Consider the following 55570-nt stretch of genomic DNA (forward strand, 5'->3'; position numbering starts at 1 on the left):
ACAACGCCGCGAGCACAGCGACGGCGACGTCCTGCATCAGCGCGATGGGCAGGGTGAGCAGGAACACGCCGAGCGGGAACCGGCGCCGGAACGCCCGGCCGCCTCGGTGGCGAGAAGTGCCTCACTCACGGCGTCACTTCACCGCGACCTGGGAGATGTCCAGCACGCCGGTCCAGTCGCTGATCACGACGTTCTTGACGTCCTTGCCGACCAGTCGCTTGTAGACGGGGTGGAACAGCGGCACGGTCAGCGCCTTCTCGCCGATCTTCTTGTCCAGTGCACCCCACCTCTTGGCGGCCTGGTCAAGATCCGTCAACTTGTTGATCGCGTCGATCTCGGCATTGACCGACTTGTCGTTCAGCAGGCCCGTGTTGAAGTTCGCACCGTCCTTGACGATCTGGCGGCCGTCGAAGATCGGGGCGAGGAACGGCCCGCCGGAGGGCCAGTCGGCACCCCAGTGGGCGAGGAAGAAACCGGGCTCGGACTTCACGTTGTGGATCTTGTCGGAGTAGTCGTTCTCCTCCAGGCCCTGCAGCTTGACCGTGATGCCGGCCTTCTTGAGCGCGTCCTGGATGGCGGTCGCGATCTCGGGGCTGGTCTCGAAGTCCTTGGCGTTGGAGTGCGTCAGCGTGACGGTGAGGCCGTTCGCGTGACCGGCCTGCCTCAGCAGTTCCCTGGCCTTGGCCGGGTCGCCGGCCTTGCCCGCCGGGAAGAGGTCGTACGGCGTGTAGCCGAAGGACTTCTGGTCCGGCAGGAAGGTGGTGGCGGGCTCGGCCAGCGCGGACCCGCCAGCGGCGTTCACCACGGACGACCGGTCGATGGCGTACGAGATGGCCTGCCGCACCTTGGGGTCGTCGAACGGCTTGACGGTCGGGTTGAACGCTATGTAGTTGGTGTAGCCGAAGTGCCCGGTGCCGACGCGGGCGGCGAGTTCCTTGTCGCCGGTGACCTTGGCCAGTTCGGCCGGGCCGAGGTTGGTGTCCGTGGTGACCGCGGCGGCGTCCGCTCCCTGGGACGCGGACAGCCGCTGGTTGATCACGGACGAGTCGAGGCCGGACCGCACGTCGATCTTGTCCGGGTAGGCCTTGCGTTCGGCGTCGGTCGCGGCGGACCAGTGCGGATTGCGCTCCAGCGTCAGCCGCTCACCGTCGTTCTCGTTCCGCACGACCTTGTACGGCCCGGAGGAGACCGGGTGCTCCTCGTACTTGGTGCCCGTGTCCTTGCTCTTCGGGACGGGCGCGAACTGCGTCTGCGTGGCGAGGTACGGGAACTCGCCCTCGGGCTTGTTCAGGTGGAAGACGATGGTCCGCTCGTCCGGCGTCTCGATCGCGTCGAGGCCCTTCTTGTCCTTGTACGGGCCCTGGTAGTCGGCCGCGCCGACCAGCCAGTCCCGCAGGTAGGGGGCGCCGCCGGACAGCTCGGGGGCGAAGGAGCGCTCGATGCCGTACTTGATGTCGGCCGAGGTGATCGGGGTTCCGTCCTCGTACTTCAGGCCCTTCTTCAGGGTGTACGTCCACACGGTCGCGTCCTTGCTGGGACGCCCGGTGTCGGTGGCGAGGTCGGGGACGACCTTCGCGCCGGCGGCGCCGTTCTCGCGGTTGCGGGTGGTGAGCGTACGGAAGACCAGGGACGGGACGTTGCCGCCGCCGGAGGTGTAGAGGCGGGCCGGGTCGAAGTCCTGCTGCGGGTTGGCGTTCAGCACGGTGAGCGTGCCGCCCTTGTGAGGCGTGGAGTCACCACCGGCGCCCTTGGCATCGTTGTCCTTCGGCCCACAGGCGGCGGCACCCGCTGCCAGGACCAGGCTGACGGATGCCGCGGCCACGCGGCGCGCTGTGACGGACGGTTGGCGCATCGGAATGACGACCTCTCGGAAAGGAGTCCCGGATCACGAGTTCTCGTATCGCGAGACGAAAAGACGAAGGGTGAGACGAAAGAAGACAGACGTCTGCCCGGCGCCGAGCCGTCGGAAAAGCCGCGACAAAGTCACGGGGAAAGTGAGCGACGCGCGCCGGGGGCGGGCGTCAGCAACAGTGAATGTCGGACACGCAGAGCGGGGTCACGCCGATGAGCGCCAGCTCGATGGCTGCGCAGACGGAGACGTGACGGGGCGACATGCCCAGAAATATGAACGATCAGTGCGCGCATGTCAACGCGAGCCGTGCCACATCCCGTGGCGCGCCAGTCAACTCCCCGGGTACGCCCAGGCGTTGGGTCGGCAGTGGATGCCGTCGTGGTCGAGGAACTTGGTCTGCTGCTGCATGACCGGGGCCAGGTCGCCGTCCTTGTCGCAGGTGACGTGATTGAAGCCGAGGCGGTGGCCGACCTCGTGGTTGATCAGCATCTGCCGATAGGCGTGGATCTTGCTGGCGCCGTAGGTCTCCGAGCCCTGCGCCCACCGGTAGGCGTTGATCATCACGCGCTCGGTCGCTGCCGAGTCGCAGGAGACGTTGTCCTGGGTGGTGTCCAGGCCGGACTTGGCACACCAGTCGGCGGTGGTGCCGGGGCTGGCGAGGGTGATCACGAAGTCGGGCTTGCCGGAGTAGATCCGCTCGAAGGTGCGCGCGCCGTTGTGGGCCCAGCTGCGCTGGTCGTTGAGGGTTTTCTGCACGGCCTCCGCGAAGAGCGCGCCGTCGAGTCCGAGGCCCTGCTCCACGTCCACGCGGTAGGTGAACTTCTGCCCGGCACCCGGCGCGTCGGCGATGCCGGGGACGGCGTCGAACCTCCCGGAGCCCTTGAGGGTGGCGCCGAGCGGATACGTCCTGCTCATCTTCTCGTCGTACGTCAGCGGCACGGCTGCAGGGGCGGGCGCCCGGCCGTCCGCGCGGGAGGCGGAGTCCCTGACGTCACGGGCCTGGTCGGTGGCGGACTGCGACTGCACGCCGGCGGCGCCATGGTCGTCGGCGACCTGCCCGGCGACGATCACGGCCAGCACGGTGGTGACGGCCGCGGCCGCGATGCCGGTGAAGGTACGGCCCTTGCCGCCCCTGCCCGGCGCGGGCGTGCCGGTGGGCCCCGCGTCGTCATGACCGGACCCGGAGTCGGCGGGGCTGCCGACGTTCCAGTCCGTGACGGAGGCGTAGGCGTCCGCGGCGTGCGCGGAGGCGGGCGTACGGGGCGCGAAAACGTCGTCCTCCTCGTCGACGAAGGCGTCGATGTAGTCCTGCCGCGGCCCGGGCACGGATGCCCGGCGCTGCCGCGGTATGGGTACACCGGCACCGGCGGACCCCCCGCCGTTCGCCCTCAACTCACCCCAGCCGCCCCCGGCTTCCCGCTGCTCGGGATGCCCGCCGCGCGCTCGCGGGAAGCCGTGTGCGGGGGTGCCGTCCGGCAACCGGGGAAGGCCCTGCGCCGGAGCCCCGTCAGCCCGCCTCGGCACACCCCGCGCCGGGGTCCCGTCGGGCAACCGCGGAACACCGTGCGCCGGAGTCCCGTCCGCCCGCCCCGGAACGCCACGGGAGGGAGTCCCCTCGGCAAGGCGGGGTACTCCGCGTACCGGAGTGCCGTCGGGCAGGCGTGGGACGCCCTGGGCCGGTGTGCCGTCCGGGTGCCAGCCGTCGGGCAGGCGTGGCATGCCGTGCGGCGGGGTGCCGTGCGGCCGCGTCCCGTCCGTCGGCGCGGGCCTCGGCCCCGGCACCCTGCGCGGGCCCTGCGACGGCCCGCCGCCCTGCGGGGCGCCGGGCTGTGCGGTCCTGGCTCCCCGGCCGGCGTCCGGCGCGTGGCCCTGGCCCGGCCTCTGCCCCTGTGCGGCACCGGTCCGGCCGTCCCGTGCTGCGGTCGTGTCCGCGCCGTCGTCCTTGACGACCGGTCCGCGGCGGCTGTGGCGTCCCACGTCGCGCCTCAGCCCCCCATGCTCTCGTCGGTGCCCGCTCCGTCGAGGGCGGCGCCCCCGGCATCCGGCCGGCCGGCCCGCCCGGCCCGCCGTGCGCCCAAATCGCCCGAGTCTTCGAGCAGTTCACGAAATGCCATGGCCACCGTCTCCGGGTACTCCATCATCGCCACATGGCCCGCATCGGGCAACGTCACCATCCGCGAGTCCCGGAAGGCCCGGGCCGCCTTCTGGGCCATGCGGAAGCCGACGAGCTGGTCGCGGCCGCCGTAGACGAGCAGGGTGGGCGCGAGGACTCGTTCCGCCTGGCGCCACAGCCCCTGCTGGCCGCCGAGCGTGTAGGCGTTGACGATCCCGCGCGCGGAGCGCGCCATCGCGTCCCAGAAGTACGGCAACCGCAGCCGCCGCTCCATCTCCTGCACGGCGTTGCGGAAACCTTCCGGCGTCACCCGCCCGGGGTCCCCGTAACACAGCGCCATCACGCCGCGGACCCGCTGCTCCGCCGTCCACTCCCGGGTGATCCGGGTGAAGAGCAGGGCGACACCGGGCACCGCCAGCAGCCCCGTGGGCACGGCGGTGCGCTGCACGCGGATTTCCGGCAGAGCGGGCGACACAAGCGTCAGCGTACGGACCAAATCGGGTCGAACCGCGGCGACACGGGTGGCGATGGCGCCGCCGAGCGAGTTCCCGAACAGGTGCACGGGGCCGCGCCCGGAGGCGTCGAGGCAGCGGATGACCGCGCGCGCGTGCCCCGTGACGGAGTAGTCGCCGTCGTCCGGTGGCGGGGAGTCGCCGAAGCCGGGCAGGTCGAGGGCCTCGCCGTCGACGGAGTCGTCCAGCAGGGCCATCAGCGCCGACCAGTTCTGCGAGGAACCGCCGAGCCCGTGCACGAACAGGGCGGGAGGCAGCCCCTCGCGCGCCGGAGGCCTCGACCGGATGGTGAGCGTCACGCCGGGCAGCTCGACCGACCTCAGCCGCTCACCCTCCGCGACCCGGACGGTCCCCACCTTGGGCAGCACATTGGCGGGCGGCACGAACGGCAGCTCGGTCGAAGACATGCGGCAATGTTACGAGACGATCACGCAGTGACTCATGTGTTCGCCTGTGTTCGGCGTCACAGGATTCGGCCAGTTGAGGACGCGGAAGAGCAGGCACCCGGGGACGGAAGGGCAGCGGTCGACGGGAGCATCACCGCGTCACGTCCCGGACGCGGATCGCATAGCGTCCGGATCGGGTGTCTCCTAGGCTCGTACAGAGGGCACCCGCGTGTGGCCCCTGCATTCCCAGGGACGTTCGTAGGAAGGGAGCCCAGCATGGCCGTAGACCCGACCGACCCGGAGACGTTCGAGGTCGAGGACGCGCCGGAGGCGCGGGAGTTGGACGTCGAAGCGCCCGAGGTCGACGCGGTCGAGCAGCAGGCGGACATCGCGCCGGACCGCGACGACCCGCTGACCGCCGTCGACCCGGACCGCGCCAACGAGGCGGACCTGGTGGAGCAGGCCCGGATCGTCTCGCTCGACGAGGACGACTACCGGTGACACTCGCCGCCGACGGGCGGCGAACCGCGCCACAGAACAGGAAAGGGGCAGCTTTTTGCCCGCTCTGACCCTGTTTGAAACCTTCGCAACCGCTTTCGCATCCGTCCGGTCCGTGAAATTCTGCGCTCTCACCGCGCACACCACGGTTACCGAAAAGTACGATGGCGACGCGGCCAGATCCGCACATGGACGAACATGGGAGGCGGCGTGACAGCCATCGAGCAGACAGAGGCGGTTCGCCCGCGGGGCACACGCCTGCCGCGCCGTGCCCGACGGAACCAGCTCCTGGGTGCCGCCCAGGAGGTCTTCGTGGCCCAGGGCTACCACGCGGCCGCGATGGACGACATCGCGGAGCGTGCCGGCGTCAGCAAGCCGGTGCTCTACCAGCACTTCCCGGGCAAGCTCGACCTCTATCTCGCGCTGCTGGACCAGCACTGCGAGTCGCTCATCCAGGCCGTACGGAACGCGCTGGCGTCGACGACCGACAACAAGCAGCGCGTACGGGCGACGATGGACGCCTACTTCGCCTACGTCGAGGACGACGGCGGTGCCTTCCGCCTGGTCTTCGAGTCGGACCTGACGAACGAGCCCGCCGTGCGCGAGCGCGTCGACAAGGTCACGAACGAGTGCGCGGAGGCGATCTGCGACGTCATCGCCGAGGACACCGGCCTGTCGCGCGCGGAGTCGATGCTGCTCGCCTCGGGCATGGGCGGCCTCGCCCAGGTGGTGGCGCGGTCCTGGCTGCACAGCGACCGCAGCGTGCCGCGCGACCAGGCCGTGCAGCTGCTCACCTCGCTGGCATGGCGCGGTATCGCGGGCTTCCCGCTGCACGGCATGGACCAGCCGCAGCACTGACGGGCGCCTTTGTTCCCGCCCGATGTTCGCTCGTGGCGTTCTCGGGCGGAGCATGCAGGTCCCCTCACCGGGCTAATGTGTGCTGCGTACGGCGCGGAAGGTCGCGCACATCACTGACCGTCGGAGGGACATAGCCGTGGAGGTCAAGATCGGCGTGCAGCACGCGCCCCGCGAGATCGTTCTGGAGAGCGGTCAGACCGCCGAGGAGGTCGAGCGCGTGGTCGCCGAGGCACTGGCCGGGAAGTCGCAGCTGCTGAGCCTCGTGGACGAGCACGGCCGCAAGCTCCTCGTCCCGGCCGACCGTCTCGCCTACGTCGAGATCGGTGAGCCGGCCCCGCGCAAGGTGGGCTTCGGCGCACTGTAGGCGCACGCGTGGAGCGGGGCGGGACGGCTTCGGCCGACCCGCCCCGCTTGCGTTGCTGCCGACCCGCCCCGTTTGCGGCGCTCTTCCTCGGACACTCCTCCCGCGTAGCCCTCGGCTCCCCTTGCGGCGCACCGGTTCCTTCACGGATGGAGCACAAGTCGCCCACAGGGGTGGATTGGATTCCGCAGGTCAGGGGTAAGACGGGCTACGACCGATTTGGGCAGGCCGGCCGTGTGGGAGGGACCCCGACATGCTCCTGGAAGCGCTGAGCTCCGCGATCCTCGGCCTGGCTCTGGCGTGGGCGGCCGCACACCGACTGCCGCACCGTCTCCCGGCCCGCTCCATGGTGCTGTCGACCGGAGTCGCCGGCGCGCTCTTCGGGGCCTTCGTCATGCACAGCGCACTGGACGCCGGACACGTACTGCTCGTCCTGCTCGGCGCGGTGATCGTCTCGGTGGCCTCGCTGTCGCTGCTGCTGCGCCCCTCGGGAAGACTGCGCCGCCGGTCGGCGACCGCGTGACGGGTCGCCGATGGTGGCGCTTGTGAGGACGCGGACCGGCCGAAGGACGGCTGGGCGCCGTCCGGCCGGGGCCGGCTGAAGGTGAAGGCGCCGCGCCCCACAGCCGACCCACGGCAGAAGACAGGGACTAGGCGGCCAGCCCCAGTGCGGCCATCCGCTTGGTGTGGGCCTCGGTGATCCGGGAGAACATCTTGCCGACCTCGGCGAGGTCGAAGCCGTCCGCGACACCGCCCACCAGCATGGTCGACAGCGCGTCCCGGTCGGCGACCACCCGCTGGGACTGCGACAGCGCCTCGCCCATCAGCCGCCGCGCCCACAGCGCGAGCCGCCCGCCCACGCGCGGGTCGGCGTCGATCGCGGCCCGCACCTTCTCCACGGCGAACCCGCCGTGCCCCGTGTCGTCGAGCACGGCCAGCACCAGGTTGCGGGAGTCGGAGTCCAGCCGGGCCGCGACCTCCCGGTAGAAGTCGCTGGCGATGGAGTCGCCGACGTAGGCCTTGACGAGGCCCTCCAGCCAGTCGGAGGGGGCCGTCTGCTTGTGGAAACCGTCGTACGCGGCCACGAACGGCTCCATCGCGCTCGTCGGCTCCTCCCCGATCTCGGCGAGCCGGTCGCGCAGCCTCTCGAAGTGGTGGAACTCCGCCGACGCCATCTTCGCCAGCTCCGCCTTGTCCGCCAGTGTCGGCGCCAGTTTGGCGTCCTCCGCGAGCCGCTCGAACGCCGCCAGTTCCCCGTAGGCGAGCGCACCGAGCAGATCCACGACCGCGGCACGGTACTGCGGGTCGGCGGAGGCCGTCGCCCAGTCCCGGGCGGCGACTGAGGTGGGTTCGGCGGCGGCGGTGTCCGAGGCGTTCTCAGGCTTGTCAGAGCTCGTCATGAAGCGCACAATAGCCCGCCCGCCGGGGGGCGTAAGGCCCTGGTCAATCACTGTGACGACGACTACGTGACCGAATCGGCCATCGCATGTGCGCGATTCCGGGGTATGGTGGTAATGCGCCTGCTGGTACGTCGACGTACCTCGACAGGCCGCACGTATGAGGATGCCCGGTCGGTGGCCCGATCGGCTCCGACCCGACAGCCCTCCCCGGCCGTCCGCCACAGTGCGTACGAGACCCGGAGGGGGACACCCTCAGCGGCACGAGCGCTAGAGCGTCGGCGCGGTCCCGTGCTCTACGGTCCGCCCGTAGGCAGCCGACGTCCCCGGCACGGTCTGACACGACCCCGCGCTCGCCTCGCGCCGCCCACACAGAAGAGGCAGCACCCTGACTACGTTCCGAGAGCTCGGAATCCTCCCCGAGACCGCCGAAGCCCTTGAAGCCGTCGGCATCATCACCCCCTTCCCCATCCAGGAGATGACGCTCCCCGTCGCCCTCTCGGGCAAGGACGTCATCGGCCAGGCCAAGACCGGCACCGGCAAGACGCTGGGCTTCGGTCTCCCGCTCCTGGAGCGCGTCACCGTCCCCGCCGACGTCGAGGCCGGGCGCGCCGAGCCCGAGGACCTCACCGAGGCCCCGCAGGCGCTCGTCGTCGTCCCCACGCGCGAGCTGTGCACGCAGGTCACCAACGACCTGCTGACCGCGGGCAAGGTGCGCAACGTACGCGTCCTCGCCATCTACGGCGGCCGGGCCTACGAGCCCCAGGTCGAGGCCCTGAAGAAGGGCGTCGACGTGGTCGTCGGCACCCCGGGCCGGCTCCTCGACCTCGCCGGGCAGAAGAAGCTGAACCTGAAGCACGTCAAGTCGCTGGTCCTCGACGAGGCCGACGAGATGCTCGACCTGGGCTTCCTGCCCGACGTCGAGAAGATCATCAACATGCTGCCGGTGCGGCGCCAGACAATGCTGTTCTCGGCCACCATGCCGGGCGCGGTCATCGGCCTGGCCCGGCGCTACATGTCGCAGCCCACGCACATCAGCGCCACCTCCCCGGACGACGCGGGCGCGACGGTCGCGAACACGAAGCAGTTCATCTACCGCGCGCACAACATGGACAAGCCCGAGATGGTCGCGCGCATCCTCCAGGCCGAGGGCCGGGGCCTGGTCATGGTGTTCTGCCGCACCAAGCGCACCGCGGCCGACCTGGCCGACCAGCTCAAGCAGCGCGGCTTCGCCTCCGGCGCGGTCCATGGTGACCTCGGCCAGGGCGCTCGCGAGCAAGCTCTTCGCGCCTTCCGCAACGGCAAGGTCGACGTGCTCGTCTGCACCGACGTCGCCGCCCGCGGCATCGACGTCGAGGGCGTCACCCACGTCATCAACTACCAGTCGCCGGAAGAGGAGAAGACGTACCTGCACCGCATCGGCCGGACCGGCCGCGCGGGTGCGAAGGGTACGGCGATCACGCTCGTCGACTGGGACGACATCCCGCGCTGGCAGCTGATCAACAAGGCGCTGGACCTGGGCTTCAGCGACCCGCCGGAGACCTACTCCACGTCCCCGCACCTGTACACGGACCTCGGCATCCCCGAGGGCACGAAGGGCATCCTGCCGCGCTCGGAGCGCACGCGCGCCGGGCTGGACGCGGAGGAGCTGGAGGACCTGGGCGAGCCGGGCGGCCGCGGGCCTCGCGGACGCGGCGGGCGAGGTGGCCGGGCCGACCGGGACGAGTCCCGTTCGGCCGACCACGAGCGGTCGTCGCGTACGCCGCGTCGCCGCCGCCGTACCCGTGGCGGGGCCTCGATGGACGGGGCTCCCGAGTCCGTCGGCACCACGGCCACCGACGGCGCCGCCGAGTCGGACGCCGTGACGGCGCCGCGCACCCCGCGCCGCCGTCGCCGCACCCGCGGCGGGGCCCAGTCCCAGCCGGCTCCGGTCGCGGCGGTCGAGTCCGCCACGTCCGAGCGGGCGGAGAGCGCCGTAGCGACGGCGGAGGGCACGGCCACGGATGCCGCTGAGACGGCCGCGAAGCCGCGTCGGCGCCGTACGCGCCGTTCGGAGACGCCGGTGGTGGAGACCGAGGCCGCGGTGACGCCGTCGGTCACGGAGCCGGCGGTCGTCGCCGAGGTTCCGGCCGCCGCGGATGCCGCACAGCCCGAGGCCGCCGCCAAGTCGCGCCGTCGCACCCGCAAGGCCACGGCGGCGTCCGCGGCCGAGTCGGCGCTCGACACAGCCGAGGGGACCAGCGAGTCCACGCCGGAGCCGGCGGAGACCAAGCCGCGTCGCGCCCGCAAGACGGCGAAGGCCGAGGCGAGCGTCGACACGGCCGAGGGGGCCGAGGCGAAGCCACGTCGCACCCGCAAGACGGCCGCAGCGGCGCCGGGCGCGGAGGACGCCGTCGAGGCGGCCGAGGCCAAGCCCAGGCGTACGCGCAAGGCGACGGCTGCGGCCGAAGCCGCCGTCGACACGGCGGAGGCCGCCGAGGCCAAGCCGCGCCGCCGCACCCGCAAGACCGCCGAGACCGCGGCCACGGCCGAGGCCGAGACTTCCGAGGTCGCGGAGACCAAGCCGCGTCGCACCCGCAAGGCCGCCGCTCCGGCGGAGGAAGCCGTCGACACGGCCGAGGGCGCTGAGGCCAAGCCGCGCCGCCGCACCCGCAAGGCCGCCGAGCCGGCCCCGGCCGTCGCCGAGATCCCGGCCCAGACGGCCCAGGAGCCGGAGGCCGCCGAGGCCAAGCCGCGCCGGACGCGGAAGACCGCCGCTGCCGTCCCGGACGCGGAGGTCGCCGAGGCGAAGCCGCGCCGGACGCGCAAGACGGCTGCCGCGGCCCCGGACGCGGAGGCCGTCGAGGCCAAGCCGCGCCGGACGCGGAAGACCGCCGCAGCGGCCGAGGCCGCGGTCGACACGGCCGAGGGTACGGAGGCCAAGCCGCGCCGCCGCACCCGCAAGGCCGCCGAGCCGACCGGGATCCCCGCGCAGGCGGATCACGAGCCGGAGGCCACCGAGCCGCGCCGCACGCGCAAGACGGCAACGGCCGCCACGGCTGCCGCCGGCGAGGACGCGGCGGAGCCGAAGCCCAGGGCCCGCCGCACCCGCAAGGCCACGGCCGCCGCGGAGCCCACGGAGGGCTGACACGCTCCTCTGCGACGGCCCGGCACCCTCACGGGGTGCCGGGCCGTCGTCGTTCAGCCAGGCGACACGTCCGCCCCACCCCCCGAACCCACCGCCACCACGGACCCACACACCCCTCCACGACAGCCCGACCCCCACCAAGGAGCCGGGCCGTCAGCGCTCAGCCAAGCGACACGTCCGCCCCACCCCCCAAACCCGTCACGGACCCCACAAAGGCCCGACACACCCTTACGGCCCGGCACCCTCACAGGGGAGCCGGGCCGTCGGTGTCTCACCCGGGCCACGCGGCCGGCCGCACCCGCTACCCTCGCCCCGTGAGCAGCCACCCCGCCTTCCCCCCGCCCCCGGGCGCCCGCGCCTACCCCCTGCGCACCTCACGCGGCGAGTTCGCCGTCGTCGACTCGTCGCCGAAGCCGGGTGCGGAGGTCAGGGGGGTCGTCCTGATGCTGCCCGGGTTCACCGGGAGCAAGGAGGATTTCAGGCTGCTGCACGAGCCGCTCGCGGAGCGGGGATACCGGGTCGTCGCCGTGGACGGGCGGGGGCAGCACGAGTCGGACGGGCCCCTGGACGACGAGTCGGCCTACGCCCAGCGGGAACTGGCGCGGGACGTGCTCGCGCAGGCCGAGGCGCTGGGCGAACCCGTGCACCTCGTGGGGCACTCGCTCGGCGGGCAGATCGCCCGTGCGGCCGTGCTGCTCGACCACTCCCCCTTCGTCTCGTTCACCCTGGTCTCGTCCGGCCCGGCGGAGATCTCCGTCTCCCAGCAGCAGCGCGTGAAGCTGCTGCGGGACGCGCTCGCCGTGCTGTCGATGGCGGAGGTGTGGGAGGCCATCCAGGCCATGGGGCCGCCGGAGGAGGTCGGCGGGCCTGCCCGCGGCCTCGGTGACCAGGACCAGTTGCGCCGCCGCTGGCTGGGCCACAGCCCTGCCCAACTGCTCGCGACCGGGCGCCAGTTGTGCACCGAGCCGGACCGCGTGGCCGAACTCGCCGCGGTCCCGCTGCCGTTCCATGTGCTGTCGGGCGCGCACGACGACACCTGGCCGGTGGCGATCCTCGACGACATGGCCCAACGACTGGACGCGCACCGCACGGTCATCACGGGAGCCGAGCACTCCCCCAACGCCGACCGGCCCCTGCCGACGGCCCACGCCCTCGCGGACTTCTGGGACGATCTCGGGCGGGGCCGGTTCCCGGCGGCTCCCGGGACGGCCTAGTACTGCGTCCGCAGATGCTCCCAGAAGCCGTCCCGCAGCGCCCGTCGCAGGTCCGCCTGGCCGCGCAGCGAGTACTGCAGGAGGCCCTCCGCCTCCACCAGCAGGTCCTGGTCGACCGAGCCCGGCAGGTACGGGTGCCCGGGAAGCAGCTCGACCAGCGTGTCCCTGCCGCGTGCCGCCAGCCATTTCGCCGCGATCTGCGCACCCACGAACCGCACGTTCTCGCGGGTGGGCCGTTCCGCCGCCGTCTCCTGGGCGGGGGCGGTGCGGCGGGAGACGTACGGCTTGAAGAAGTCGAGGTCGAGGGTGCGCTGGCTGTCGACCTCCCACAGCAGGGGCTCCGCCTGGTTGCGGCCCTCCGGCGCCTCGATGCCCCAGAGGTGGACCCGGGCGCCGTACCCCTGGGCCGCCTCCACCGCCGAGACGAGGTCCTCGTCGCCGCCGAGCAGGGCCGCGTCGCTGATGGCCCGGTGCCGGGCGAGGGACTCCAGGTCGGAGCGGATGAGTGAGTCGACGCCCTTCTGCTGGTTGTTGGCGTTGAGGTTGCCGAGCCGCACCTTGACGTCCGGCAGTTCCGCGATGGTCTGCTGTTCGGCCGTGTGGATGCGGCGCCGGGCGCCGTCGTACCAGTAGACCCGCAGCAGCCGGCTGTCCGCGAAGATCGTGCGGGCCCTGTCGATGAGCGCGTCGATCAGGCCCTCGGCGTCCACGTCGAAGGCGCGGCGGTCCTCCGTGCCGGCGACGAGGCGGCCGGCGGCAGCGTACAGATACCCGGCATCGACGAAGATCGCGTGGGTCGAGGGCGTCTTCGCCACCTCGGCGAGCATGCGCTGGAGCAGCTCGTTGGTGCGGTCGATGCGGGCACTGAGGGCCGTGAGGTCGTCGTTCATCGCCTCCATTGTCCCGGCGGTCACGCTGCGAACACAACCGGTCCCCGTCGGTCCCGTAACGACACTCTTACGACTCAGTAATTAGCCGTTCGAAAAATTTCCTTAGCGTAGGGAATGTTTGAACCATGCAGCCCTGTTGACCCATATGGAACACCGAGCGCCGCAGCCTGGTGGGCCACCCACTCAAGTAGTTCTCCTCAGGAGGATGACCAGACGAAGGGAGAAGCCCTTGCGCTTCGAAATCATGCGACTCGACGACGTCGACGGCACACCTGTGGACTCGACCGTTGTGGACGCCGCCTCCGTCAATCGCATCGTTCAGCAGGCCGCCGCCATAGGGCAGCGCCTGTGGATCCGCCCGGCCGAGACCACGGCCTCATAACGCGCGCAGCTCTCCCACACTTCGAAAGCCCCCGCCGGCATCGGCCGTGCGGGGGCTCCGCTGTTGCGGACCTCCCTGGTCGAGGGCGTACTGGCTGAGGGGGACAGTGCGGACCGGAACAGGACGGTGGGACATGTCGGTGACGGACCGGTCACACAAGGAACTGCTCCAGCAGGCCGCCGCCGAGGCCGCGCGGCGCTACGAGGACTCCACCGCGGAGCGCGAGCGGGTCGAGGGCCGGCTGGCGGCCGGTGTGCGCTTCCCGGACTCCCCCGACGCGCTGGCCGTCCGCGCCGACCGGATCCTCGACCGGGGCGGCCTGTCGCCCTCGGCGGTGGTGGCCGACATCCACCGCGAGGCCATGGATCTGCCCGACGCCAACGAGCGGATCATCGACCTGTCCAACGAGCTCCAGGCCTGGAGTTTCCTGCCGCGCGGGGTCAGGGCCGGGGCCACGGTCGCCCGGATCACCCTGCGGCGCGACGGCCGCGAGCTGCCGCACGGCACCGGCTTCCTCGTCTCACCGCGGCTGCTGATGACCAACCACCACGTCCTGCCCGACGAGAGCTTCGCCCGGGCCTGCTTCGCGGAGTTCAACGCCCAGGTCACGGCGGACAACCTGCCCGACACCGTGGTCCGGATGGAGCTCGACCCGCAGACGTTCTTCGCCGCGGACCGGCGGCTCGACTTCGCCCTCGTGGCCCTGGCGCCCACCGCGGACGGCCCCGCGCCGGGCGAGATCTTCGGCTGGAACCGGCTGAGCGTGCAGATCGGCAAGCTGGTGCTCGGCGAGAAGGTGAACATCATCGGCCACCCCTCGGGGCGGCTGAAGGAGATCGCGCTCCGCGACAACGCGGTGCTGGTCCGCCTCGACGACTTCGTGCACTACAGGACCGACACGGAACCGGGGAACTCCGGCTCCCCCGTCTTCAACGACCAGTGGGAGGTCGTGGCGCTGCACCACAGCGGCGTGCCGAAGAAGGATGACCAGGGCCGGGTCCTGCGCAAGGACGGCCGGCCCTGGCAGCAGGGCGACGGCGACGACGCCATCGAGTGGGTCGCCAACGAGGGCGTCCGGATCAGCTCGATCCTCAAGCACCTGGCCGGGCTGGACCTCGACCCGGGGCGGCGCGCCCTGCTGGCCGAGATGGGCCCGGACGCCGGCCTGGACCAGGCCATGACCACAGCTCCGGCCCCCAGCGCACCGCTGCGGACGGCGGCGGTGCCGGGCGTCACGACCCCGTCGGCCCCCGCGGCCCCGGTGCCGGTCCCCACGACCGGGAGCGAGGCCGCGCCCCGCGGACCTCAGGCCGGGCTCCCGGCCCGTGGCACCGCCTTCGGCGGCCGCCGGCACCTGGTCTTCCTGCACGGCCGGGACCAGCAGGGGAAGAACCCGGAGGTTCTCCGCCGCTCCTGGACGGCCGGCCTGAACCACGGGCTCACCCTCGCGTCCCTGCCGCCGCTCGACCCGGAGGACGTGTGGTTCCCGTTCTACGGCACGAGACTGCACGGCCTCGTGAGCGGCAGGGAGAGCACGGCCGGGACCATCGGCCTCGACCAGGTGAGCGCCGCCGCTGCGGCCGAGGTCTTCGCCGCGGAATCGCCCACGGGCTCCTACGAGCGGCTGCTCTACGAGGCGGCCGCCCGGGCCGGCATGCCGCAGAACGGTCCGGCGGCCACCGAGGGCTTCGGTGCGGGCCTGGTCGGGGCACTGCACCGGCCGCTGAGCTGGCTCGCCGCCCGGTCGGACCTGGACGAGTGGACCATCGCCACGTTCCTGCGGGACGTCGACCTGTACCTCGGTGACAGCGCCGTGCGGCAGGCGGTGCTGGACAGCGTCATGGAGACGATGCCGACCAGCGGCGAGCTGGTGCTGGTCACGCACAGCCTGGGCACGGTCGTGGGCATGGACCTCCTGACCCGGATCCCCGACGGCCTCGACCCCGTGCTGCTGGTCACCGCGGGCAGCCCGCTCGGCCTGGACGGCGTCAACGACCGGCTCCTCGCCCGCGGTCCGCACCAGCCGCCCCGGGTGCGCAACTGGGTGAATGTCTGGTGCCCCACCGACGCGGTGGCCATCGGCTGCCCCCTGGAGGACGAACGGTGGGGAAAGCTCAGCCAACTGGCCGTCTCCAACGGCCGCGACCGTGCGCACAAGATCGAGGAGTACCTCGGCCACCCCGGCCCGGCCCGGGAGATCCGCAGCGTCCTGCATCAGCAGGCCTGAAGCGGGCCCTCAGCTCTGCTGGATCACCTGCGTGACGCCGTTGATGATCTGCTGCACGGCGATCGCCGAGAGCATCATGCCGGCCAGGCGGGTCACCAGGACCACACCGCCGTCCTTGATGATCCGGATGATCACCAGGGAGTACCGCATCACCAGCCACAGCACGACGTGGATGGCGAGGATGGCCGCCCACACGGACACCTGTGTGGCGACGCTGTGGGCCTTCTGCACGGCGAGGATGACCGACACGATCGCCCCGGGCCCGGCCAGCAGCGGCATGCCCAGCGGCACCAGGGCGACGTTGACGTCCTTGGTCTGCTTGGGCTCGTCGGTCTTGCCGGTGAGCAGGTCCAGCGCGATCAGGAGAAGCAGCAGGCCACCCGCGATCATCAGCGCGGGCACGGACACGTGCAGGTAGTCGAGGATCTGGTGGCCGAGGAGCCCGAACACGGTGATCACACCACCGGCGACGCAGACGGCCTGGAAGGCCATCCGCTTCTGCACCTTGCCGGGCCGGCCCGCGGTGAGGGCGAGGAAGATCGGTGTGATCCCCGGGGGATCCATGATGACGAAGAGGGTCAGGAACAGGGAGCCGAAGACGGCGAGGTCGAACATGAGTGAGCCTTGCGCAGGGGGCTGCTGCTGCGGGCAGGCGTCACGCAGGGCGGAACGCCTGGGCGCAGCGGGCAGCGCCGGGTGAGAGGAAGAGAAGCAGGGAAGAAAGAGACGGACCTACAGGAGAGAAGCCTCAGACGACCCCGCCGGCCCCCGGCACGGGAAACGCCCCGAAGGCCCGCCGCGTGATCTCCCCGTAGACCTCGGGATCCGTCGTGTACTCCCCGAGCACGCAGGTCTTACGGCTGCCGTGGTAGTCCGAGGACCCGGTCACGAGCAGCCCGAGCTCCTTGGCCAGACCCCGCAGTCGCGCCCGCGTGTCCGCGTCGTGGTCCATGTGGTCGACCTCGACGCCGTCCAGCCCGGCCGCGGCCATCTCGGCGATGGCGGCCTCCGGCACCGTGAGCCCCCGCTTGCTCGCCCCGGGGTGCGCGAACACCGCGACCCCGCCCGCGCCCTTGATCAGGCGGATGGCCTCGAAGGGGTCGGTCTCGTGCTTCTCCACGAAGACCCGGCCGCCGTCGGCCAGCCAGTCCTGCGTGAAGGCGTCGTTCACGGTCGGCACGACACCCAGCTCGACGAGCGCGCTCGCCACGTGCGGGCGCCCGACGGACCCGTCGCCGGCGATCCGTGCCACGTGTTCCCAGGTGACGGGCACGCCCAGCTCCTGAAGCTTGGCGATCATGCCCTGGGCGCGCGGCACCCGGTCGTCCCGGACCAGCTCCCGCTCGGCGAGCAGCGCCGGCTCCTCGGCGTCGAAGAGGTAGGCGAGCATGTGCATGCTGATGCCGTCGATCCGGCAGGAGAGCTCGGCCCCGGTCACCAGCGTGACGCCCTCGGGCAGCGCGGCGATCGCCTCGGCATGCCCGCGCGTGGTGTCGTGATCGGTGAGCGCGACGACGTCGAGCCCGGCCACAGCGGCTTTCCGCACCAGCTCGGCGGGTGAGTCCGTGCCGTCGGAAGCCGTGGAGTGGGTGTGCAGATCGATACGCACGACACGAGCTCCAGACACTGACGACACGAACAGGGCTGCTCAAGGATAACCGTATTTTCAACACCCCATGTCACACCTGAACGCGGCAAGCGCCCCCTACATCAACGCTCTCCAAGGGGCGCGGGGAACTGCGTCGCCCGGCCACAACGAATCCGCAGCCGCCGACGCACGCGAACCCCGCACCCCCGAAGGCACTACGGCTGGAGCAGGCGCGGCGACAACGCCCCACACGGCACCAGCTCCACCTCGGCCCCCGCCTCCCGGAGATCCGCCAGCACCAGTTCGTCGTACATCAGCAGCCCGGACTGCTCGGGCCACACCACGGCCCACAGCCACATCCCGAGCGCCTCCCCCGCGAACACCGCCCGATCCTCCGGCGCCCCGGCCACGTGCCACAGCGGCGTAGGGCGCCCGGCGGCCAGCACCTTGGCCTGCGGCGGTTTCTCCACGTTCATGTGCGGCCCCGGGTCGGGACCGTCCATGCCCGCGTAGCGCGCCCCGAGTCCGACCCCGAGCTCCTCGGCCACCAGGATCAGCTCGCCCATTCCGCCGAGCGGCCCGGGGCCCGTGCAGGCCACGGCGGTCGCGCGGCCACCGGTTCGGTCGTCCCCCGCGCAGGCCACCCCCGTGAACAGCCACCCCACCGGCAGCGGCCAGGGCATCCACAGCGGCACCCGGGTGCGGTGCACCACGACGTTGAGGGCGTCGACGCTGGGCGGTATCACGGGCTGCACCGGATGGACGGTGCCGTGCACATCGCATTGCCAGGAGTCGGAGAAGAGGCCGGGAGCCCTGACCCGGCCACCGCACTTCGGGCAACTGGGTTCGCCCCTCATAGGGCCCCACGGTCCTACCCCCGCCCCGCCGCGTCAAGGACGATCACCCATCCGGACGGAACCCTTCACCACCCTCACTAGATGTAGCTTGCATTAATTAGCCTCTCTAACTTAATGTGTGTATATACCAACTACTTCTGTCTCGGAAAGGGAGCACACCATGGATGCCTTCGATGCCGGAGCGGGCGGACTCCTGAAGCAGCCCAAGTCCGTGTGGGCGACCGCCGGGGCGTCGGTCGTGGCCTTCATGGGCATCGGGCTCGTCGACCCGATCCTGCCGTCCATCGCCCAGGGCCTCGACGCCACGGCGAGCCAGGTCTCCCTGCTCTTCACCTCGTACTTCCTCATCACGGCCGTCGCGATGCTGGTGACCGGCTTCGTCTCCAGCCGGATCGGCGGGAAGAAGACCCTGCTGCTCGGCCTCGCGTTCGTCGTGCTGTTCGCCGGGCTCGCGGGCACCTCCGGATCCGTCGGCGAACTGGTCGGGTTCCGGGCCGGATGGGGCCTCGGCAACGCGCTGTTCGTCTCGACGGCCCTCGCGGTCATCGTCGGCGCGGCGGCCGGCGGCAGCGCCGCGGCGATCCTGCTCTACGAGTCGGCCCTCGGCCTCGGCATGGCCTGCGGCCCGCTGCTGGGTGCCCTGCTCGGCGACGCCAGCTGGCGCTACCCGTTCTTCGGCACCGCGTTCCTGATGGCCGTCGGCTTCCTGTGCATCACGGTGTTCCTGAAGGAACAGCCCAAGCCGGCCAGCAAGACCTCCCTGCTGGACCCGCTCAAGGCCCTCGGGCACGGCGGCCTGGCCTCCGCGGCGGTCTCGGCGTTCTTCTACAACTACACGTTCTTCACCGTGCTGGCCTTCACGCCGTTCGTGCTGAACATGAGCCCGTACCGGTCGGGGGCGGTGTTCTTCGCCTGGGGCGTGCTGCTCGCCGTCTTCTCGGTGATCGTCGCGCCCCGGCTCCAGGAGCGCTTCGGTTCGCTGAAGGTGCTCGGCGGTTCGCTGGTGCTGCTCGCGGCCGACGTCCTCGTGCTCGGCTACGGCTCCCACACGGCCGCCGTCGTCTGCACGATCCTCTCCGGCGCCTTCATCGGCGTGAACAACACCGTCTACACCGAACTGGCCCTCGGCGTCTCGGACGCGCCCCGGCCGGTGGCGAGCGCGGGCTACAACTTCGTGCGCTGGTTCGCGGCGGCGGCCGCCCCGTTCTTCGCGCCGAAGATCGAGGAGTGGACCGACGTCCACATCCCGTTCGTGGTGGCGGCCGTCACCGCCGTCGCCGGCGCGGCCGTGGTCGTCGTACGGCGCAAGGCCCTCACGAACGAGGCCGAGGAGCCGGAGCCGCAGCACGCGACCGAGGACGGCGTCGCCGCGTTCGCCAACTGACGCTTCGCGGAGTGGCGTTGGTGAGCTTGCTCACTCCAGCGGGACGGACTTCCGGGACGGATCCCGGAGGTCCGTCCCCGAGTTGAGCCACTTCTCCTGGAGCGCCTGTGCACCGTGTACGCGCTTCCAGGCGGCCTCGTTCGGGGTCATCGGCAGCAGCGGCAGGAACCGCACGGGGTCGAGGGGCTCGTCGAGCTCCAGGTCCTCGATCAGACCGCCCGGCTCGGCCACCAGCACCGACGTGAAGGGAGCTCCCGGCCACAGCGGCTCACCGACGTCGAGGGACGCCCCGGGGGCCACGACCAGCCCCTCCACCTGCGGGGACGCGGCGAGGACGGCGAGCGGCCGGAGCACCTTGTCGGTGTCGGCGATCCCGGCCCGGACCGACAGGACCAGCTCGGCGCGCGGGCCCTTGACCGGGTCGGCGACCACCGCCGTGGGGTCCGTCATGGGGTGCGCGGACATGCCGAGCGAGGCGTAGCGGACGATGCCGCCCTCCTGGAAGCGGAGCACCTCGATGCGGTCCGTGCCCAGGAAGGTGACCGCCGCGCGCGCGTCCGGTTCGCCCAGCGCGCTGCGCAACCGGGCTTCGACCAGAGGGAGAACATCTGCCATGCGGCGAGCATAGAACTCGCCAGTAGCGGGCAAAGCAGCACCTTGACAGTTGTGTCGGCTGCTACTCTTGCCCGGTGGTTCGGGGCAGCACGCAGAAGCGTCGCGATCAAGCCCCGACGCCGAAGGAACTCCCTTACGAGGGACCGGCCGGAGGAGGTGGGGCTGCAATGGATCGAAGTCGACCGTGCAGTAGCACCACGCTCTTCGCGCCGCCGATGTAGCTGCTTCTGTCTCCGGCTGCCACCTCTCGCACTCGCTTCACCGCGGAAGAGCGCTTCGTTTCGCTTTGCCTGATCTGCCTCAGTAGCTGAATCAGTGACGAAACCGACCACCGCGACGGTGCGGTGCTCCCCGCTTTGTGGACGTGCCAAACATCTGTAGTCCCTACGTCCCCATTCCGGGTAGTTCCAGCCGTCGTCGGCCGGCGTTTCGTCGCCCGCCCGCGAAGGAGCCCGCCATGTCGATGATCCGCGACCTGCGCGCAGCAGTCGTCCGTCCGTCCCGTGTGTCGCTGCGCAAGGACGGCGGGACGTACGACACCACCCGCAGCCCCGCGGCCGCCTCGGCCGTCGTCGACTGCGCCGTCTACCGCGACGGCCGCCGCATCGAGACCGAGACCGCCCTGACCCCGCACGAGGCGGTGCGCCTGGCGCGCCGCGACGGGGGTTTCGTGTGGATCGGCCTGCACGAGCCGACCGAGGCCGAATTCTCCGGCATCGCCAGTGAGTTCGGGCTGCACCCGCTCGCCGTGGAGGACGCCGTCCAGGCCCACCAGCGGCCCAAGCTGGAGCGCTACGACGACTCGCTCTTCACGGTCTTCAAGACCATCCACTACGTCGAGCACGACCAGCTCGACGCCAACAGCGAGGTCGTCGAGTCCGGCGAGGTCATGTGCTTCACCGGACGGGACTTCTTCATCACCGTCCGGCACGGCGGGCAGGGCTCCCTGCGGGCTCTGCGGCACCGCCTCCAGGACGACCCCGAGCTGCTGGCCAAGGGCCCCTCGGCCGTGCTGCACGCCATCGCGGACCACGTCGTCGACGGGTACATCGCCGTCGCCGACGCGGTGCAGGACGACATCGACGAGGTGGAGACCGAGGTGTTCTCCCCGGGGCGCAAGGGCTCACCGCGCGGTTCGGACGCCGGCCGGATCTACCAACTCAAGCGCGAGGTGCTGGAGTTCAAGCGGGCCGTGTCACCGCTGCTGCGGCCGATGCAGCTGCTGAGCGAGCGGCCGATGCGGCTGATCGACCCCGACATCCAGAAGTACTTCCGGGACGTGGCCGACCACCTGGCCCGCGTGCAGGAGCAGGTCCTCGGCTTCGACGAGCTGCTCAACTCCATCCTCCAGGCCAACCTGGCGCAGGCGTCCGTCGCCCAGAACGAGGACATGCGGAAGATCACCTCGTGGGCGGCGATCATCGCCGTGCCGACCATGGTGTGCGGCGTGTACGGCATGAACTTCGACCACATGCCGGAGCTGCACTGGCGCTACGGCTATCCGGCGATCATGGGCGTCACGGTGGTCATCTGCCTCGGCATCCACCGCACGCTGAAGCGGAACGGATGGCTGTGAGCGGCCTGGTTAGGCTGGGCCCCATGACAAGCGAGCTGCTCGACCAGGCCCTCGTCGAGGAGGCCACGAAGAAGTCCGGCCTCGTCTGGGTGCAGGGCCCGCAGGGCCCGGCGCGTGCGCTGTGGCACGTGTGGCACGAGGGTGCCGCGTGCCTGGTCGGCGACGGGCCGGGCGAGCAGCCGCTGCCGGGGCTGACTGATGGCGCCGAGGCGAAGGTGACGGTCCGCAGCAAGGACAAGGGCGGCCGGCTGGCCACCTGGACGGCGCGGGTCACGGAGCTCGCCCCGGGCTCGGAGGCGTGGGACGCGGCGGTCGCCGACCTCAAGGGCAAACGGCTGAACGCGCCCGACGGCGAGGCCATGACCGACCGCTGGGCCCGCGAGTGCCGGGTGCTGCGCCTGGAACCGACGGGGGTGACGGCACCCCTGCCCGACGGCTCGCTCTCCGAGCCTCCCCTGCCGTCCCCGGCGATCACCCGCCGGCCGGTCCCGGCGGGGCTGCCCCGCCTGCTGCTGAAGAAGCGCAAACGGACCTGACGGCCTAGGACGACGGCAGCTGCTTGCCGTAGTCCACCGTCTCGTTCCTCTCCGGCTTCCTGAGGGAGAAGTCCTCGCCCCAGCCGGAGAACGTGAGGGTGCCCGCCCCGCCGGCCCGCTCCAGGCGCAGCGGGTACGGCTTGCCCTCCAGGGAGACCTCCAGGGTGCCGCCGGAGCCCTTGTCACCGGTGACGCGGATGGTGCGGACGCCCCTCTCCTCGTCGTGGCCGTCCGTGGCGAGCGTCCCGTGCAGGGTCAGCAGACCGTCGAGGAGGAGAGCCTTGTCCGTGAAACCGCTGAACTTCTTGTACGCGGGATCGCCCTGCGGCACCTTCACGAACTTGCCGTCGAGCTTGGAGGCCGCCGCCGCGTCCGCCTTGCCGCCCCCGCCCTGGCCGCTGCCGTGAGTCCAGAATTCGGCGTCCGCCTTGACGTAGAGCTGCTCGCCGATGCGCAGCAGCTCGAAGGTCGCGCCCTTGCTGGTGACCGAACCGTCGCCGCCGCCGTCCTTCAGCCGCATGTCGAGCGCGTACGTCCGCCCGCCGCTGACGACGTTGCCGTGCACCCGGACCGCCCCGGCGGACTCGGCGGCCGACCGGGTCTTGCCCTGGATCTTGGCGGCGGGGAGTCTGCCGACCCCGTTGGTGCCCTCGTTCGGATCCTCCGCGCAGCCGGTGAGCACCGTTCCCGTCACGAGCAGGGCGCACGTCGCGCTCGCGAGTGCGGCACGGCGGCCACGGCTCTGGGGAATCGGAGTCACAGGTGGGGCTGCCTCTCTGACGGGAGACCTGAACGGCGTACCGCAGGGTACCGGGGTCGTGCGGGCGGATCGGAGCCAGTCCGTCCGGACCGGCCGCCGACGCGTCACCGATCAGGACGGGCTAGCCTGAAGCCCACCCGAGCGGGCAATTCGGAAGACACAGGCACAAGAGCAGCCACACAGACAGCCACCACGAACCACCCCGCACGAAAAGGAGCCGCGGCCATGGCAGCGGGCGCCCCCCGGATCTTCGTATCGCACCTCCAAGGTGTCGCCGTCTTCGACCCAGCCGGTGACCAGGTGGGGCGGGTGCGCGATCTGGTCGTCATGCTGCGGGTGGGGCAGCGGCCGCCGAGGCTGCTCGGTCTCGTCGTCGAACTCGCCACCCGCCGCCGTATCTTCCTGCCGATGACCCGGGTCACGGCCATCCAGTCGGGCCAGATCATCACCACCGGCGTGCTCAACGTGCGGCGCTTCGAGCAGCGGCCCACCGAGCGGCTGGTCTTCGGGGAGCTGCTGGACCGGCGCGTGACGCTCACCGAGACCGGCGAGGAGGTCACCGTCCTGGACCTGTCGGTGCATCAGCTGCCGGCCCGCCGGGAGTGGGAGATCGACCGGGTCTTCGTCCGCAAGGGCAGGAAGGGCGGTGCCTTCCGGCGTGCCAAGGGCGAGGCGCTGACCGTCGAGTGGACCGCCGTCACCGGGTTCTCCCTGGAGGAGCAGGCGCAGGGCGCCGAGAGCCTGCTCGCCACGTTCGAGCAGCTGCGCCCCGCCGACCTGGCCAACGTCCTGCACCACCTCTCCTCCAAGCGCCGGGCCGAGGTCGCCGCCGCCCTCGACGACGACCGGCTCGCCGACGTGCTGGAGGAGCTGCCGGAGGACGACCAGATCGAGATCCTCGGCAAGCTGAAGGAGGAGCGCGCCGCGGACGTCCTGGAGGCGATGGACCCGGACGACGCGGCCGACCTGCTGGGAGAGCTGCCGACGGACGAGCAGGAGCGGCTGCTGAGCCTGATGCAGCCCGGCGACGCGGCCGACATGCGGCGCCTGATGTCGTACGAGGACCGCACGGCGGGCGGTCTGATGACCACCGAGCCGATCGTGCTGCGCCCGGACGCCACCGTCGCCGACGCCCTCGCCCGCGTCCGCAACGCCGATCTCTCCCCCGCCCTGGCCGCCCAGGTCTATGTCTGCCGACCCCCGGACGAGACCCCGACCGGCAAGTACCTGGGCACGGTGCACTTCCAGCGCCTGCTGCGCGAGCCACCGCCGTCCCTGGTCAGCTCGATCCTGGACACCGACCTGCAGCCGCTCGACCCGGAGGCGGAGCTGCCCGCCATCGCCGGGTTCTTCGCCACGTACGACATGGTCGCGGCGCCCGTCGTCGACGAGGCCGGCTCGCTGCTGGGTGCGGTGACGGTGGACGACGTGCTCGACCACATGCTCCCGGAGGACTGGCGGGAGACGGAGTTCCACCTGGACGAGGAGGTGGCGACCGATGGTTCCTGAGCGCGAGAGCCCGCGCGAACGCACGCCGGCGGGCGCCACTGCCGCCTCCCGGCCCCGCACCACCCGCCTCGACCAGCCACTGCCGCGCCGACGCCGGTTCCTGCCCGAATACGACCCGGAGGCCTTCGGGCGGCTGTCGGAGCGCATCGCGCGCTTCCTGGGCACCGGGCGGTTCATCGTCTGGATGACGGTCGTCATCATCCTGTGGGTGGTCTGGAACAGCCTCGCCCCGCGCCACCTGCGCTTCGACGAGTACCCGTTCATCTTCCTGACCCTGATGCTCTCCCTCCAGGCCTCCTACGCCGCCCCGCTGATCCTGCTCGCGCAGAACCGGCAGGACGACCGGGACCGGGTCAACCTGGAGCAGGACCGCAAGCAGAACGAGCGGTCGATCGCCGACACCGAGTACCTGACGCGCGAGATCGCCGCCCTGCGCATCGGCCTGGGCGAGGTCGCCACCCGCGACTGGATCCGCTCGGAGCTGCAGGACATGGTCAAGGAGATGGAGGAACGGCAGAACGGCCACCGTCACGACCCCGTCGTATTCCCGGCGGAACGGTCACGGGGACGTGACGCAGACGACCGCTGAGACGCTTTCCTACGCACCGGTACAGCGCCGTACCATCGTCCTTATGGCTATGGAAGACGCGGTGCGCGAGGCACTGGCGACGGTGAACGACCCCGAGATCCACAAGCCCATCACCGAACTCGGGATGGTCAAGTCGGTGGAGATCGGCTCGGACGGGGCGGTCGCGGTCACCGTGTACCTCACGGTCTCGGGCTGCCCCATGCGGGACACGATCACGCAGCGCGTGACCGACGCGGTCTCCGCGGTCGAGGGCGTCACCCGCGTCGACGTCACGCTCGACGTGATGAGCGACGAGCAGCGCAAGGAGCTGGCGTCCGCCCTGCGCGGCGGCCAGACCGAGCGCGAGGTCCCCTTCGCCAAGCCGGGCAGCCTGACCCGCGTCTACGCGGTCGCCTCCGGCAAGGGCGGCGTCGGCAAGTCGTCCGTGACGGTCAACCTGGCCGCGGCGATGGCGGCCGACGGCCTCAAGGTCGGTGTCGTCGACGCCGACATCTACGGCCACTCCGTGCCGCGCATGCTGGGCGCCGACGGCCGGCCCACCCAGGTCGAGAACATGATCATGCCGCCGTCGGCGAACGGCGTGAAGGTCATCTCCATCGGCATGTTCACCCCGGGCAACGCCCCGGTCGTCTGGCGCGGCCCGATGCTCCACCGCGCCCTCCAGCAGTTCCTGGCGGACGTGTACTGGGGCGACCTGGACGTGCTGCTCCTGGACCTGCCGCCCGGCACCGGCGACATCGCGATCTCCGTCGCGCAGCTGGTCCCGAACGCGGAGATCCTGGTCGTGACGACCCCGCAGCAGGCGGCGGCCGAGGTCGCCGAGCGCGCGGGCTCCATCGCCGTGCAGACCCACCAGAAGATCGTCGGCGTGGTCGAGAACATGTCCGGTCTGCCCTGCCCGCACTGCGACGAGATGGTCGACGTCTTCGGCACGGGCGGCGGCCAGACGGTCGCCGACGGCCTGACCCGCACGACCGGCGCGAACGTCCCGGTCCTCGGCAGCATCCCCATCGACGTCCGCCTGCGCGAGGGCGGCGACGACGGCAAGCCGGTCGTCCTCACGGACCCCGACTCCCCGGCGGGCTCGGCCCTCCGGGCGATCGCGGGCAAGCTGGGCGGCCGTCAGCGCGGTCTGTCGGGCCTGTCGCTCGGTATCACCCCGAGGAACAAGTTCTGAACTGACTCAGGGGCGCGGGGAACCGCGCGACGAGCCACGACGTACCCGCAGCCGCCCAGAGGTACGAATGCCCCACGGCGAAGGGGCGCCGAAAACCCGGCGCCCCAGGGAACTCACGCGTACGCGGCGATGTCCTTCACCACGGCGAAGCCAAGCCCGTACGCACTCATGCCCCTGCCGTACGCCCCGACATGCACCCCTGCCGAGGTGGACCCGGCGAGCACCCAGCCGAACTCCGACTCCCGGTAGTGGAACACCGTCGGCACCCCGTCCACCGGCAGCGACAACGTCGACCAGTCGGAGCCGTCGAGGTCGTCGGCCAGCACCCACGCCGTCTCGGTCTGCTGCTCCAGCCACTCGTCCCGCAGCGCGTGGTCCATCTGCCCGGGCCAGGTGAAGGACAGCAGTCCGACGCCCGCGAGCCACGCCGCGGAGGACACCGAGGTGGCCTCGAGGAGCCCCGTCCCGTCCGCCGTGCGCCGTGAGGGATTCGCCGCCACGGTCACGACGACCGCGAACTTCTCCTTGGCGTCCTGATCGCCCCCGGCCGCATGCTCGTTGCGAATGGTGGGTTCGTCCCCGTGCCCGATCGACCCGTGTTCCACGGCCCCGTCGGCCGTCGTACCCACCTGCATCAGCCGGCGCGGTCCCGTGAAGGCCTCGTCGAGGCCGTACCACGGGAAGGGCGCACGCAGGTAGTCGTCGACCGTACGCCGGGCGGAGGGGGCCTGTTGCCCGCCCTCCGCGGCCGGCGTCTGCGCGACAGCCCGACTCGTCGTCTCCATGTGCCCGGACGCCTCCTCGCTCTAGTCGGACCGGTACGGCCCGCCCCCCTTCGGGCGTACTCGTCACGGTCCGCACAACAACTCGGCAGCATAGCCACACCGCTGCGAGCAGCAGGGAAACCGCCCGGCGCGTGGGCCGCACGGGCGCCCCGTTCAGGCCGTACACAGCCCGACCGGAGTATGAAACGCGTCACGCACCAGAGTCGTACGCCGCTGGGCGTGTCCGTCAGGTGGCGTCCGCGTCGAAGGGCGGCCGGTCGTCCGGGTCGGGCGTCTCGGGCTTCTTCGTCATGTCGATGCGACCACCGGACGAACCGGCGGCACCCGCGGACGAGGCGGAGGAGGTGTCGGAGTCACGGCTGTGGACGGCGTCGGTGACCTCGGCCATCTCCTTCTTCAGGTCGAAGCCGTTGCGGATCTCCTTGAGCCCCAGGTCCTCGTTGTCCAGCTGCTTGCGGATGAACGTCTTGGGGTTGAGGTCCTCGAACTCGAAGTCCTTGAACTCCGGACCGAGTTCCTCCCGGATGTCGTTCTTGGCGCTCTCCGAGAACTCACGGATCTTCCGGATCGTGCGCGTCACGTCCTGGATGACTTTGGGGAGCTTGTCCGGACCGAAGACGAGCACGGCAAGGACGATGAGCGTCACCAGCTCGAGTGGTCCTATGTCATTGAACACCTGAAGCTCCTAGCGATGTCCTCGGTCCTCGGCCCTCGTGGTCGGTGCGGGTCGTGCCGTGGTCCGGGCCGGATCCACGGTACCCGGCGATCCTGTCCGACCGGTACTGTCCCGGGACCTCCGAGTGCGGGAGGCGTGAGCGCTTTCCCGATTGTTTGCCTTGTCGGTCCGTTGTGAGGCGCTGTTGAGACGTCCTCTTGGGGCCCGGACGTCATGTCTCAGCCATCGGACGATCCGAGGACGAGCGAGACCTTACGCTCCTTGCCGCCGCGCTCGACGGTCAGCTCCAGCCGGTCGCCGGGGCGGTGGGCCCGGGTCTTGACGATCAGTTCCTCGCCGGAGTGCACGCGCAGGCCGTCGACCTCCGTGACGATGTCGCCCGGCTTGATCCCCGCCTTGGCGCCCGGGCCGCCCGCGGTGACGGGCGGTCCGCCCTCACTGCCCTCGGCGGCGACGCGGGCGCCGTCGCCCGTGTAGTCCATGTCCAGGGTGATGCCGATGACCGGGTGGGTGGCCTTCCCGGTGTTGATCAGCTCTTCGGCGACGCGTTTGCCCTGGTTGATGGGTATGGCGAAGCCGAGGCCTATGGAACCCGACCGGGCGCTGTCCTGGGTGGAGCCGCTGTCCGCCGAGCGGATGGCCGAGTTGATGCCGATGACCCGTGCCCGGGCGTCGAGCAGGGGCCCGCCGGAGTTGCCGGGGTTGATGGGCGCGTCGGTCTGCAGCGCGTCGACGTACGACACGTCGCTGCCGTCGCCCTTCTCGCCGCCGGCCGTGATGGGCCGCTGCTTGGCGCTGATGATGCCGGAGGTGACCGTGCCGGCCAGGTCGAAGGGGGCGCCGATGGCCACGACCGGGTCGCCGACCTGCACGTTGTCCGAGTTGCCCAGCGGCAGGGGGGTGAGTCCGCTGACGCCCTTCACCTTGACCACGGCGAGGTCGTAGCCACTGTCCCGGCCGACGACCTCGGCCTTCGCGGTCTGCCCTCCGTTGAACGTCACGGTGATCTCGCCGCCGGATCCGGCGGGCTGCACGACGTGGTTGTTGGTGAGGATGTGCCCGCGGGTGTCGAGCACGAAGCCGGTGCCCGTGCCCTGCTCGCCGGCGCCGCTGACATGCAGCGTGACCACGCTGGGCAGGGCCCGTCCGGCGATCCCGGCCACGCTGTCGGCGTCGCGCGCCGAGGCCTCCTTCCCGGCCTGCGGCAGCTCGACGGTCCCGACGCCCCCGTTGCGCTCCAGATACGTCCCTACGGCGCCTCCGACGCCCCCGGACACGAGCGCGAGCAGCACGGCACCGAGCACGAGGGACTTCCTGCCCCGCCTGCGCCGCTGCTCCGTGCTGAGCACGGCGGCGCCGTTCTGCTGGAGAGGCCCCTGTCCCCCGGCGGCACCGGGGGCCGCCCAGGGGTCGTAACGCTGCCAGGGGTCGGGGGTGGAGGCGGGTGCCGGAGCGCCGGCGTGGACGGGCACGGTCGGCACGGGCGCGGGGTCGCCGACGACCCCGGGGTGCGGCATCTCGGCCGACGGGTGAGCGGAGGACGTGGGATTGCCGGTGGCCGGGGCGGACGGTGTGCCGTGCGGCTCGGGCGGCGACGGCACGGCCGCGGTGCCCGGCACGCTCGGCTGCCCCGGTATCGCCCCGCCTTGCACGGGGATCGTCGCCGGGTGCTGGACGGGCGGCGCGGGCGCCCAGGGGCCGGGTTCGCCGTAGGGCGGGGTGCTGTACGGGTCGGGGTCGTGCAGCGGCCGCGGAGCCTCCTGCACCGGCCCGGCGGGTGAGACCGGGGCGACGGGAACGCCCTGTCCGTCCTCCCTGGCAGCGGGGACGCGGGCGGCGGCCTGCCCGGCACCCTCGGCGAGGTGCGCGCCGGGGGCGGCCGGGGCGAGGGCGCCATCGCCGGTCTCGGTCACCCCGGGTGCGGACGCGACAACACCGTCACCGGTCTCGGCCACCCTCAGTGCCGACCCGGCAACGCCCTCACCGGTCTCCGCCGCTCCGGATTCCGACCCGGCAATGCCGACTGCCGCCGCCCCGGGCGCCGGCGCCGTCGGCTTTGCGGCGGTCTCGGCCGGAACCGCCTCGGGGCGCCGCAGCTCGTAGTCCCCGTCCTCGTCTCCGTCGGGCCGAGGCGCGGGACGGGGCAGCTCGAAGTCCCCGTCGGGGCCGGTCGGGGCCGTCACCGGCCCGTGCACACCGTTCCCGCCCGGGTCCTCCGCCACGACCTGGTCCGTACCGTCCGGCTCCCCCGCAAGGTCCTGCGGCCGTGGACGGCTCCACCACTTCGCTTTCGTGGGCTTCCCCTCGTTCATGCTCTCCCCACAGCCGCGGCACGGCTCGTCGCGATGGCCGCAGTTCCTCGAACCGGCGCCCGGCCACACCTCGGCCGCGGGCGACAACCCCCGGATTCAATCAGGTTCGCGGGCCGGTGCGCAGAGGCCGGTCAGTGAGCCGTGCGCGAGGAAGCGGGGGGCGAGGGGGACGAGGTCGGGTCCGCGAGGGGCACGGCGAGCAGCGGGGCCGTGATCTCGGGGACCGCGGACCACGAGGTCAGGGCGGCGGGAGTGGCCGCCTCGAGGGGACGTATCAACGGGGACATGACGGCGGCTCCGGCCACCACCGGGGCGGTCAGCGCGTGGAACGCGTGGTGCCGGGCGGCCGGCGGCACTCCGGGCAGCAGTGGGGCCGAGACCTCGGTCGGGGCGACCGGGGCGTGGCCGAGCATGCTCCCGCCGTGCACCTGCCCGAGCTGCGGCGCTGTCCGGCGGCGCTGGGACTCGGGCGTCGCCGCACCGGTGCCCTGGGTGCGCATCGGGGTGACGTTGCTCCCCGAGCCCTGGCCACCGCGGGCCTCCGCGTCGGCCGGGGTGCCGGTGGTGACGCCGCCCAGCGCGATCGCCGCCAGGGACACGGCACCGGCGGCCACGAACGCGAATCGCAGCCGCGAGGACGACCGGTCGCCGTCGTGCCGACCCACGTCGTGAATGCGGAAGCCCCTTTCCGAGGGCAGGCCCCGGTGGCCGGGCAGCGGGCCGCCGGTGTCGGAGGGAAGGGCGGGGTTCACGCCCGCGGGCGCGGGCACCACGGGCAGGTGCGACCGGGACGGGGCGTACCCGAACTCGAACCGCTCGCCGCGCTTCACACCGAAGGCCCCGGACGATCCGAACCGTCCGGACAGCCCTCCGGGCAGCCCTCCTCCGCCCGGCGGTGTGATCTCACCGTCCGGGCCGCCGCCCGCGGGTAGTCCCTGCAGGCGGGCCAGGAAACTCTCGGAAGGGGGCGGCGGGGCCGCCTCAGCGAAGACGCTCTTCAGGCGGCGCTGGGCGTCCACCTCCGCCTTGCACTTCGGGCAGGTGGCCACGTGCGCCAGTACGCGCTCACGCGCGTCATGACCGAGCTCTCCGTCCACCAGGGCGGAGAGTCGGTCTCCCAGATGCTGCTCTGCGAGGTGACCCTCGGAGGCTTTCGGCCGAGATCCGCTCACGCGCTCGCGCCCCCTCCTCCCAGGGCGGGTACACGGGGCACGAAGGAGCGGCGCTCGGCGCGCGCCTCCGGGGAGCGGTGCGCGAGGGCCTTGCGCAGCTGGGAGCGTCCGCGGTGGATCCGGGAACGGACCGTGCCGAGCTTGACGCCGAGGGTCGCCGCGATCTCCTCGTACGACAGTCCTTCGATGTCGCACAGGACGACCGCGGCGCGGAACTCGGGGGCGAGGGTGTCGAGGGCCTGCTGGACGTCCGCGTCGAAGTGCGCGTCGTTGAAGATCTGCTGCGGCGTGGGCTCCTTGCTGGGCAGGCGCTCGGCCGCGTCATCGCCGAGCGCGTCGAAGCGGATGCGCTGCTTGCGGCGGACCATGTCCAGGAAGAGGTTCGTGGTGATGCGGTGCAGCCAGCCCTCGAAGGTGCCGGGCGTGTAGGTCGACAGGGAGCGGAAGACGCGGACGAAGACCTCCTGCGTGAGGTCCTCCGCGTCGTGCTGGTTGCCGGTCAGACGGTAGGCGAGCCGGTAGACCCGGCCGCTGTGCGTGCTGACGATCTCCTCCCACGTGGGCGGAGTCCACGCCTGCCCGTCCGCGTCGGTGGTGAAGGTCGCGGTCTGGGCGAAGTCAGCGGCGTGACTGTGGTCAGCAGCGGTGTCGTTCACAGATGTCGGCCTGCCTGCCGGTCCGAGGAAGCGCCGGAGCACTCCTCCGCGATCCACAGGCGCAGCCGCACCTCCCCTGTCAGCTCTGGTGGTGTCCAGTGGAGCCCCTACCATAGCCACCTCGCCCGTTAGGACCGGATAAGTGGTTTTACGAGAATTTGATCTGCGCTGATACGCCTCGTACTGCTGCGTCGGCACTTGCTCGGCGTCCTGATCCACTGCCTGTCCCCCCGTCCCGGCCCACGCCGCTCGCACATCCCTTTAAACGACCGGTCCCATCTGCGGGTTCCCGTGCCCAACGGATACAGTCACGCCCAGGCATTCACGGGGACAGGAGAGGGTCATTACCGGCAACCGGCAGACGAGCTGGGCGTTCGCCGACGCCTATGTCGCCGAGGACGAAACGCTGCACTGGGCCCGGGACCGGGCCCGCGAGGCAGGGTTGCGCTCGGTGACGCCCGGCACGGGCGCCGCGCTGCGGTTGCTGGCCGCGTCGGTCGACGCGAAGGCCGTCGCGGAGATCGGGACCGGCTGCGGTGTCTCCGGGATCCACCTCCTGCACGGTATGCGGCCGGACGGTGTCCTGACGACCGTGGACCCCGAGCCGGAGCACCAGCAGTTCGCCCGTCAGGCCTTCCGCGCCTCCGGCTTCGCCAGCAACAGGGCCCGCTTCATTCCGGGCCGCGCCCTCGACGTGCTGCCCCGCCTCGCGGACGCCGGTTACGACCTGGTCTTCTGCGACGGTGATCGCCTGGAGGTCATGGACTACCTCGCCGAATCGTTGCGCCTGCTGCGCACCGGCGGGCTGGTCGTCTTCGAGGGCGCCTTCGCCAACGGCCGAACGGTGGACTCCGGCCCGCAGCCCACGGAGGTGCTGCGGCTGCGGGAGCTGCTGCGCGCGGTGCGCGAGAGCCAGGAGCTGGTGCCGTCACTGCTGCCGGTGGGCGACGGGCTGCTGTGCGCGGTGAAACGCTAGCCGGGTCGCACGTTAGGGGAGCGGGGGCCGGGGCAGGCGAGTGTCATCGGTGGGAAAACAGCCGCCCCGGCACCGAGGTGATGCCGGGGCAACTGAAAGGGTATGGTCGCTTGCGCGTCAGCCGACGACCTTCTTGAGGGCGTCGCCGAGCGCGTCGGCCTCGTCAGGGGTCAGCTCGACGACGAGCCGACCGCCGCCTTCGAGCGGAACGCGCATGACGATGCCCCGCCCCTCCTTGGTCACCTCGAGCGGGCCATCACCCGTTCGCGGCTTCATGGCCGCCATGCTCGTTCCCCTTCCTGAAACCCAGCTCATCGTCAAAGCCGACGGCCCCTGAGAAGGGCACACGTGCGGCCCTTGTGGCAGGACACGCGACACCGGCATCGAACACATTGCTTCCAAGCCATTATCCCGCATCTCAGGACCCGATGACCAACATCAGTCGGCATCGCTTGGGCAACGCACGCGAGCAAAACCACTCAATTCGGCGATGAGACTGCGATACTCCGCCACCGCACACACTTCCGCCGAACCAATCCGGACGAGAATTGTTTGACGCAGGTCACACCTCCGGTCCGGCTCCCCGCCCGCGATCTCCGTCATGCTGTCCTGCAGACCCGGGGCGTACCGGCCGGTACGTCCCCGTTTCGCGACCCGGAGGGGATACGCCATGGCCGACACCGTGCTCTACGAGGTGAGCGACGGACTCGCGACGATCACGCTGAACCGCCCGGAGGCGATGAACGCGCTGAACGTGGAGACCAAGGTCGCTCTGCGGGAGGCGGTCGAGTCGGCGGCGGGCGACGCCGCAGTGCGGGCGGTGCTGCTGACCGCCGCCGGAGACCGGGCGTTCTGCGTCGGGCAGGACCTCAAGGAGCACATCGGGCTGTTGGTCCAGGACCGGGAGACCGGCTCGGGGCAGACCATGAACACGGTCCGGGACCACTACAACCCGATCGTGCGGGCGCTGGCGGGGGCGGCGAAGCCGGTCGTCGCCGCCGTGAACGGGGTGGCGGCCGGGGCGGGCTTCGGCTTCGCGCTCGCCGCGGACTACCGGATCGTGGCGGACTCGGCGGCGTTCAACACCTCCTTCGCCGGGGTGGCGCTGACCGCCGACTCGGGGATCTCCTGGACGCTGCCGCGGGTGATCGGCCCGGGCCGTGCCGCCGATCTGCTGCTCTTCCCGCGGAGCATCAGCGCGCAGGAGGCGTACGAGCTGGGCATCGCCAATCGGCTGGTGGCGTCCGCTGAGCTGCGGGCGGAGGCCGAGAAGGTGGCGCGGGCGCTGGCCGAGGGTCCGACGGTGGCGTACGCGGCGCTGAAGGAGTCGGTGGCGTACGGGCTGACGCACTCCCTGGAGGAGGCCCTGGACAAGGAGGACGAGCTCCAGACCCGGGCCGGTTCATCCGAGGACCATGCGATCGCGGTCCAGGCTTTCGTCAACAAGGAGAAGCCGAAGTACCTGGGCCGGTGAGTCGGGGTTCAGGAGCGCCGTCGGGGGCTGCGGGTCCCCTGTGCTTGATCGCGCAGTTCCCCGCGCCCCTTACGGGGCGCTTCTGGCGACGCAGGTCTCCAGGTGATCGTCGACCAGCCCGCACGCCTGCATCAACGCGTATGCGGTCGTCGGGCCGATGAAGCGGAGGCCCCGCTTCTTCAGGGCCTTGGACAAGGCCGTCGACTCCGGGGTGACCGGCGGGACGTCCGACAGGGTCTTCGGGGCCGGGCGGCCGATCGGGGCGGGGGCGTGGGACCAGATCAGTTCGTCCAGCTCGCCCGGGGTCCATTCGGCCAGCGCACGCGCGTTGGCGAGGGTCGCGTCGATCTTGGCGCGGTTGCGGATGATGCCCGCGTCGGCCAGGAGGCGCTCGCGGTCCTCCTCGGTGAAGGCGGCCACCGAGGCGATCTTGAAGTCGGCGAAGGCGGCGCGGAAGCCGGGCCGGCGGCGCAGGATGGTGATCCACGACAGGCCGGACTGGAAGGCCTCCAGGCTGAGCCGCTCGAAGAGCGCGTCGTCGCCGTGGACGGGGCGGCCCCACTCCTCGTCGTGGTACGCGACGTACTCCGGGGCGGACAGAGCCCAGGGGCAGCGCAGTGCGCCGTCCGGGCCGGCCAGGGCGGCGCCGTCGCTCACGGCCGGTCCTCCGGCCTCGGCTTGTCCATGGAGACGTGGTTCTCCCCCGCGGCGGCCTCCGGCCCGTGGGCGGAGGACGACCGGGCACCGGCCAGGGCGGACTCCAGGTCGGCGATGCGGGCGTCTCGCTCGGCGAGCTCGGCGCCCAGGCGGCTGAGGGCGTCGTCCACGTCCGCCATGCGGTAGCCGCGGGCGGCGAGCGGGAAGCGCAGGCCCTCCACGTCCGCGCGGTCGACCGGCCGGTCCGGGGGCAGCGGGTCCCGCAGCCGCTCGGGGGCGGCCTCGGGCAGCGGGCCGTTCTCGCCGCCGCCCACCACGGCGAGCGTCACCGCGGCGACCACGACGGCGAGCGCGACGACCAGGAACAGGAACATAACCATCGCGGGGCCCCCACGGTCGGATGGATCGGACGCTGCGGACGTCCTCCGAGTCGGATGTTGTCAGGCTCCGATCGTGCCATGCGAGTCTGACAGTTAGGGTCGCAGGCGGCGGAAGACGGGACGTACCAGGAAAGGTCACAGGGGATGCTCAGGCTGGGCAGGCGGGAATTCGGACCGCACGAGCCGGTGATCATGGCGATCGTGAACCGGACGCCGGACTCCTTCTACGACCAGGGCGCCACCTTCCGCGACGAGCCGGCCCTCACGCGGGTGGAGCAGGCGGTGGCCGAGGGCGCGGCGATCATCGACATCGGCGGGGTGAAGGCCGGGCCCGGCGAGGAGGTCACGGCCGAGGAGGAGGCCCGGCGGACGGTCGGGTTCGTCGCGGAGGTGCGGCGGCGGTTCCCGGACGTGATCATCAGCGTCGACACCTGGCGGGCCGACGTCGGCGAGGCCGTGTGCGAGGCCGGGGCCGATCTGCTGAACGACGCGTGGGGCGGGGTCGATCCAGGGCTGGCGGAGGTCGCCGCGCGCCATCGGGTGGGGCTGGTGTGCACGCACGCCGGCGGAGCGGAGCCGCGGACGCGGCCGCACCGGACCGAGTACGACGATGTCATGGCGGACATCCTGGACGTGACGGTCGGCCTGGCCGAGCGGGCGCTCGCGCTGGGGGTGCCGCGAGAGTCGATCATGATCGACCCGGGGCACGACTTCGGGAAGAACACCCGGCACAGCCTGGAGGCGACGCGGCGGCTGGACGAGATGGTCGCCACGGGGTGGCCGGTACTGGTGTCGCTGTCCAACAAGGACTTCGTCGGGGAGACGCTGGACCGGCCCGTGAAGGAGCGGGTCGTGGGGACGCTGGCCACGACGGCGGTGTCCGCGTGGCTCGGGGCGCAGGTGTACCGGGTGCACGAGGTCGCCGAGACGCGGCAGGTGCTGGACATGGTGGCGGCGATCGCGGGCCATCGGGCTCCTGCCGTTGCCCGGCGGGGGTTGGCCTGACCGAGGTACCAGGGGGCTCCGCCCCCTGGACCCCCGGAACCCGTGCCCACCCGCCGCCCGAATCGGTTGGGCAGGAAGCACTGCTCGACGGCCCTCTAGCGCCCCGCCTCCTTCGACACCAACGCCACCGCCTCGTCCACGTCGTCCGTCACGTGGAACAGCAGCAGGTCCTTCTCCGCCGCCTTGCCCTGGGCGATCACCGTGTCGCGGAGCCAGTCCACCAGACCGCCCCAGTAGTCGGTGCCGAAGAGGACGATCGGGAACTGGGTGACCTTCTGGGTCTGGACGAGGGTGAGGGCCTCGAAGAGCTCGTCGAGGGTGCCGAGCCCGCCGGGCAGGACCACGAAGCCCTGGGCGTACTTGACGAACATCATCTTCCGGACGAAGAAGTAGCGGAAGTTCAGGCCGATGTCGACGTACGGGTTCAGGCCCTGTTCGAACGGCAGCTCGATACCGAGGCCGACGGAGATGCCCTTCGCCTCGAGGGCGCCCTTGTTGGCCGCCTCCATCGCGCCCGGGCCGCCGCCCGTGATGACCGCGAAGCCCGCGTCGACCAGGCCCCGGCCCAACCTGACGCCGGCCTCGTACTCGGGGGAGTCCGCCGGGGTCCGGGCCGAGCCGAACACGCTGATCGCGGGAGGAAGTTCCGCGAGCGTGCCGAAGCCCTCGATGAACTCCGACTGGATGCGCAGCACGCGCCAGGGGTCGGTGTGGACCCAGTCGGAGGGGGCCCGCTCGTCCAGCAGCCGCTGGTCGGTGGTGCTGGCCTGCACCTGGTCCCGCCTCTGGAGGACCGGGCCCAGGCGCTTCTCCTCCGGCGGCTGCTTCTTCCCCTCGGGGTTGCCGGTCGCCATGTGCGCTCCCTCCGTCGTGCCTGTATTTCCACCTCAGCGTAGATCTACGCGGGTTACGAACGAGGGACGTGAGCATGTCCGCGATGGAGCGCCGTAAACACGAGGGGCGTCCGGCGGGCTCAGGCGGTCAGCCAGTTCCGCAGCCTTTCCTCGCCCGCGAGGATCTTGGCGATCTCCACGCGCTCGTCCCGCTTGTGGGCCAGGTGGGGGTTGCCCGGGCCGTAGTTGACCGCGGGGACACCGAGGGCGGAGAAGCGGGAGACGTCCGTCCAGCCGTACTTCGGCATGGGGGTGCCGCCGACCGCCTCGATGAACGCCTTCGCCGCCGGGTGGGACAGACCGGGCATCGCCGCGCCGCTGTGGTCGACGACCTCGAACTCCTCGACCCCGCAGTCCGCGAAGACCTCCCGGACGTGGGCGACGGCCTCCTCGGGCGTTCGGTCGGGCGCGTAGCGGAAGTTGACGGTGACGACGCACTCGTCGGGGATGACGTTGCCGGCCACTCCCCCGCCGATGCCGACCGCGTTCAGGCCCTCGCGGTACTCCAGGCCGTCGATGACGGGCCAGCGGGGTTCGTAGGAGGCCAGGCGGGCGAGGATCGGGGCGGCGGCGTGGATGGCGTTGGAGCCCATCCAGCCGCGCGCCGAGTGGGCCCGCTCGCCCGTGGTCTTCAGCAGCACCCGCAGCGTGCCCTGGCACCCGCCCTCGACCTGGCCGTCCGACGGCTCCAGGAGCACCGCGAAATCGCCCTCCAGCCACTCGGGGTGGGTCTCGGAGACGTGCTTGAGGCCGTTCAGCTCGGCCGCGACCTCCTCGTTGTCGTAGAAGACGAAGGTCAGGTCGCGGTTGGGGGCGGGGACCGTGGCCGCGATGCGCAGCTGGACCGCGACGCCGGACTTCATGTCGCAGGTGCCGCAGCCCCACAGGACGCCGTCCTCGTCGAGCCGGGAGGGCACGTTGTCCGCGATCGGGACGGTGTCGATGTGCCCGGCCAGGATCACCCGCTCGGAGCGGCCGAGGTTCGTGCGGGCCACGACGTTGTTGCCGTACCGGTCGACCGTCAGGTGGGGCAGGGCGCGCAGCGCGGTCTCGATCGCGTCGGCGAGGGGCTTCTCGGTGCCGCTCTCGGAACGGAAGTCGACGAGCCGGGCGGTGAGCTCCGCGGCGTCCAGCGTGAGGTCAAGCGAGGTGTCGGCCATGCGGTCGACCCTAACGCGCCGGGCCCCGGCCTCACTCTTCCCACCCTGCTCATGCCACTGCGTACTCTCCAGTACCTTGTACGGCGTGCCAGAGCCGTCCTCTCCCAAGCGTCGCGGCCGCCTCTTCCGATGCGGGGCCGCCTTCGTGGCCCTGCTCGCGGTCGCCGGTTACCTCGTCGTGCAGTACGTCACCGGCGGCTCGGGCGGACCGGGCTGCAAGGTCGTCTCCGGCAGGGGCGACGGGGCGTCGTACGAGTTCACGCCCGAGCAGGCGGTGAACGCGGCGACGATCACCGCCGTGGGGACCGCGCGCGGTCTGCCCGAGCGGGCCGTGACCATCGCCCTGGCGACCGCGCTGCAGGAGTCGGCCCTGCGCAACATCAAGCACGGCGACCGGGACTCCCTCGGCCTGTTCCAGCAGCGGCCCTCGCAGGGCTGGGGAACGCCGAAGGAGATCATGGACCCGACGTACTCGGCCGGTGAGTTCTACGACCATCTGGTCAAGGTGCCCGGCTACACCCGGCTGCCGCTCACCGTCGCCGCACAGCGCGTGCAGCGCAGCGGCTTCCCGCAGGCCTACGCCAAGCACGAGCCGGACGCCGCGCTGCTGGCCTCGGCCCTCACCGGGCAGTCCGCGGCCACGCTGACCTGCGACGGCCGCCCGGCCGCGACCCGGGCGTCGGGCCCGGACGGGGTGCGTGCCGCGCTCGTGCGTGACTTCGGGCGCGATGTGCTGGACCCGGCCGGTGCCGAGGTGGGCGGGGCGTCGAGGGGCACGCCCACGCCGTCCCCGAGCGCCACGGACGGTACCGGCGGGCGGACCGTGACACTGCCGGTGACCGCCGACACCACTTCGGCGACCGGGCGGGACCCGGGCCTGCGCGGCTGGCAGCTGGCGCACTGGGCGGTGGCCAACGCCTCCGAGCTGCACATCGCGCGCGTCACCTACGCGGGGCGGGAGTGGGTGGCGGGGAACACCGCCAGCCAGTGGCGCACCGCCACGGAGAAGGGCACCGCGGGTGCGGAACGCACCGCGGACGCCGTCCGTATTGTCACGATGCACTAGATCGCGCAGGGGTACGGGAACTCACCCTTGGGCGTTATCCGTGCGGCTCTGCACCGAGGGTGTGCTCAGGTTTTCGCGCGCTCACCCGGGAACTCCCGAAATCCCTTGGGCGCACAGGGCCGGAAGGGATGCGGCGGGCTTTCCGGGGAGGGTCTTTTCGCCCGTTTGTCCGCAGCCGATTATGCGACGCATTACCAACTCTTTACGTTCCGGCGCCGCAACCTTCGCGGGTTTCAAGCGGTAGTCACTGCGTCCGAGCCGGGGGCGGTCACAGCCAGTCGATCAACGCCCGGTGTCGGTCGGACACTTCACGAACCTCTGTTCTCTCCCGTTGAAGGAGCACCATGTCCCTCCCCCTGACCCGCCGTATCGCCCGTGCCGCGCTGATCGTCGCTGCGGGAGCGGCTGCCGGGGTCGGTGCGGCCGGCTCCGCCAGTGCGGCCCCCGAGCTGCCGGCCAACCCGAACATCGGCGGGCTGACCGCCCTGGACACGGCGAACGCCGGCAACACCGTCGACCGCGCGGCGACGGACGTCTCCAGGACCGCGGGTGACACCGGCAGCAAGACCGTCAAGAAGGCGGTGCCTGCCGCGGGCAAGCTCGGCGGCAAGGCGGTCAAGAAGGCCACGCCCGTCGCGCAGAAGGCGGCCGGTGAGGCGACGGGATCCGCCGGGAAGCTGGTCGGCGAGGCGGCCGGTTCCGCCCAGGGCGGTCTGCCGACGGACTCCCTGGCGAAGAAGGGCGGCACGGGCTCCCTGCCGACGAAGGGCCTGCCGGTCGGCTGACGCCACGCCCCACGTCCGAGGCCCGAGGGGCCCAGGGAAGCTTCCCTGGGCCCCTCGGGCATGCGCTCACTGCGGCAGCGGCTAAAGGCGCCGTACCGCCGCCGCCACCCTCTCGTCCGTCGCCGTCAGGGCCACCCGGACGAACTCGGCGCCGGCCGGGCCGTAGAAGTCGCCCGGGGCCACGAGGATGCCCCGCTTGGCGAGGTGGTCGACCGTGTCCCAGCAGGATTCGCCCCTGGTGGCCCACAGGTAGAGGCTGGCCTCGCTGTGCTCGATGCGGAAGCCGTGGGTGACCAGGGCCTCGCGCAGCAGCTCCCGGCGGGACGCGTAGCGCTCGCGCTGGACGCGGACGTGCTCGTCGTCGCCGAGGGCCGCGACCACCGCCGCCTGCGTCGGAGCCGACGTCATCATGCCGCCGTGCTTGCGGATCTCCAGCAGCGGGCCGAGGACCGCCGGGTCACCGGCCAGGAAGGCCGCGCGGTAGCCGGCGAGGTTCGAGCGCTTGGAGAGCGAGTGGACGGAGACGAGGCCGTCGTACGAGCCGCCGTTGACGTCCGGGTGCAGGACCGAGACCGGGTCGGCCTCCCAGCCCAGCTCCAGGTAGCACTCGTCGGAGAAGAGCAGGATGCCGTGCGAGCGGGCCCAGGCGACGATCCGGGTCAGCTCCTCCTTGGACAGGACCTTTCCCGTGGGATTCGACGGGGAGTTCAGCCAGAGCAGCTTCAGGCCCTCGGGGTCCAGCTCCGTCGGGTCGTCGTAGGCCTCGTACTCGGCGCGCGCCAGCCGGGCGCCGACCTCGTACGTCGGGTACGCCAGGCGTGGGAAGGCCACCCGGTCGCCGGGGCCGAGGCCCAGCTGGGTCGGGAGCCAGGCCACGAGTTCCTTGGAGCCGACGATCGGCAGCACGTGGCGGTGGGTGACGTCCCGGGCGCCGAGGCGGCGCTCCACCCAGCCGGTGATCGCGTCGCGCAGCTCGGGCGTGCCCCAGACCGTCGGGTAGCCCGGCGAGTCGGCAGCGGCCACCAGCGCTTTCTGGATCAGCTCGGGCACCGGGTCGACGGGGGTGCCGACGGACAGGTCGACGATGCCGTCCGGGTGGGCGGCTGCCGTGGCCTTGTACGGGGTCAGCTTGTCCCAGGGGAAGGTGGGCAGGCGGTCGGAGACTGCGGACACGGGTTCTGGCTCACTTTCTGGTACGTACGAGCCGGTGACGGCAAACGCCTCGGCCCCGTACGGCGATCAACGGGTGATCGGGCCGTACGGGACCGAGGCGGCACGGAGTGCGGGCCGCTCTTACTGGTTCTGCGGCGGCAGCGCGGCGACGAAGGGGTGGTCGCGCTCGATCAGTCCCAGCTTGCTGGCTCCGCCGGGCGAACCGAGCTCGTCGAAGAACTCGACGTTCGCCTTGTAGTAGTCCTTCCACTCCTCGGGAGTGTCGTCCTCGTAGAAGATCGCCTCGACCGGGCAGACCGGCTCACAGGCACCACAGTCGACGCATTCGTCCGGGTGGATGTACAAGGACCGCTGGCCCTCGTAGATGCAGTCGACCGGGCACTCCTCGATGCACGCCTTGTCCTTGACGTCGACACAAGGCTGCGCGATGACGTAGGTCACGCTGTCGTTCCTCCTCGATAGGGCGCTGGCGGGCCTCCTCAGGCTCCGCCGCCTGGCGCGCGGGAGCGCGGCGTCGTCGATGCCCGCCCCTAGTATCTCCGTTCTTGGGCATGATCCGAACAGGAGGGGTGAACTGACCTGTGGAAATCTCTGCCGCCGGGCGACTCGAGGTCCGTATCACCGCTGCTGACGTGGGCAAACGGGTCTCCGTGCGGAGCTTGATCGAACATGAGGCTCCGGGTGAGAAGTTCACCGACACGGTCGGTGTTCTCACATCATGGGACAACGGTGTGCTGCTCATCACACGGAAGAGTGGTGAGAGCGTCCGTATCGCGGAATCCGCGCTGGTGGCGGGCAAGACCGTGCCCTCCGCACCGGCGCGTCGCCGTGGTCCGGCCGCCTCCTACGAGGAGCTGGCCCGGGTCGCCGCGCGCGCCTGGCGGCCCGTGGAGAGCGAGCGGCTCGGCGAGTGGGAGCTGCGGGCCGCGTCGGGATTCACCCGGCGGGCCAACTCGGTGCTGCCGCTGGGTGCGCCGGGAGTGCCGCTCGACGAGGCGCTCGACGCCGTGCGGCGGTGGTACGGCGAGCGCGGACTGCCCGCCTACGTCCAGACCGCGACCGGCGCCGAGGGCACGCAGGAGCTGCTCTGCGCCGAGCTGGAGCGGCGGGGCTGGGTGCGGGAGGTGACCGCCGAGCTGTGGGTCGGGCCGCTGGCGCCGATCGCCGACCGGGGTGATCCGGCGGGGGTCGTGCTGTCCCGGGAGGCCGGTGAGGCCTGGCTGGCCCGGTATCAGCGCAAGGGCGTGAGCGAGGTGGCGTTGCGGGTGCTTCAGAACGGGCCCTCCGTGTGGTTCGCGAGCGTGCCGGGGCCGACGGGGCCGGCCGCCATCGGGCGGTGTGTCGTCGACGGGCGGTGGGCCGGGTTCGCCGCCGTCGAGGTCGATCCGGCGCTGCGGCGGCAGGGTCTCGCCACGGCCGTGATGGCCGCGCTGGCCCGCCGGGCGCTCGACGAGGGCGCGTCGGCCGCGTGGCTCCAGGTCGAGGCCGAGAACGCGGGCGCGCGGGCGCTGTACGCCCCCATGGGCTTCGCCGCGCACCACGCCTACCACCACTACCGGGCGCCGGACGCCGACGGCACCGGCCGGTAACCGATCGTCGCGAGAGGGCACGAGCAGCCATGCGTCCCCCGTATCCCCCGTCCCCCGAGCGTTCCGCCGAGCTGCGGCGGCGGTTCGCCGAGGAGGCCCGGTCCGAACGGCCCGATCTGTCGACGCTGTGCCTGCTGGTGGGCGCGGAGGCGGACGGGGAGCTGGACGAGGCGGGCCTGGACGCCGCGCAGGTCGAACTGGACCGGCTCGCCGGGCTGCTGCCGTACCGGCCCGCCGGGCCGCGGGCCTGGGCGGTCGCCCTGCGGGAGCTGCTCGGCGACCGGATGGGGTTCCACGGCACCCCGGGCGACTACCAGCGCCTGGAGTCCTCGCTGCTGCACGAGGTGCTGGTGCGGCGCAGAGGGTTGCCGATCCTGCTGTCCGTGGTGTGGATGGAGGTCGCCAGGCGGGCGGGGGCGCCGGTGTACGGGGTGGCCCTGCCGGGACATTTCGTGGTCGGGTTCGGGCCCGACGAGGGGCAGGTGCTCGCCGATCCGTTCGACGGGGGGCGGGTCCTCAGCGGGGCCGATGCGGAGTTGCTGGTGGCCGGGGCGACGGGGGCGCGGCTGGATGCGGCGATGCTGCGGCCGGCGGATCCGCTGGAGGTGGTGCTGCGGATCCTGAACAACGTGCGGGCGTGGGCCGCGGCCCGTCCGGAGCGGTCGGACGTGGCGCTGTGGGCGGTCGAGCTGTCGCTGCTGTTGCCGTCTCATCCTGCGCGGTTGCGGTACGAGCGGGCGCAGTTGCTCGTACAGCGGGGGGAGTTTCTCGGTGGGGCCTCGGAGTTGGAGGCCTACGCGGAGGTGGTGGAGGCCGTGGATCAGGCCGCGGCCGAGCGGATGCGGGGGGAGGCTTTGGCGGCCAGGGCGATGTTGAACTGAGCCGTTTCGCCGTAGGGCTTCGTGTTGTCGGACGAGTGCGGGTGGGTTGTGGCTTGTCGCGCTCACGCGGCGGAGCCGCATATCGACACAGCCCCGCGCCCCTGACGGGGCGCTCTTACAACCAGCCCTTTTCGCGGGCCACGCGGACCGCCTCCGCCCTGTTGCGCACCGCGAGCTTCTGGATCGCCGTGGAGAGGTAGTTGCGGACCGTGCCCTGGGAGAGGTGCAGGATTGTGGCCAGTTCGGCGTTGGTGGAGCCGCCGGCGGCTGCCCGGAGGACCTCTCGCTCCCGGTCCGTCAGGGGGTTGGCGCCCTCCGCCAGGGCCGCTGCCGCGAGGGTCGGGTCGATGACCCGCTCGCCGTTGAGGACCTTGCGGACGGCCTCGGCGAGCTGGGCGGCCGGGGCGTCCTTCACCAGGAAGGCGTCGGCGCCGGACTCCATCGCGCTGCGCAGGTAGCCGGGGCGGCCGAAGGTGGTGAGGATGACCAGCTTCACGGCCGGGAGTTCGGCGTGCAGGCGGGCCGCGGCCTCTATGCCCGTCGCGCCGGGCATCTCGATGTCCAGAAGCGCCACGTCCACGGGGTGCTCCCGGGCCGCCTGGAGCACCTCGTCGCCGCGGGCCACCTGGGCCACGACCTCGATGTCCTCCTCCAGACCGAGCAGGGCGGCCAGGGCCTCGCGGACCATCGACTGGTCCTCTGCGAGCAGGACCTTGATCGTGCGGCTCATGCCCGGGATCCTACGTCCGCCGGTCCGGCCGTCGGCACGCGGGCGACCAGGCGGAAGCCGTGCTCGGACGGGCCCGCCTCCAGGGTGCCGCCGGCCTTGGTGAGGCGTTCGGTGAGGCCCGCGAGGCCGTTGCCGGCGCCGGTGCCCTTGCCGCCCGAGCCGTCGTCCTCGACGGCGAGTTCCAGTACCGGCCCGTCGAGGGTCTGACGGCCCACCAGCTCGACTGTGCAGCGGCGGGCGCCGCTGTGCCGTACGACGTTGGTGACCGCCTCGCGCAGCGCCCAGGCGAGCGCGGACTCGCTCTCCTCGGGCACGCCGGAGAGGCCGGGTTCGGCGGGCAGTTCGGCGGTGACGCCGGCCGCGGTCAGGGCGACCCGGGCACCGGCGAGTTCGGCGTTCAGGCGGGGGCGGCGATAGCCGGTGACGGCCTCTCGTACGTCGGCCAGGGCCTGGCGGCTGACCTGCTCGATGTCGGCGACCTGCTGGGCCGCCTTGTCGGGCTGCCCGGGCAGCATCCGCCCGGCCAGTTCGCTCTTGAGCGTGATCAGGGACAGCGAGTGGCCGAGCAGGTCGTGCAGGTCCCGGGCCAGGCGCAGGCGCTCCTCGTTGGCGGCGAGCTGGGCGACGGTCGCGCGGGCCTCGCGCAGGGCGATGGTCGTCCGGACGAGTTCGCGTACGCCGGTCATCGCGAAGCCGCCGAGCAGGGCCGGGATGAGCAGCCCGGCCAGGTAGGAGTGTCCGCCCGGCACGGCGAACGCCACGGCCGTCAGCAGCGCGCAGGCGCCCGGGATCGTCCAGCGGGCCATGCGCAGCGGCAGGGCGGCGCCGGACGCGATCGACACGTACACGAACAGCACCAGCCACTCGCGGCCCAGGGTGAGGGCGAGGAGCGTGGACTGGGCGGCGAGGACCCCGAGCGAGCCGAGCACCAGGCCGTTGCGCTCGCCGCGGCCGGTACGGAAGACCAGGACCATGTACCAGGCCACGAAGGCGGCCAGGCCGAGCCAGCCGAGGATCCGCACGCCCGTGCTGTGGCCGCCGTGCAGCAGGTCCGTGACGGGTGCGCCCAGGTAGACCAGCCAGATGCCGACCCACAGGGACTTCACCACCCGCTGCCTGCGGTTGACCGGGCGCTGCCCGATACCGACGCCGACGTCGTTCACGCCTTCAGGGTGTCCTTCCGGTACAGCCAGGCCGCGCCGCCCGCGAACAGGACGAACGACACGACGAGGACGGCGAGGTCCTGGACGTGCGGGGCCCGGCTCTGCTCGATGGCCTGCCCCAGGGCAGCGTACGCGTGCGTGGGCAGCCACTTCGCGATGTCCTGGAGCCAGCCCGGGAAGGTCGTCGTGGGCATCCACAGACCGCCGAGCATGGACAGGCCGAAGTAGGTGATCATCGTGATCGGCCGGACCGCGTCCCCGCCGGCCAGATAGCCGATGGCGACGCCGAGCGCGGCGAAGACGAGGCTGCCGGCCCAGATCGCACCGGTGAGGGCGAGCCACTGCCAGGCGTCCAGGGTCACGTCCTTCACGGCCGCCGCCACGGCGAAGACGATGACGATGGACGGCAGGCTGACGACGGCGGCGCTCGCGGTCTTGGCGAGGACGTAGCCGCGGCCCGGCAGCGTGGTCAGGCGCAGCTGCCGCACCCAGCCGCCCTCCCGCTCCTTGGCGATGCGCTCGCTGTTGCCCATGAGGACGGCCGTGAGGGCGCCGAAGGACGCCATGGAGACCATCATGTAGGTCGGGAGGGTCAGACCGCTTCCGGGGACCTCGGTGGTGCTGTCGGCGTTGCCCGCGGTGATCAGGAACAGCACCGACGGGTAGATCACCGAGAAGAAGAGGAACTTGCGGTTGCGCAGGGCGCGGGTGAGCTCCAGCTTGATCAGGCTGTTCACTTCGACTTCGCCTCCTCGGCGGTGGTGATGGCGACGAAGGCCTGCTCCAGGCCGAGTCCGGCGACTTCGAGGTTGCGGGGGCAGACGCCGAGGCCGTACAGGGCGTGGACGGTGGCGTCGGCGTCGGTGGACTGGATGCGCACGGTCCGGCCGGAGATGTCGATGCCGGTCAGGAAGGGCAGGGCGCGCAGGGCCGGTTCGTCGATGGTGCCCTCCAGGTCGAAGGAGACCCGGCGGGCGCCCGCCTTGGCCTTGATCTCGGCGGCCGTGCCGTCGGCGAGGAGGCGGCCGCGGTGCAGGACGAGGACCCGGTCGGCGACGGCGTCGGCCTCTTCGAGGTAGTGGGTGGCGAAGAGGACGGTCCGGCCCTGGTCGGCCTGCTCGCGCATGGTGGCCCAGAAGGCCTGGCGGGTGGTGACGTCCATGCCGGTGGTGGGCTCGTCCAGGACGATGAGGTCGCTGTCGCCGGCGGTGGCGAGGGCGAAGCGGACGCGCTGGGCCTGACCGCCGGACAGCTTGTTGACCTTGCGTTCGGCGATCGGCGCGATGCCCGCCCGGGACAGGACCTCCGAGGGCCGGTACGGCTTGGGGTGCAGGTCGCAGGCGAGCCGCACGAGTTCGGCGACGGTGACCTCGTCCATGAGGCCGCCGCTCTGCAGCATGGCGCCCACCCGCCCGGCGACGATGGCCTTCCGGGGGCCGGAGCCGAAGAGCCGGACGGTGCCGCTGTCGGGGTTCTTGAGGCCGAGCAGCAGGTCGAGGGTGGTGGACTTGCCGGCACCGTTGGGGCCGAGCAGTGCCACGGTCTCCCCCGGCCTGAGGTCCAGGGTCAGCCCGTCCACGGCCCGGACGGCGTCGTACGCCTTGCTCACCTGGTCGAACGCGACCACCGAAGCTGTCGTTGTCATACGGACATCGTGGCTTCGGGGGTGCCGGCGGGGGCAGTGCCGGGTGTCCGGAGTGCCGCATGACAGGTGTCATGCCGATGAGGTGACGCGAGAGCCCCCGCCCTCGTCGGGCAGGGGCTCTCGTACGGCGAGTGGCCGGAGGTCAGTTCGGCTTGGTGTCGATGACTCCGACGCGCTCCGCGGGGGTCTTGCCGCGCAGTGCCTTGCGCAGGGCCGTGACGACGTCCTGCGGCGTGACGTCGCGCTTGCCGCTCGCGCCCTCGATCTGCACGCCGTCGAAGGTCGTGCCGTACGCCTCCTGGAGCGCCTTGAGGTTGTACGTGTCCACGAGCTTGCCGTCGACGGCCTTGAAGCTGAGGATCTTCGGCAGCGACAGCGCGCCGAACGGGATGCTGTGCGCCGGGTCGGTCTGCACGAAGGCCTTGGCCGACATCGCGGGCTGCGCGAAGTCCTTCAGGACCCGGTCGACCTCGGCGTTCGAGACGGTCGGCTGCCGGGTGGTGGTCGGGAGGTTCACGGTGCCGGGCGTGCCGTTCTCCACCTGGGTGCGGTACGCCTCCTCCACCACCGGCGTCGACTTGGCGAGGTCGACGCCCTTGCCGGTCTTGCCGTACACCGGGACGGCCTTGCCGTTCTTGAACTCGATCGTGCCGTCGGTCGACGCGCCGGAGCCACCCGCCGCCTCCTCCAGGGAGGCGTGCAGCTTCTCCTCGTCGACGGGCATGACCGGCGTGACGACGCGGTGGTCGCCGAAGAGCGAGCCGATCACGGAGACCGGGTTGTAGTCGCTCTTGGCCGCCGCGTCGGCCGTGGCGTCCATGTCGAACTGCAGGCCCGCCTTGTCCGGGTCGAGGGACACGGTCTTGCCGTCCACCGACAGCTTCAGCGGCGTGCCGACACGGTCGTCGAAGGCCTCGTCGAGCTTCCTGACGGCACCGTCGCGGGTGGTGCCGCCGATGTCGACGCCGAGCACCGTGGTGCCCTTGGGCACGTCGGTGCGGTTCATCAGCAGACCGGCGCCGTAGACGCCACCGGCGAGGACGACCACGCCGACGGCCACCAGCACGAGCTTGCTGCGCCCCTTCTTCTTCGGCGCCTTCGAGGAACTCGCCGGGGGCGGCGAGACCGGCTCGGGCAGCTTCGGAGCGGCGTGGGGCACCGGGCCGTCACCGGGGGCGCCCGAGGCGAACGGCGAGGCCCCGCCGGACGGTACGACGGGAATGCCGCTGGTGACGGTGTGCCCGGAGACGTTGTCGTGCCGGGGGCCGTAGCCCGGGCCGTCCGGCGGCTCGGGGGCCGGCTTCTGGGGGGTGAGGATGGCGGTGTCGTCGCTCATGCCACCGCCGGGGCCGGGGCCTGCGGCGCCGGGAGCGGGGGTGCCGCCGGGGGCGCCGGCGAGCGGGCCGGTGCCCATGGGGCCGCCAGGCGCTCCGGGGGCGCCAGGGCTGCCGCCCATGGCGCCGGGGCCGCCGGGAGCACCGGGGCCTCCCGGCCGGCCGGGCTCGTTGAAGGCACCAGGAGCTCCGGGGCCGCCGGGGCGGCCGGGCTCGTTGAACGCCTCAGGGCCGCCGGGCCCGCCCGGGGCACCGAAGCCGTTGGCGCCGGGGCCACCGGAGACAGCGGGTCCGTCGGAGGCGTTGAAGTCGTTGGGGCCGCCCGGTCCGCCCGGCTCGTTGCCGAAGCCGCCAGGACCGCCCGGTGCGTCGAAGCCGCCGGAGCCACGCTGCCCGCCCGGTGCGTCGAAGCCGCCCGGGCCGCCGGTCGGCTGCACCATCGGGCCGTCGCCGGTGACCGGTCCGCCGGTCGGGCCGGCCGGGCCCTGCGACCCGGGACCGCCGGACGGACCGCCGTAGCCACCCTGCCCGTTCTGCCCGTTCTGCCCGTCGCGGCCGTTCTCGGAGAAGTACGGCAGGTCGTCGCGGCGCGGTTCGCCGCCGCCGGGGGCGGGACGCGAGCCGTTGCCCAGCGGGCCCGCCGCCAGGGCCTCGGTGACGTCGAAGGAGCCGGTGCCGCCGCCGTGCCCGGGCGCGACGGGGCCGCCGGTCGCGCCGCCCGGAAGCCCGGCACCGTTCGTACCGCCCGACCGGGAGCCGCCCGGCGCGCCCATGGAGCCGACCACACCGCCGGGCCGCCCGGCACCCGGCCGCGTCCCACCGGACGCACCGGCACCGGAACCCGGCGCCGCGGCACCAGGACCGCCCGCCGTCGGACGCGAACCGCCCGGCATCCCGGCCCCGTTGGTGGAGCCGCCGCCCGGACCGCCCTTGCCGCCGCCCGACTTGCGGGGCGCGAACCAGTCACTGGACGGCTTGTCGTCGCCCGGCGGGCCGTGCTCGGCGGGAGGCTCGACCGGTGACGGGGACGGGGCCGTGCCCGGCGTCGCCGGCGCCTCACCGCGGGTGTCGGTGTCGGCCGTGCCCTCCGTCTCCGCGACGGGCTTGCGCACCACCACGGGCGGAATGGGCCGCGACCCGGGGATGTTGATCCGGATCCGGGTCGTCAGCGTGGTCTCGGTCTTGCGTTCCTCCGGCCGCGTGGCGGAACGGCCCGCGTCCGTACCGGCGTCGGAGATCGCCGGAATCCCGTACGGCGGCGTACCCGACGGGTAGGCGGCTCCGCCGCGCCCGTTGGGCCCGGAGGACGGAGTGTCAGTTTCACGACTCAAGGCAGGTTCTCCCGGTTGGCTCCGCCGCCCGACACAACCTCACGCGGGCAGCTCGGCGGCGCGCACCACCATACTGGCCACTTCTCGCCCGTATCCCGTGACCGCCGTGGAAACCCACACCGGACCCCCACGGCCACGTCCTGGCGAAGTGGTACGTCACTTGGCAAGTCGGACGGGACCGCCGTCCGGTTGCCGCCCCGGGGCGAGGGTGGCGCAGATCACAGCTACGGCGATGCCCCCGAGCAGGAAGAGATAGGAGCCGCTCCCCGCGGCGAAGAGGAAGTCACCCTCGGGGCGGCTGGCGGTGAGCAGGACGACGGCGAGCATCCAGCCGGCGGCGGCCGCGACGCCTCCCGCCCGGCCGCGGACGACCCATGAGGCGCCCAGGACCGCTCCGGCCTCTCCGGCCAGGGCGAGCAGCAGCCCGCCCGGGAACCACCCGGGCTGCACCAGGGCCCCGGCGACGCCGGCCACGGCGCCGAGCACGAAGAACCCGAGGCAGGCGCCGACGCGTCCGGCGGTGGGCGGGCGCATCGGCTGGGCCAGCATCGGCGTCCGGTCGCTCATGAGGCCTCCTCGAGACCGCCGAACAGGTCCGTCTCCCGCTCGCCGGGACCCGCCTCGCCGCGCACCAGCTCGTAGTACTCGGTGGTGAGGATGGGCTGGGCGAGTTCGTTGGACAGCACGAAGTACGGTCCGTCCACGGTGATCTGGGTGGCGTGGGCGCGCATCGCGGCGGCCTTGGCGGCGGCGTGGGCGGTACCGTCGATCACGGTGGTGATCCGCTCCTCGGGCACGACACCCGGGACGTCGTCGACGTCGGCGGCCTTGGTGAAGGCCGTGCCGGGCAGGTCCTCCCTCAGCCGCGCGAAGGACTCCTCCACAACCGGCCGGGGGACCCGGTTCCAGTAGACCTTGGGGATCGGCAGGCCGGCGTCGGCGGACAGCTCCGCGGCGCGCATGGCGACGCGGTGGGCCTGGATGTGGTCCGGGTGACCGTAGCCGCCGTTGTCGTCGTAGGTGACGAGAACCTGGGGGCGCACCTCGCGGATCACCTCGACGAGGTGCGCGGCGGCCTCGTCGACGTCGGCCTGCCAGAAGCAGCCGGGGTCGTCGTTGTCGGGCAGGCCCATCATCCCGGAGTCGCTGTAGCGCCCGGCGCCGCCGAGCAGGCGGAAGTCCTGCACGCCGAGCTCGGCCATGGCGGCGGTGAGCTCGCGGTGACGGTGCCGGCCCAGGGCGGCGCCCGTCAGGTGCGCGAGCGCGGGCGGGATGACTTCGCCGCGTTCGCCGAGGGTGCAGGTGACCAGGGTGACGTGGGCACCCTCGGCCGCGTACCTGGCCATGGTCGCGCCGTTGTTGATCGACTCGTCGTCCGGGTGCGCGTGCACCAGCAGCAGACGCCTCGCGGAGCGAGGCGGGGGTCCCCCCTGCTCGAAGAGCTTGGGGGAGGGCAGTTCCGTCATGGGACCAGCCTACGAGGTCCCACGACGCTCAGAACTTGATGCTGCCGATCATGCCCGCGATGTTCGTCGTCAGCTCGCTGATCGTGGGAGCGACGGTCGAGGAGGCGAGGTAGAAGCCGAGCAGCATGCAGACGATCGCATGCCCCGCCTTCAGTCCCGACTTCTTGATCAGCAGGAAGACGATGATCGCCAGCAGCACCACCGCCGAAATCGAGAGTGCCACGGCGGTTCACCTCCAAAGATCCACGAGGGCGCGGGGGGTCGGACTATGGGGGCATCAAATCCGTACAGCAGCCAGCAGGTTCATACCCACTATGCGACATTGATCATAACTATCCCTCTGCGCGCATCGATCGGCGCACGGCCGCACAAGGGGGCGCATGGCCAATATGGTCAGGGCATGACGACCGAGCCTCACTCCTTCCCCCGACGGCACGCCCGTACCCAGCGCTTCACGCTCGGCGCGCCGCGTTCGTTCACCGTGGCGCCCGACGGTTCGCGTGTCGTGTTCCTGCGCTCCGGTTCCGGTACGGACCGGGCCAATTCGCTCTGGGTCCTCGACCCGGAGGAGGGCACGGAGCGCGTCGCGGCCGACCCGCGCGCCCTGCTGGGCGGTGCCTCGGAGGACCTCTCACCCGAGGAACGGGCCCGGCGCGAACGCAGCCGCGAGGGCGGGGCCGGCATCGTCGGGTACGCCACCGACACGGCCGTCGAGTTGGCCTCTTTCGCCTTGTCGGGGCGGCTTTTCGCGGCCGAGCTGCGGGCCGGGACGGCGCGTGGACTGTCCGTGCCGGGGCCCGTGATCGACCCGCGTCCGTCGCCCGACGGGCGGCATGTCGCGTATGTCGCGCGGGGTGCCCTGCGGGTGGTGGGCGCCGAGGGAGAGGACGACCGGGCGCTCGCCGAGCCGGAGTCGGAGAATGTCTCGTACGGACTGGCCGAGTTCATCGCAGCCGAGGAGATGGGGCGTTCGCGGGGCTTCTGGTGGGCTCCGGAGTCGGACCGGCTGCTCATGGCGCGGGTGGACGACACGCCGGTGCAGCGGTGGTGGATCGCCGACCCGGCGCATCCGGAGCGGGAGCCGCAGCGGGTGCCGTACCCGGCGGCGGGCACCGGGAACGCCGAGGTGCGGCTGTTCGTGATCGGCCTGGACGGGCTGCGGACGGAGGTCGTCTGGGACCGGGCGCGCTACCCGTACCTGGCCCATGTCCACTGGTCAGCGGCGGGCGCGCCGCTGCTGCTCGTACAGGCGCGCGACCAGCGCAGCCAGCTGATCCTGGCCGTGGATCCGGACTCGGGCGCGACACGGATGGTGCACGCCGACGAAGATCGAACATGGCTTGATCTTTTCCCCGGGGTGCCGTGCTGGAGCCCGTCCGGTCAGCTGGTGCGGATCGCCGACGAGGGCGGTGCGCGTGTGCTGGCGGTCGGGGACCGGCCGCTCACCGGCGCGCAGCTGCACGTCCGGGCCCTGCTGGACGTCTCCGCGCACGACGTGCTGATCTCGGCGTCGGCGGGCGCGGAGGCCACCGGCGAGGCGGAGACGGGCGAGGTGCATGTGTACCGGGTGAACGAGCTGGGCGTGGAGCGTGTCTCGCAGGAGCCGGGCGTGCACGCGGCGGTGCGGGCCGGGGAGGTGACGGTCCTGGTCTCGGCGGCACTGAACCGGCCAGGTTCACTGGTGCAGGTCCTGCGCGACGGAAAACCGACCAGGACTGTCCCCTCGTACGCCGAAAATCCTGGTATGTCACCCCGCGTGACGCTCACCGGGGGGGGCGCACGCCGCATCCCGTGCGCCGTGCTTATGCCTCGGGACTACGACGGTGACACCCCGCTGCCGGTGCTCATGGACCCGTACGGAGGTCCGCACGGCCAGCGGGTGGTGGCCGCGCACAACGCCCACCTCACCTCGCAGTGGTTCGCGGACCAGGGTTTCGCGGTCGTGGTCGCGGACGGCCGCGGCACCCCGGGCCGCTCCCCCGCCTGGGAGAAGGCGATCCACCACGACTTCACGCTGTCGCTGGACGACCAGGTGGAGGCCCTGGAGGACCTCGCGAAGCGCCACCCCCTGGACCTGTCCCGGGTGGCGATCCGCGGCTGGTCCTACGGCGGCTGGCTGGCGGGCCTGGCGGTGCTGCGCCGCCCGGACGTCTTCCACGCCGGTATCGCGGGCGCACCGGTGACGGACTGGAGCCTGTACGACACCCATTACACCGAGCGCTACCTGGGCACTCCGGCCGAGCACCCGGAGGCGTACGCGAAGAGCTCCCTCGTCACCGCCGACGGGCTGTCCTCCCCCGCCGAGCCGCACCGCCCCCTGATGGTCGTGCACGGCCTCGCCGACGACAACGTCGTGGTCGCCCACGCCCTGCGCCTGTCCTCGGCCCTGCTGGCCGCCGGCCGCCCCCACGAGGTGCTGCCGCTGTCCGGCGTCACCCACATCACCCCTCAGGAACAGGTCGCCGAGAACCTGCTCCTCCTCCAGGTCGACTTCCTGAAGCGGTCCCTGGGCATCACGACCCCCTGAACACGGCGACGGGCCGGAACGCCTCCCGGCGCCCCGGCCCGTCTACGGCACCCGCACGGCCGTACGCTGACCAGCCTGACGTGTCCGTATATCGGAACCGGGTCGGCGAAGTTGCCTGCGTGTTAACGCAGTTGGCGGGGGTCTGCGGGGCCGCCGGCGTACGGGTAGCGGTCGGCGATAAGCGGCCTCCAGCCGTGGTCGGGGGCCTCGGCGGCCAGCGCGTCGACCCACGCGGGTGGCCCCGCGTGGAACGCGAGGTGGTTGAGCCCGGGCCGCATGCGGTCGTGCCCGGCCGCGCTCATCGCCGGTGACTGCTCGACGACGAGGTACGTCGGGCCGAGCCGCCAGCTGCGGCCGTGTTCCCACTCCTGGTACGGCCCGCAGCCGAGGCGGCCGAGGAGCCAGCCCCATTCGCGGACCGCCCGCGGCAGGTCGGGAACCCACAGTTCGATGTGATGCAGCATCCCAGGACTTCCAGACGCCGGTTCCCGGCACCCCTGCTGGGATACCGGGAACCGGAGCGAAGAGGTCAGGCCGCGTGGACCACGTCCTTTTCCTCCGCGAAGTGGCAGGCGGACTCGTGGGCCGCCGGGGTGTCCTCGCCCTGGAAGCGCTCGGGGATGGCCAGGAGCGGGACCTCCTCGGCGCACTTGTCCTGGGCCTTCCAGCAGCGGGTGCGGAAGCGGCACCCCGAGGGCGGGTTGGCCGGGGACGGGACGTCGCCGGTGAGGATGATCCGCTCGCGGCCCTCGCGGGACTCCGGGTCGGGGACCGGGACGGCCGACAGCAGCGCCTGGGTGTAGGGGTGCGTCGGGTGGTCGTAGATCTCCGTGTCCGACCCGATCTCGGCCATCTTGCCGAGGTACATCACACCCACACGGTCCGAGATGTGCCGGACGATCGACAGGTCGTGCGCGATGAAGAGATACGAGAGGTTGAACTCGTTCTGCAGCTTCTCCATCAGGTTGATGACCTGCGCCTGGACGGACACGTCCAGCGCGGAGACCGGCTCGTCGCAGATGATGATCTCGGGGTTCAGGGCCAGGCCGCGGGCGATGCCGATGCGCTGGCGCTGACCGCCCGAGAACTGGTGCGGGTAGCGGTTGATGTACTCGGGGTTGAGACCGACCACGTCCAGGAGTTCCTGGACCTTGCGGCGGCGGTCGCCCTTCGGGGCCACCTCGGGGTGGATGTCGAAGGGCTCTCCGATGATGTCGCCCACCGTCATACGGGGGTTGAGCGAGGTGTACGGGTCCTGGAACACCATCTGGATGTTCCGGCGGACCGCCTTCAGCGCACGCCCGGACAGCTTGGTGATGTCCTGGC

Annotated in this window: 55 protein-coding genes and 1 pseudogene (1 of these 56 cut by a window edge); 22 read left to right on the forward strand and 34 right to left on the reverse strand. The window is 71.9% G+C overall.

Features of this window, described 5'->3' with window-relative positions; all coding sequences use genetic code 11:
• Positions 1-133: 133 nt before the first annotated feature.
• From ABT116_RS04330 to ABT116_RS04345, 4 genes are all read right to left on the reverse strand, one after another.
• On the reverse strand, positions 134-1852 hold the full coding sequence (locus ABT116_RS04330; RefSeq protein WP_351627589.1) for an ABC transporter substrate-binding protein: 1719 nt from the start codon (positions 1850-1852) through the stop codon (positions 134-136).
• Positions 1853-2021: 169 nt separating this feature from the next.
• Positions 2022-2114 (reverse strand): Ms4533A family Cys-rich leader peptide, encoded by a 93-nt coding sequence (locus ABT116_RS04335; RefSeq protein ID WP_351627591.1) that lies wholly within the window; start codon positions 2112-2114, stop codon positions 2022-2024.
• Positions 2115-2182: 68 nt separating this feature from the next.
• A complete protein-coding gene (locus tag ABT116_RS04340) occupies positions 2183-3829 on the reverse strand; it encodes a DUF3152 domain-containing protein (protein WP_351627594.1) in 1647 nt (548 codons plus the stop codon).
• 8 nt (positions 3830-3837) lie between these two features.
• Positions 3838-4884: an alpha/beta fold hydrolase gene (locus tag ABT116_RS04345; RefSeq protein ID WP_351627596.1), complete on the reverse strand. Its 1047-nt coding sequence runs from the start codon at positions 4882-4884 to the stop codon at positions 3838-3840.
• A 255-nt stretch (positions 4885-5139) separates the two neighbouring features.
• On the opposite strand from ABT116_RS04345, the gene ABT116_RS04350 reads away from it, so the two are divergent.
• The 4 genes from ABT116_RS04350 (at position 5140) to ABT116_RS04365 (ending at position 7103) form a co-directional block, all read left to right on the forward strand.
• Complete coding sequence (locus ABT116_RS04350; protein WP_351627599.1) at positions 5140-5364, forward strand: Rv3202a family protein; 225 nt, start codon at positions 5140-5142, stop codon at positions 5362-5364.
• A gap of 207 nt (positions 5365-5571) precedes the next feature.
• Entirely contained in the window at positions 5572-6219 is a 648-nt protein-coding gene (locus ABT116_RS04355; RefSeq protein ID WP_351627601.1) for a TetR/AcrR family transcriptional regulator, read from the forward strand.
• 136 nt (positions 6220-6355) lie between these two features.
• Positions 6356-6583: a DUF3107 domain-containing protein gene (locus ABT116_RS04360; RefSeq protein WP_030854792.1), complete on the forward strand. Its 228-nt coding sequence runs from the start codon at positions 6356-6358 to the stop codon at positions 6581-6583.
• A 250-nt stretch (positions 6584-6833) separates the two neighbouring features.
• On the forward strand, positions 6834-7103 hold the full coding sequence (locus ABT116_RS04365; RefSeq protein WP_351627603.1) for a hypothetical protein: 270 nt from the start codon (positions 6834-6836) through the stop codon (positions 7101-7103).
• Positions 7104-7230: 127 nt separating this feature from the next.
• Here the strand turns inward: ABT116_RS04365 and ABT116_RS04370 are convergent, their stop codons facing one another.
• Positions 7231-7980, reverse strand: a complete 750-nt coding sequence (locus tag ABT116_RS04370; RefSeq protein ID WP_351627606.1) for a ferritin-like fold-containing protein — start codon at positions 7978-7980, stop codon at positions 7231-7233.
• A 475-nt stretch (positions 7981-8455) separates the two neighbouring features.
• On the opposite strand from ABT116_RS04370, the gene ABT116_RS04375 reads away from it, so the two are divergent.
• Positions 8456-11104: a DEAD/DEAH box helicase gene (locus ABT116_RS04375; RefSeq protein ID WP_351627608.1), complete on the forward strand. Its 2649-nt coding sequence runs from the start codon at positions 8456-8458 to the stop codon at positions 11102-11104.
• A gap of 314 nt (positions 11105-11418) precedes the next feature.
• Positions 11419-12318 carry an alpha/beta fold hydrolase gene (locus ABT116_RS04380; protein WP_351627610.1) on the forward strand — a complete coding sequence of 300 codons (900 nt, stop codon included), beginning with the start codon at positions 11419-11421 and terminating at the stop codon, positions 12316-12318.
• On the opposite strand, the gene ABT116_RS04385 is transcribed toward ABT116_RS04380, so the two are convergent.
• Complete coding sequence (locus tag ABT116_RS04385) at positions 12315-13208, reverse strand: NYN domain-containing protein (RefSeq protein ID WP_351627613.1); 894 nt, start codon at positions 13206-13208, stop codon at positions 12315-12317. The two genes, ABT116_RS04380 and ABT116_RS04385, sit on opposite strands and share 4 nt — an antisense overlap.
• Before the next feature lie 229 nt (positions 13209-13437).
• Between ABT116_RS04385 and ABT116_RS04390 the strand changes: the two genes are divergently transcribed.
• Entirely contained in the window at positions 13438-13590 is a 153-nt protein-coding gene (locus ABT116_RS04390) for a DUF8834 family protein (protein ID WP_003992775.1), read from the forward strand.
• A 133-nt stretch (positions 13591-13723) separates the two neighbouring features.
• Positions 13724-15817: a trypsin-like serine peptidase gene (locus ABT116_RS04395; protein ID WP_351627616.1), complete on the forward strand. Its 2094-nt coding sequence runs from the start codon at positions 13724-13726 to the stop codon at positions 15815-15817.
• A gap of 9 nt (positions 15818-15826) precedes the next feature.
• Here the strand turns inward: ABT116_RS04395 and ABT116_RS04400 are convergent, their stop codons facing one another.
• From ABT116_RS04400 to ABT116_RS04410, 3 genes are all read right to left on the reverse strand, one after another.
• Positions 15827-16432, reverse strand: coding sequence for a MarC family protein (locus ABT116_RS04400; protein ID WP_351627619.1), 606 nt, complete (start codon positions 16430-16432; stop codon positions 15827-15829).
• A gap of 133 nt (positions 16433-16565) precedes the next feature.
• Positions 16566-17426 (reverse strand): PHP domain-containing protein, encoded by an 861-nt coding sequence (locus ABT116_RS04405; protein ID WP_351627622.1) that lies wholly within the window; start codon positions 17424-17426, stop codon positions 16566-16568.
• Between the two features lie 194 nt (positions 17427-17620).
• Positions 17621-18262: a DUF6758 family protein gene (locus ABT116_RS04410; RefSeq protein ID WP_351627629.1), complete on the reverse strand. Its 642-nt coding sequence runs from the start codon at positions 18260-18262 to the stop codon at positions 17621-17623.
• 160 nt (positions 18263-18422) lie between these two features.
• Here ABT116_RS04410 and ABT116_RS04415 point away from each other — a divergent pair, with 160 nt between their 5' ends.
• A complete protein-coding gene (locus ABT116_RS04415) occupies positions 18423-19646 on the forward strand; it encodes an MFS transporter (protein WP_351627632.1) in 1224 nt (407 codons plus the stop codon).
• A 30-nt stretch (positions 19647-19676) separates the two neighbouring features.
• Here the strand turns inward: ABT116_RS04415 and ABT116_RS04420 are convergent, their stop codons facing one another.
• Positions 19677-20261 (reverse strand): suppressor of fused domain protein, encoded by a 585-nt coding sequence (locus ABT116_RS04420; RefSeq protein WP_351627634.1) that lies wholly within the window; start codon positions 20259-20261, stop codon positions 19677-19679.
• Between the two features lie 457 nt (positions 20262-20718).
• On the opposite strand from ABT116_RS04420, the gene ABT116_RS04425 reads away from it, so the two are divergent.
• Both ABT116_RS04425 and ABT116_RS04430 read left to right on the forward strand, forming a co-directional pair.
• Positions 20719-21837, forward strand: coding sequence for a magnesium and cobalt transport protein CorA (locus tag ABT116_RS04425; RefSeq protein ID WP_351627637.1), 1119 nt, complete (start codon positions 20719-20721; stop codon positions 21835-21837).
• A gap of 23 nt (positions 21838-21860) precedes the next feature.
• On the forward strand, positions 21861-22373 hold the full coding sequence (locus tag ABT116_RS04430) for a hypothetical protein (protein ID WP_351627639.1): 513 nt from the start codon (positions 21861-21863) through the stop codon (positions 22371-22373).
• A gap of 4 nt (positions 22374-22377) precedes the next feature.
• Here the strand turns inward: ABT116_RS04430 and ABT116_RS04435 are convergent, their stop codons facing one another.
• On the reverse strand, positions 22378-23133 hold the full coding sequence (locus ABT116_RS04435) for a hypothetical protein (protein ID WP_351627642.1): 756 nt from the start codon (positions 23131-23133) through the stop codon (positions 22378-22380).
• Positions 23134-23358: 225 nt separating this feature from the next.
• Here ABT116_RS04435 and ABT116_RS04440 point away from each other — a divergent pair, with 225 nt between their 5' ends.
• From ABT116_RS04440 to ABT116_RS04450, 3 genes are read left to right on the forward strand one after another with little or no spacing between them, the layout of a single operon-like run.
• Positions 23359-24642 (forward strand): magnesium transporter MgtE N-terminal domain-containing protein, encoded by a 1284-nt coding sequence (locus ABT116_RS04440; protein ID WP_351627644.1) that lies wholly within the window; start codon positions 23359-23361, stop codon positions 24640-24642.
• Positions 24632-25231: a DUF1003 domain-containing protein gene (locus tag ABT116_RS04445; RefSeq protein ID WP_351627647.1), complete on the forward strand. Its 600-nt coding sequence runs from the start codon at positions 24632-24634 to the stop codon at positions 25229-25231. The genes ABT116_RS04440 and ABT116_RS04445 overlap by 11 nt, the downstream gene beginning before the upstream one ends.
• A 43-nt stretch (positions 25232-25274) precedes the next feature.
• On the forward strand, positions 25275-26408 hold the full coding sequence (locus tag ABT116_RS04450) for an Mrp/NBP35 family ATP-binding protein (RefSeq protein ID WP_351627650.1): 1134 nt from the start codon (positions 25275-25277) through the stop codon (positions 26406-26408).
• A gap of 113 nt (positions 26409-26521) precedes the next feature.
• Here ABT116_RS04450 and ABT116_RS04455 read toward each other — a convergent pair whose 3' ends face one another.
• The 5 genes from ABT116_RS04455 to sigE all read right to left on the reverse strand — a co-directional run bounded on the left by ABT116_RS04455 (position 26522) and on the right by sigE (position 32123).
• The gene (locus ABT116_RS04455; RefSeq protein WP_351627652.1) at positions 26522-27193 is read right to left on the reverse strand and encodes a hypothetical protein; all 672 of its coding nucleotides are present in this window, start codon (positions 27191-27193) and stop codon (positions 26522-26524) included.
• A gap of 226 nt (positions 27194-27419) precedes the next feature.
• On the reverse strand, positions 27420-27869 hold the full coding sequence (locus ABT116_RS04460; RefSeq protein ID WP_344458633.1) for a sec-independent translocase: 450 nt from the start codon (positions 27867-27869) through the stop codon (positions 27420-27422).
• Positions 27870-28087: 218 nt separating this feature from the next.
• Positions 28088-30181 (reverse strand): S1C family serine protease, encoded by a 2094-nt coding sequence (locus ABT116_RS04465; RefSeq protein WP_351627655.1) that lies wholly within the window; start codon positions 30179-30181, stop codon positions 28088-28090.
• 131 nt (positions 30182-30312) lie between these two features.
• Positions 30313-31353, reverse strand: a complete 1041-nt coding sequence (locus ABT116_RS04470; RefSeq protein WP_351627658.1) for an anti-sigma factor family protein — start codon at positions 31351-31353, stop codon at positions 30313-30315.
• Entirely contained in the window at positions 31350-32123 is a 774-nt protein-coding gene (gene sigE / locus ABT116_RS04475; protein ID WP_351627661.1) for an RNA polymerase sigma factor SigE, read from the reverse strand. The genes ABT116_RS04470 and sigE overlap by 4 nt, the downstream gene beginning before the upstream one ends.
• A gap of 163 nt (positions 32124-32286) precedes the next feature.
• Here sigE and ABT116_RS04480 point away from each other — a divergent pair, with 163 nt between their 5' ends.
• Entirely contained in the window at positions 32287-32985 is a 699-nt protein-coding gene (locus tag ABT116_RS04480) for an O-methyltransferase (RefSeq protein WP_324614290.1), read from the forward strand.
• Positions 32986-33102: 117 nt separating this feature from the next.
• Here the strand turns inward: ABT116_RS04480 and ABT116_RS04485 are convergent, their stop codons facing one another.
• Both ABT116_RS04485 and ABT116_RS04490 read right to left on the reverse strand, forming a co-directional pair.
• Positions 33103-33270 (reverse strand): DUF3117 domain-containing protein, encoded by a 168-nt coding sequence (locus ABT116_RS04485; RefSeq protein ID WP_003966491.1) that lies wholly within the window; start codon positions 33268-33270, stop codon positions 33103-33105.
• Between the two features lie 153 nt (positions 33271-33423).
• Positions 33424-33588 (reverse strand): hypothetical protein, encoded by a 165-nt coding sequence (locus ABT116_RS04490; protein WP_351627663.1) that lies wholly within the window; start codon positions 33586-33588, stop codon positions 33424-33426.
• Between the two features lie 67 nt (positions 33589-33655).
• On the opposite strand from ABT116_RS04490, the gene chcB reads away from it, so the two are divergent.
• On the forward strand, positions 33656-34459 hold the full coding sequence (chcB, locus tag ABT116_RS04495; protein ID WP_351627666.1) for a 2-cyclohexenylcarbonyl CoA isomerase: 804 nt from the start codon (positions 33656-33658) through the stop codon (positions 34457-34459).
• Positions 34460-34528: 69 nt separating this feature from the next.
• Here chcB and ABT116_RS04500 read toward each other — a convergent pair whose 3' ends face one another.
• Positions 34529-35116 carry a DNA-3-methyladenine glycosylase I gene (locus ABT116_RS04500; RefSeq protein ID WP_351627669.1) on the reverse strand — a complete coding sequence of 196 codons (588 nt, stop codon included), beginning with the start codon at positions 35114-35116 and terminating at the stop codon, positions 34529-34531.
• Entirely contained in the window at positions 35113-35496 is a 384-nt protein-coding gene (locus ABT116_RS04505; protein WP_351627671.1) for a DivIVA domain-containing protein, read from the reverse strand. The genes ABT116_RS04500 and ABT116_RS04505 overlap by 4 nt, the downstream gene beginning before the upstream one ends.
• Positions 35497-35640: 144 nt before the next feature.
• Here ABT116_RS04505 and folP point away from each other — a divergent pair, with 144 nt between their 5' ends.
• On the forward strand, positions 35641-36501 hold the full coding sequence (folP, locus tag ABT116_RS04510; RefSeq protein WP_351627674.1) for a dihydropteroate synthase: 861 nt from the start codon (positions 35641-35643) through the stop codon (positions 36499-36501).
• A gap of 95 nt (positions 36502-36596) precedes the next feature.
• On the opposite strand, the gene ABT116_RS04515 is transcribed toward folP, so the two are convergent.
• Entirely contained in the window at positions 36597-37355 is a 759-nt protein-coding gene (locus tag ABT116_RS04515) for an LOG family protein (RefSeq protein WP_351627677.1), read from the reverse strand.
• Positions 37356-37474: 119 nt separating this feature from the next.
• Entirely contained in the window at positions 37475-38554 is a 1080-nt protein-coding gene (gene dapE / locus ABT116_RS04520; protein WP_033311086.1) for a succinyl-diaminopimelate desuccinylase, read from the reverse strand.
• An 85-nt stretch (positions 38555-38639) separates the two neighbouring features.
• On the opposite strand from dapE, the gene ABT116_RS04525 reads away from it, so the two are divergent.
• Both ABT116_RS04525 and ABT116_RS04530 read left to right on the forward strand, forming a co-directional pair.
• Complete coding sequence (locus ABT116_RS04525) at positions 38640-39620, forward strand: VldE C-terminal domain-containing protein (RefSeq protein ID WP_351627681.1); 981 nt, start codon at positions 38640-38642, stop codon at positions 39618-39620.
• 344 nt (positions 39621-39964) lie between these two features.
• Complete coding sequence (locus ABT116_RS04530; protein ID WP_351627683.1) at positions 39965-40405, forward strand: ATP-binding protein; 441 nt, start codon at positions 39965-39967, stop codon at positions 40403-40405.
• 81 nt (positions 40406-40486) lie between these two features.
• Here ABT116_RS04530 and ABT116_RS04535 read toward each other — a convergent pair whose 3' ends face one another.
• Entirely contained in the window at positions 40487-41578 is a 1092-nt protein-coding gene (locus tag ABT116_RS04535) for a bifunctional succinyldiaminopimelate transaminase/glutamate-prephenate aminotransferase (protein WP_351627685.1), read from the reverse strand.
• Between the two features lie 120 nt (positions 41579-41698).
• Positions 41699-42019, reverse strand: a complete 321-nt coding sequence (gene fdxA, locus ABT116_RS04540) for a ferredoxin (RefSeq protein ID WP_003973842.1) — start codon at positions 42017-42019, stop codon at positions 41699-41701.
• 140 nt (positions 42020-42159) lie between these two features.
• Here fdxA and ABT116_RS04545 point away from each other — a divergent pair, with 140 nt between their 5' ends.
• Positions 42160-43167, forward strand: coding sequence for a GNAT family N-acetyltransferase (locus ABT116_RS04545; RefSeq protein ID WP_351627688.1), 1008 nt, complete (start codon positions 42160-42162; stop codon positions 43165-43167).
• Between the two features lie 29 nt (positions 43168-43196).
• Positions 43197-44048, forward strand: a complete 852-nt coding sequence (locus ABT116_RS04550) for a transglutaminase family protein (protein ID WP_351627695.1) — start codon at positions 43197-43199, stop codon at positions 44046-44048.
• A gap of 115 nt (positions 44049-44163) precedes the next feature.
• On the opposite strand, the gene ABT116_RS04555 is transcribed toward ABT116_RS04550, so the two are convergent.
• From ABT116_RS04555 to ABT116_RS04590, 8 genes and pseudogenes are all read right to left on the reverse strand, one after another.
• On the reverse strand, positions 44164-44778 hold the full coding sequence (locus tag ABT116_RS04555; protein WP_351627698.1) for a response regulator: 615 nt from the start codon (positions 44776-44778) through the stop codon (positions 44164-44166).
• The gene (locus ABT116_RS04560) at positions 44775-45941 is read right to left on the reverse strand and encodes a sensor histidine kinase (protein ID WP_351627700.1); all 1167 of its coding nucleotides are present in this window, start codon (positions 45939-45941) and stop codon (positions 44775-44777) included. Before ABT116_RS04560 ends, ABT116_RS04555 begins: the two co-directional genes overlap by 4 nt.
• On the reverse strand, positions 45938-46678 hold the full coding sequence (locus ABT116_RS04565; protein WP_351627703.1) for an ABC transporter permease: 741 nt from the start codon (positions 46676-46678) through the stop codon (positions 45938-45940). The genes ABT116_RS04560 and ABT116_RS04565 overlap by 4 nt, the downstream gene beginning before the upstream one ends.
• Positions 46675-47523: pseudogene (locus tag ABT116_RS04570) on the reverse strand (ABC transporter ATP-binding protein); the annotation flags it as partial. The gene ABT116_RS04565 and the pseudogene ABT116_RS04570, both read right to left, overlap by 4 nt.
• A gap of 205 nt (positions 47524-47728) precedes the next feature.
• On the reverse strand, positions 47729-50251 hold the full coding sequence (locus ABT116_RS04575) for a hypothetical protein (protein ID WP_351627708.1): 2523 nt from the start codon (positions 50249-50251) through the stop codon (positions 47729-47731).
• 156 nt (positions 50252-50407) lie between these two features.
• A complete protein-coding gene (locus tag ABT116_RS04580) occupies positions 50408-50818 on the reverse strand; it encodes a DUF6113 family protein (protein WP_104777560.1) in 411 nt (136 codons plus the stop codon).
• Positions 50815-51717 carry an N-acetyl-1-D-myo-inositol-2-amino-2-deoxy-alpha-D-glucopyranoside deacetylase gene (mshB, locus tag ABT116_RS04585; protein WP_351627712.1) on the reverse strand — a complete coding sequence of 301 codons (903 nt, stop codon included), beginning with the start codon at positions 51715-51717 and terminating at the stop codon, positions 50815-50817. The genes ABT116_RS04580 and mshB overlap by 4 nt, the downstream gene beginning before the upstream one ends.
• A 28-nt stretch (positions 51718-51745) precedes the next feature.
• Positions 51746-51940 carry a hypothetical protein gene (locus tag ABT116_RS04590; RefSeq protein WP_003992731.1) on the reverse strand — a complete coding sequence of 65 codons (195 nt, stop codon included), beginning with the start codon at positions 51938-51940 and terminating at the stop codon, positions 51746-51748.
• 177 nt (positions 51941-52117) lie between these two features.
• Between ABT116_RS04590 and ABT116_RS04595 the strand changes: the two genes are divergently transcribed.
• On the forward strand, positions 52118-54244 hold the full coding sequence (locus ABT116_RS04595) for a S9 family peptidase (protein WP_351627715.1): 2127 nt from the start codon (positions 52118-52120) through the stop codon (positions 54242-54244).
• Positions 54245-54366: 122 nt separating this feature from the next.
• Here the strand turns inward: ABT116_RS04595 and ABT116_RS04600 are convergent, their stop codons facing one another.
• The gene (locus ABT116_RS04600) at positions 54367-54708 is read right to left on the reverse strand and encodes a VOC family protein (protein ID WP_351627718.1); all 342 of its coding nucleotides are present in this window, start codon (positions 54706-54708) and stop codon (positions 54367-54369) included.
• Positions 54709-54773: 65 nt separating this feature from the next.
• Positions 54774-55570 carry the 3' portion of an ABC transporter ATP-binding protein gene (locus ABT116_RS04605; RefSeq protein WP_351627720.1) on the reverse strand. The gene runs 352 nt beyond the window's last position, so only the last 797 of its 1149 coding nucleotides appear in the window; the start codon falls outside the window, past its right edge — the gene reads right to left on this strand; it ends in the stop codon at positions 54774-54776.

The organism is Streptomyces sp. NPDC002130 (assembly GCF_040296465.1).
GTDB lineage: Bacteria > Actinomycetota > Actinomycetes > Streptomycetales > Streptomycetaceae > Streptomyces.

Excerpts from the sequence above, each read along its gene's own strand:
- ABT116_RS04400 (WP_351627619.1), bottom strand. The coding sequence starts at position 16,432 with ATGTTCGACCTCGCCGTCTTCGGCTCCCTGTTCCTGACCCTCTTCGTC.
- ABT116_RS04490 (WP_351627663.1), bottom strand. The coding sequence starts at position 33,588 with ATGACGGAGATCGCGGGCGGGGAGCCGGACCGGAGGTGTGACCTGCGT.
- ABT116_RS04600 (WP_351627718.1), bottom strand. The coding sequence starts at position 54,708 with ATGCTGCATCACATCGAACTGTGGGTTCCCGACCTGCCGCGGGCGGTC.
- ABT116_RS04365 (WP_351627603.1), top strand. The coding sequence starts at position 6,834 with ATGCTCCTGGAAGCGCTGAGCTCCGCGATCCTCGGCCTGGCTCTGGCG.
- ABT116_RS04440 (WP_351627644.1), top strand. The coding sequence starts at position 23,359 with ATGGCAGCGGGCGCCCCCCGGATCTTCGTATCGCACCTCCAAGGTGTC.
- ABT116_RS04450 (WP_351627650.1), top strand. The coding sequence starts at position 25,275 with ATGGCTATGGAAGACGCGGTGCGCGAGGCACTGGCGACGGTGAACGAC.
- ABT116_RS04415 (WP_351627632.1), top strand. The coding sequence starts at position 18,423 with ATGGATGCCTTCGATGCCGGAGCGGGCGGACTCCTGAAGCAGCCCAAG.
- ABT116_RS04595 (WP_351627715.1), top strand. The coding sequence starts at position 52,118 with ATGACGACCGAGCCTCACTCCTTCCCCCGACGGCACGCCCGTACCCAG.
- ABT116_RS04385 (WP_351627613.1), bottom strand. The coding sequence starts at position 13,208 with ATGAACGACGACCTCACGGCCCTCAGTGCCCGCATCGACCGCACCAAC.
- ABT116_RS04425 (WP_351627637.1), top strand. The coding sequence starts at position 20,719 with ATGTCGATGATCCGCGACCTGCGCGCAGCAGTCGTCCGTCCGTCCCGT.
- dapE (WP_033311086.1), bottom strand. The coding sequence starts at position 38,554 with ATGGCCGACACCTCGCTTGACCTCACGCTGGACGCCGCGGAGCTCACC.
- ABT116_RS04375 (WP_351627608.1), top strand. The coding sequence starts at position 8,456 with ATGACGCTCCCCGTCGCCCTCTCGGGCAAGGACGTCATCGGCCAGGCC.
- ABT116_RS04430 (WP_351627639.1), top strand. The coding sequence starts at position 21,861 with ATGACAAGCGAGCTGCTCGACCAGGCCCTCGTCGAGGAGGCCACGAAG.
- ABT116_RS04345 (WP_351627596.1), bottom strand. The coding sequence starts at position 4,884 with ATGTCTTCGACCGAGCTGCCGTTCGTGCCGCCCGCCAATGTGCTGCCC.
- ABT116_RS04410 (WP_351627629.1), bottom strand. The coding sequence starts at position 18,262 with ATGAGGGGCGAACCCAGTTGCCCGAAGTGCGGTGGCCGGGTCAGGGCT.
- ABT116_RS04370 (WP_351627606.1), bottom strand. The coding sequence starts at position 7,980 with ATGACGAGCTCTGACAAGCCTGAGAACGCCTCGGACACCGCCGCCGCC.
- ABT116_RS04505 (WP_351627671.1), bottom strand. The coding sequence starts at position 35,496 with ATGGTTATGTTCCTGTTCCTGGTCGTCGCGCTCGCCGTCGTGGTCGCC.
- ABT116_RS04530 (WP_351627683.1), top strand. The coding sequence starts at position 39,965 with ATGTCCCTCCCCCTGACCCGCCGTATCGCCCGTGCCGCGCTGATCGTC.
- ABT116_RS04445 (WP_351627647.1), top strand. The coding sequence starts at position 24,632 with ATGGTTCCTGAGCGCGAGAGCCCGCGCGAACGCACGCCGGCGGGCGCC.
- ABT116_RS04550 (WP_351627695.1), top strand. The coding sequence starts at position 43,197 with ATGCGTCCCCCGTATCCCCCGTCCCCCGAGCGTTCCGCCGAGCTGCGG.
- chcB (WP_351627666.1), top strand. The coding sequence starts at position 33,656 with ATGGCCGACACCGTGCTCTACGAGGTGAGCGACGGACTCGCGACGATC.
- folP (WP_351627674.1), top strand. The coding sequence starts at position 35,641 with ATGCTCAGGCTGGGCAGGCGGGAATTCGGACCGCACGAGCCGGTGATC.
- ABT116_RS04455 (WP_351627652.1), bottom strand. The coding sequence starts at position 27,193 with ATGGAGACGACGAGTCGGGCTGTCGCGCAGACGCCGGCCGCGGAGGGC.
- ABT116_RS04335 (WP_351627591.1), bottom strand. The coding sequence starts at position 2,114 with ATGTCGCCCCGTCACGTCTCCGTCTGCGCAGCCATCGAGCTGGCGCTC.
- mshB (WP_351627712.1), bottom strand. The coding sequence starts at position 51,717 with ATGACGGAACTGCCCTCCCCCAAGCTCTTCGAGCAGGGGGGACCCCCG.
- ABT116_RS04395 (WP_351627616.1), top strand. The coding sequence starts at position 13,724 with ATGTCGGTGACGGACCGGTCACACAAGGAACTGCTCCAGCAGGCCGCC.
- ABT116_RS04420 (WP_351627634.1), bottom strand. The coding sequence starts at position 20,261 with ATGGCAGATGTTCTCCCTCTGGTCGAAGCCCGGTTGCGCAGCGCGCTG.
- ABT116_RS04465 (WP_351627655.1), bottom strand. The coding sequence starts at position 30,181 with ATGAACGAGGGGAAGCCCACGAAAGCGAAGTGGTGGAGCCGTCCACGG.
- sigE (WP_351627661.1), bottom strand. The coding sequence starts at position 32,123 with ATGGTAGGGGCTCCACTGGACACCACCAGAGCTGACAGGGGAGGTGCG.
- ABT116_RS04350 (WP_351627599.1), top strand. The coding sequence starts at position 5,140 with ATGGCCGTAGACCCGACCGACCCGGAGACGTTCGAGGTCGAGGACGCG.
- ABT116_RS04580 (WP_104777560.1), bottom strand. The coding sequence starts at position 50,818 with ATGAGCGACCGGACGCCGATGCTGGCCCAGCCGATGCGCCCGCCCACC.
- ABT116_RS04485 (WP_003966491.1), bottom strand. The coding sequence starts at position 33,270 with ATGGCGGCCATGAAGCCGCGAACGGGTGATGGCCCGCTCGAGGTGACC.
- ABT116_RS04330 (WP_351627589.1), bottom strand. The coding sequence starts at position 1,852 with ATGCGCCAACCGTCCGTCACAGCGCGCCGCGTGGCCGCGGCATCCGTC.
- ABT116_RS04515 (WP_351627677.1), bottom strand. The coding sequence starts at position 37,355 with ATGGCGACCGGCAACCCCGAGGGGAAGAAGCAGCCGCCGGAGGAGAAG.
- ABT116_RS04555 (WP_351627698.1), bottom strand. The coding sequence starts at position 44,778 with ATGAGCCGCACGATCAAGGTCCTGCTCGCAGAGGACCAGTCGATGGTC.